The organism is Arthrobacter parietis (genome assembly GCF_039530425.1).
Classification (GTDB): Bacteria; Actinomycetota; Actinomycetes; order Actinomycetales; family Micrococcaceae; genus Arthrobacter_D; species Arthrobacter_D parietis.
This window is the reverse complement of the sequence record NZ_BAAAON010000002.1, coordinates 243,692-299,649: the sequence shown is the minus strand read 5'-3', so window position 1 is coordinate 299,649 and position 55,958 is coordinate 243,692. Positions and strand designations below refer to the sequence as shown.

Annotated in this window: 60 protein-coding genes and 1 riboswitch (2 of these 61 running past the window's edge); of the genes, 26 read left to right on the top strand and 34 right to left on the bottom strand. The window is 63.4% G+C overall.

The annotated features are described in order from the left end of the window. From ABFX19_RS09580 to ffh, 14 genes are all read right to left on the bottom strand, one after another. Nucleotides 1-309: the 5' portion of a YifB family Mg chelatase-like AAA ATPase gene (locus ABFX19_RS09580; protein ID WP_346028198.1), read on the bottom strand. It extends 1,233 nt beyond the left edge of the window; only the first 309 of its 1,542 coding nucleotides appear in the window; the start codon lies at nt 307-309; the stop codon falls past the left edge of the window. After that, nucleotides 309-665: a YraN family protein gene (locus ABFX19_RS09575; RefSeq protein ID WP_056548318.1), complete on the bottom strand. Its 357-nt coding sequence runs from the start codon at nt 663-665 to the stop codon at nt 309-311. Before ABFX19_RS09575 ends, ABFX19_RS09580 begins: the two co-directional genes overlap by 1 nt. A gap of 104 nt (nt 666-769) precedes the next feature. Continuing rightward, complete coding sequence (locus ABFX19_RS09570) at nt 770-1,096, bottom strand: DUF2469 domain-containing protein (RefSeq protein ID WP_056548317.1); 327 nt, start codon at nt 1,094-1,096, stop codon at nt 770-772. Nucleotides 1,097-1,103: 7 nt separating this feature from the next. Beyond that, complete coding sequence (locus tag ABFX19_RS09565; RefSeq protein WP_277357246.1) at nt 1,104-1,820, bottom strand: ribonuclease HII; 717 nt, start codon at nt 1,818-1,820, stop codon at nt 1,104-1,106. Further along, nucleotides 1,817-2,623, bottom strand: a complete 807-nt coding sequence (gene lepB / locus ABFX19_RS09560) for a signal peptidase I (RefSeq protein ID WP_277357245.1) — start codon at nt 2,621-2,623, stop codon at nt 1,817-1,819. Before lepB (ABFX19_RS09560) ends, ABFX19_RS09565 begins: the two co-directional genes overlap by 4 nt. Continuing rightward, nucleotides 2,623-3,261, bottom strand: a complete 639-nt coding sequence (gene lepB, locus ABFX19_RS09555) for a signal peptidase I (RefSeq protein WP_277357244.1) — start codon at nt 3,259-3,261, stop codon at nt 2,623-2,625. Before lepB (ABFX19_RS09555) ends, lepB (ABFX19_RS09560) begins: the two co-directional genes overlap by 1 nt. Before the next feature lie 104 nt (nt 3,262-3,365). Then, complete coding sequence (rplS, locus tag ABFX19_RS09550) at nt 3,366-3,725, bottom strand: 50S ribosomal protein L19 (RefSeq protein ID WP_056548310.1); 360 nt, start codon at nt 3,723-3,725, stop codon at nt 3,366-3,368. A 216-nt stretch (nt 3,726-3,941) separates the two neighbouring features. After that, a complete protein-coding gene (gene trmD / locus ABFX19_RS09545; protein WP_346028197.1) occupies nt 3,942-4,730 on the bottom strand; it encodes a tRNA (guanosine(37)-N1)-methyltransferase TrmD in 789 nt (262 codons plus the stop codon). Then, on the bottom strand, nt 4,730-5,308 hold the full coding sequence (gene rimM, locus ABFX19_RS09540; protein WP_277357242.1) for a ribosome maturation factor RimM: 579 nt from the start codon (nt 5,306-5,308) through the stop codon (nt 4,730-4,732). Before rimM ends, trmD begins: the two co-directional genes overlap by 1 nt. 97 nt (nt 5,309-5,405) lie before the next feature. Beyond that, a complete protein-coding gene (locus ABFX19_RS09535) occupies nt 5,406-5,648 on the bottom strand; it encodes an RNA-binding protein (protein ID WP_026543804.1) in 243 nt (80 codons plus the stop codon). A 1-nt stretch (nt 5,649) separates the two neighbouring features. Then, nucleotides 5,650-6,054: a 30S ribosomal protein S16 gene (gene rpsP, locus ABFX19_RS09530; protein ID WP_056548307.1), complete on the bottom strand. Its 405-nt coding sequence runs from the start codon at nt 6,052-6,054 to the stop codon at nt 5,650-5,652. Nucleotides 6,055-6,229: 175 nt separating this feature from the next. Beyond that, nucleotides 6,230-7,114, bottom strand: coding sequence for a VOC family protein (locus ABFX19_RS09525; protein WP_277357241.1), 885 nt, complete (start codon nt 7,112-7,114; stop codon nt 6,230-6,232). Between the two features lie 73 nt (nt 7,115-7,187). Further along, the gene (locus ABFX19_RS09520; protein WP_346028196.1) at nt 7,188-7,910 is read right to left on the bottom strand and encodes an alpha/beta fold hydrolase; all 723 of its coding nucleotides are present in this window, start codon (nt 7,908-7,910) and stop codon (nt 7,188-7,190) included. Between the two features lie 64 nt (nt 7,911-7,974). Beyond that, a complete protein-coding gene (gene ffh, locus ABFX19_RS09515; protein WP_277357350.1) occupies nt 7,975-9,558 on the bottom strand; it encodes a signal recognition particle protein in 1,584 nt (527 codons plus the stop codon). 114 nt (nt 9,559-9,672) lie between these two features. On the opposite strand from ffh, the gene ABFX19_RS09510 reads away from it, so the two are divergent. Further along, nucleotides 9,673-11,124, top strand: coding sequence for a glucose-6-phosphate dehydrogenase (locus ABFX19_RS09510; protein ID WP_277357239.1), 1,452 nt, complete (start codon nt 9,673-9,675; stop codon nt 11,122-11,124). A gap of 63 nt (nt 11,125-11,187) precedes the next feature. Here the strand turns inward: ABFX19_RS09510 and ABFX19_RS09505 are convergent, their stop codons facing one another. The 3 genes from ABFX19_RS09505 to ftsY all read right to left on the bottom strand — a co-directional run bounded on the left by ABFX19_RS09505 (nt 11,188) and on the right by ftsY (nt 14,223). Then, nucleotides 11,188-11,526: a P-II family nitrogen regulator gene (locus ABFX19_RS09505; protein ID WP_277357238.1), complete on the bottom strand. Its 339-nt coding sequence runs from the start codon at nt 11,524-11,526 to the stop codon at nt 11,188-11,190. Continuing rightward, a complete protein-coding gene (locus ABFX19_RS09500; RefSeq protein ID WP_346028195.1) occupies nt 11,523-12,830 on the bottom strand; it encodes an ammonium transporter in 1,308 nt (435 codons plus the stop codon). Before ABFX19_RS09500 ends, ABFX19_RS09505 begins: the two co-directional genes overlap by 4 nt. Nucleotides 12,831-13,017: 187 nt before the next feature. Then, nucleotides 13,018-14,223 carry a signal recognition particle-docking protein FtsY gene (ftsY, locus tag ABFX19_RS09495; RefSeq protein WP_277357237.1) on the bottom strand — a complete coding sequence of 402 codons (1,206 nt, stop codon included), beginning with the start codon at nt 14,221-14,223 and terminating at the stop codon, nt 13,018-13,020. A gap of 66 nt (nt 14,224-14,289) precedes the next feature. Between ftsY and ABFX19_RS09490 the strand changes: the two genes are divergently transcribed. Next, nucleotides 14,290-15,552 carry an MFS transporter gene (locus ABFX19_RS09490; protein WP_404800683.1) on the top strand — a complete coding sequence of 421 codons (1,263 nt, stop codon included), beginning with the start codon at nt 14,290-14,292 and terminating at the stop codon, nt 15,550-15,552. On the opposite strand, the gene smc is transcribed toward ABFX19_RS09490, so the two are convergent. Further along, the gene (gene smc / locus ABFX19_RS09485) at nt 15,527-19,099 is read right to left on the bottom strand and encodes a chromosome segregation protein SMC (protein WP_346028194.1); all 3,573 of its coding nucleotides are present in this window, start codon (nt 19,097-19,099) and stop codon (nt 15,527-15,529) included. The genes ABFX19_RS09490 and smc overlap by 26 nt on opposite strands. A 281-nt stretch (nt 19,100-19,380) precedes the next feature. Here smc and ABFX19_RS09480 point away from each other — a divergent pair, with 281 nt between their 5' ends. The 3 genes from ABFX19_RS09480 to ABFX19_RS09470 are packed head-to-tail and all read left to right on the top strand — an operon-like array spanning nt 19,381 to nt 23,977. Next, a complete protein-coding gene (locus ABFX19_RS09480; RefSeq protein WP_277359099.1) occupies nt 19,381-20,403 on the top strand; it encodes a 3-oxoacyl-ACP synthase III in 1,023 nt (340 codons plus the stop codon). After that, nucleotides 20,397-22,991, top strand: coding sequence for an alpha/beta fold hydrolase (locus tag ABFX19_RS09475; RefSeq protein WP_346028193.1), 2,595 nt, complete (start codon nt 20,397-20,399; stop codon nt 22,989-22,991). Before ABFX19_RS09480 ends, ABFX19_RS09475 begins: the two co-directional genes overlap by 7 nt. Continuing rightward, complete coding sequence (locus tag ABFX19_RS09470; protein WP_346028192.1) at nt 22,988-23,977, top strand: NAD-dependent epimerase/dehydratase family protein; 990 nt, start codon at nt 22,988-22,990, stop codon at nt 23,975-23,977. The genes ABFX19_RS09475 and ABFX19_RS09470 overlap by 4 nt, the downstream gene beginning before the upstream one ends. 123 nt (nt 23,978-24,100) lie before the next feature. On the opposite strand, the gene ABFX19_RS09465 is transcribed toward ABFX19_RS09470, so the two are convergent. From ABFX19_RS09465 to ABFX19_RS09440, 6 genes are all read right to left on the bottom strand, one after another. After that, on the bottom strand, nt 24,101-25,021 hold the full coding sequence (locus ABFX19_RS09465; protein WP_346028191.1) for a LysM peptidoglycan-binding domain-containing protein: 921 nt from the start codon (nt 25,019-25,021) through the stop codon (nt 24,101-24,103). A 4-nt stretch (nt 25,022-25,025) separates the two neighbouring features. Next, a riboswitch (cyclic di-AMP (ydaO/yuaA leader) is annotated at nt 25,026-25,205 on the bottom strand. 111 nt (nt 25,206-25,316) lie between these two features. Next, on the bottom strand, nt 25,317-25,598 hold the full coding sequence (locus ABFX19_RS09460) for a hypothetical protein (protein ID WP_056548287.1): 282 nt from the start codon (nt 25,596-25,598) through the stop codon (nt 25,317-25,319). An 84-nt stretch (nt 25,599-25,682) separates the two neighbouring features. After that, the gene (mutM, locus tag ABFX19_RS09455; RefSeq protein ID WP_346028190.1) at nt 25,683-26,693 is read right to left on the bottom strand and encodes a bifunctional DNA-formamidopyrimidine glycosylase/DNA-(apurinic or apyrimidinic site) lyase; all 1,011 of its coding nucleotides are present in this window, start codon (nt 26,691-26,693) and stop codon (nt 25,683-25,685) included. 15 nt (nt 26,694-26,708) lie between these two features. After that, on the bottom strand, nt 26,709-27,440 hold the full coding sequence (gene rnc / locus ABFX19_RS09450) for a ribonuclease III (protein WP_056548283.1): 732 nt from the start codon (nt 27,438-27,440) through the stop codon (nt 26,709-26,711). A 56-nt stretch (nt 27,441-27,496) separates the two neighbouring features. After that, a complete protein-coding gene (gene rpmF, locus ABFX19_RS09445) occupies nt 27,497-27,700 on the bottom strand; it encodes a 50S ribosomal protein L32 (RefSeq protein ID WP_056548281.1) in 204 nt (67 codons plus the stop codon). 2 nt (nt 27,701-27,702) lie between these two features. Further along, nucleotides 27,703-28,236, bottom strand: coding sequence for a YceD family protein (locus ABFX19_RS09440; RefSeq protein WP_082566049.1), 534 nt, complete (start codon nt 28,234-28,236; stop codon nt 27,703-27,705). Nucleotides 28,237-28,453: 217 nt separating this feature from the next. Here ABFX19_RS09440 and ABFX19_RS09435 point away from each other — a divergent pair, with 217 nt between their 5' ends. From ABFX19_RS09435 to ABFX19_RS09420, 4 genes are read left to right on the top strand one after another with little or no spacing between them, the layout of a single operon-like run. Then, a complete protein-coding gene (locus ABFX19_RS09435) occupies nt 28,454-28,888 on the top strand; it encodes a TOBE domain-containing protein (RefSeq protein WP_346028189.1) in 435 nt (144 codons plus the stop codon). Beyond that, nucleotides 28,885-29,643: a molybdate ABC transporter substrate-binding protein gene (modA, locus tag ABFX19_RS09430; RefSeq protein ID WP_277359093.1), complete on the top strand. Its 759-nt coding sequence runs from the start codon at nt 28,885-28,887 to the stop codon at nt 29,641-29,643. Before ABFX19_RS09435 ends, modA begins: the two co-directional genes overlap by 4 nt. A 17-nt stretch (nt 29,644-29,660) precedes the next feature. Beyond that, nucleotides 29,661-30,431 (top strand): ABC transporter permease, encoded by a 771-nt coding sequence (locus ABFX19_RS09425; protein WP_277359103.1) that lies wholly within the window; start codon nt 29,661-29,663, stop codon nt 30,429-30,431. Beyond that, nucleotides 30,428-31,465 carry a sulfate/molybdate ABC transporter ATP-binding protein gene (locus ABFX19_RS09420; protein ID WP_277359092.1) on the top strand — a complete coding sequence of 346 codons (1,038 nt, stop codon included), beginning with the start codon at nt 30,428-30,430 and terminating at the stop codon, nt 31,463-31,465. Before ABFX19_RS09425 ends, ABFX19_RS09420 begins: the two co-directional genes overlap by 4 nt. Before the next feature lie 4 nt (nt 31,466-31,469). Here ABFX19_RS09420 and ABFX19_RS09415 read toward each other — a convergent pair whose 3' ends face one another. Beyond that, the gene (locus tag ABFX19_RS09415) at nt 31,470-31,781 is read right to left on the bottom strand and encodes a hypothetical protein (protein WP_277359091.1); all 312 of its coding nucleotides are present in this window, start codon (nt 31,779-31,781) and stop codon (nt 31,470-31,472) included. Between the two features lie 59 nt (nt 31,782-31,840). Continuing rightward, nucleotides 31,841-32,317, bottom strand: coding sequence for a pantetheine-phosphate adenylyltransferase (coaD, locus tag ABFX19_RS09410; RefSeq protein ID WP_346028188.1), 477 nt, complete (start codon nt 32,315-32,317; stop codon nt 31,841-31,843). Nucleotides 32,318-32,396: 79 nt separating this feature from the next. On the opposite strand from coaD, the gene ABFX19_RS09405 reads away from it, so the two are divergent. From ABFX19_RS09405 to ABFX19_RS09350, 12 genes are all read left to right on the top strand, one after another. Continuing rightward, complete coding sequence (locus ABFX19_RS09405) at nt 32,397-33,623, top strand: aminotransferase class I/II-fold pyridoxal phosphate-dependent enzyme (protein WP_346028187.1); 1,227 nt, start codon at nt 32,397-32,399, stop codon at nt 33,621-33,623. After that, nucleotides 33,620-34,396: a spermidine synthase gene (locus ABFX19_RS09400; protein WP_346028186.1), complete on the top strand. Its 777-nt coding sequence runs from the start codon at nt 33,620-33,622 to the stop codon at nt 34,394-34,396. The genes ABFX19_RS09405 and ABFX19_RS09400 overlap by 4 nt, the downstream gene beginning before the upstream one ends. A 108-nt stretch (nt 34,397-34,504) precedes the next feature. After that, on the top strand, nt 34,505-34,795 hold the full coding sequence (locus tag ABFX19_RS09395; RefSeq protein WP_056548383.1) for a DUF1540 domain-containing protein: 291 nt from the start codon (nt 34,505-34,507) through the stop codon (nt 34,793-34,795). A 195-nt stretch (nt 34,796-34,990) separates the two neighbouring features. After that, nucleotides 34,991-36,241 (top strand): glycosyltransferase family protein, encoded by a 1,251-nt coding sequence (locus tag ABFX19_RS09390; protein WP_346028185.1) that lies wholly within the window; start codon nt 34,991-34,993, stop codon nt 36,239-36,241. Further along, nucleotides 36,228-37,547, top strand: a complete 1,320-nt coding sequence (locus ABFX19_RS09385) for a glycosyltransferase family 4 protein (RefSeq protein ID WP_346028184.1) — start codon at nt 36,228-36,230, stop codon at nt 37,545-37,547. The genes ABFX19_RS09390 and ABFX19_RS09385 overlap by 14 nt, the downstream gene beginning before the upstream one ends. Further along, nucleotides 37,544-38,671: a glycosyltransferase family 4 protein gene (locus ABFX19_RS09380; protein ID WP_346028183.1), complete on the top strand. Its 1,128-nt coding sequence runs from the start codon at nt 37,544-37,546 to the stop codon at nt 38,669-38,671. Before ABFX19_RS09385 ends, ABFX19_RS09380 begins: the two co-directional genes overlap by 4 nt. Then, nucleotides 38,668-40,500, top strand: coding sequence for an ABC transporter ATP-binding protein (locus tag ABFX19_RS09375; protein ID WP_346028182.1), 1,833 nt, complete (start codon nt 38,668-38,670; stop codon nt 40,498-40,500). Before ABFX19_RS09380 ends, ABFX19_RS09375 begins: the two co-directional genes overlap by 4 nt. Further along, nucleotides 40,497-41,693 (top strand): phosphotransferase, encoded by a 1,197-nt coding sequence (locus tag ABFX19_RS09370; protein WP_277359084.1) that lies wholly within the window; start codon nt 40,497-40,499, stop codon nt 41,691-41,693. The genes ABFX19_RS09375 and ABFX19_RS09370 overlap by 4 nt, the downstream gene beginning before the upstream one ends. Continuing rightward, entirely contained in the window at nt 41,693-42,817 is a 1,125-nt protein-coding gene (locus ABFX19_RS09365; protein ID WP_346028414.1) for a phosphotransferase, read from the top strand. The genes ABFX19_RS09370 and ABFX19_RS09365 overlap by 1 nt, the downstream gene beginning before the upstream one ends. Before the next feature lie 120 nt (nt 42,818-42,937). Beyond that, nucleotides 42,938-43,219, top strand: a complete 282-nt coding sequence (locus tag ABFX19_RS09360) for a hypothetical protein (protein WP_277359083.1) — start codon at nt 42,938-42,940, stop codon at nt 43,217-43,219. Nucleotides 43,220-43,345: 126 nt separating this feature from the next. After that, complete coding sequence (locus ABFX19_RS09355) at nt 43,346-43,684, top strand: FitA-like ribbon-helix-helix domain-containing protein (RefSeq protein WP_346028181.1); 339 nt, start codon at nt 43,346-43,348, stop codon at nt 43,682-43,684. Then, entirely contained in the window at nt 43,681-44,097 is a 417-nt protein-coding gene (locus ABFX19_RS09350) for a type II toxin-antitoxin system VapC family toxin (protein ID WP_346028180.1), read from the top strand. Before ABFX19_RS09355 ends, ABFX19_RS09350 begins: the two co-directional genes overlap by 4 nt. Here the strand turns inward: ABFX19_RS09350 and ABFX19_RS09345 are convergent. Both ABFX19_RS09345 and rsmD read right to left on the bottom strand, forming a co-directional pair. Next, nucleotides 44,094-45,440, bottom strand: a complete 1,347-nt coding sequence (locus tag ABFX19_RS09345) for a UDP-glucose dehydrogenase family protein (RefSeq protein WP_346028179.1) — start codon at nt 45,438-45,440, stop codon at nt 44,094-44,096. The genes ABFX19_RS09350 and ABFX19_RS09345 overlap by 4 nt on opposite strands. Nucleotides 45,441-45,602: 162 nt before the next feature. Further along, on the bottom strand, nt 45,603-46,169 hold the full coding sequence (rsmD, locus tag ABFX19_RS09340) for a 16S rRNA (guanine(966)-N(2))-methyltransferase RsmD (protein WP_346028178.1): 567 nt from the start codon (nt 46,167-46,169) through the stop codon (nt 45,603-45,605). Nucleotides 46,170-46,310: 141 nt separating this feature from the next. Between rsmD and ABFX19_RS09335 the strand changes: the two genes are divergently transcribed. Together ABFX19_RS09335 and ABFX19_RS09330 are read left to right on the top strand one after the other, a co-directional pair. Then, nucleotides 46,311-47,294 (top strand): hypothetical protein, encoded by a 984-nt coding sequence (locus tag ABFX19_RS09335; RefSeq protein WP_346028177.1) that lies wholly within the window; start codon nt 46,311-46,313, stop codon nt 47,292-47,294. A gap of 8 nt (nt 47,295-47,302) precedes the next feature. Next, the gene (locus ABFX19_RS09330) at nt 47,303-48,004 is read left to right on the top strand and encodes a class F sortase (protein ID WP_346028176.1); all 702 of its coding nucleotides are present in this window, start codon (nt 47,303-47,305) and stop codon (nt 48,002-48,004) included. On the opposite strand, the gene ABFX19_RS09325 is transcribed toward ABFX19_RS09330, so the two are convergent. Next, nucleotides 48,001-48,360, bottom strand: coding sequence for a hypothetical protein (locus ABFX19_RS09325; RefSeq protein WP_346028175.1), 360 nt, complete (start codon nt 48,358-48,360; stop codon nt 48,001-48,003). The two genes, ABFX19_RS09330 and ABFX19_RS09325, sit on opposite strands and share 4 nt — an antisense overlap. A gap of 18 nt (nt 48,361-48,378) precedes the next feature. After that, nucleotides 48,379-49,245 carry a YsnF/AvaK domain-containing protein gene (locus tag ABFX19_RS09320; RefSeq protein WP_346028174.1) on the bottom strand — a complete coding sequence of 289 codons (867 nt, stop codon included), beginning with the start codon at nt 49,243-49,245 and terminating at the stop codon, nt 48,379-48,381. Between the two features lie 270 nt (nt 49,246-49,515). On the opposite strand from ABFX19_RS09320, the gene ABFX19_RS09315 reads away from it, so the two are divergent. Next, nucleotides 49,516-49,776: a hypothetical protein gene (locus ABFX19_RS09315; RefSeq protein WP_346028173.1), complete on the top strand. Its 261-nt coding sequence runs from the start codon at nt 49,516-49,518 to the stop codon at nt 49,774-49,776. Nucleotides 49,777-49,888: 112 nt separating this feature from the next. Then, nucleotides 49,889-50,269 (top strand): GNAT family N-acetyltransferase, encoded by a 381-nt coding sequence (locus ABFX19_RS09310; RefSeq protein ID WP_346028172.1) that lies wholly within the window; start codon nt 49,889-49,891, stop codon nt 50,267-50,269. A gap of 14 nt (nt 50,270-50,283) precedes the next feature. On the opposite strand, the gene ABFX19_RS09305 is transcribed toward ABFX19_RS09310, so the two are convergent. Both ABFX19_RS09305 and ABFX19_RS09300 read right to left on the bottom strand, forming a co-directional pair. Further along, complete coding sequence (locus tag ABFX19_RS09305) at nt 50,284-52,497, bottom strand: ATP-dependent DNA helicase RecG (RefSeq protein WP_346028171.1); 2,214 nt, start codon at nt 52,495-52,497, stop codon at nt 50,284-50,286. A gap of 84 nt (nt 52,498-52,581) precedes the next feature. Next, on the bottom strand, nt 52,582-53,379 hold the full coding sequence (locus tag ABFX19_RS09300) for a GAF and ANTAR domain-containing protein (RefSeq protein WP_346028170.1): 798 nt from the start codon (nt 53,377-53,379) through the stop codon (nt 52,582-52,584). 189 nt (nt 53,380-53,568) lie between these two features. On the opposite strand from ABFX19_RS09300, the gene ABFX19_RS09295 reads away from it, so the two are divergent. Continuing rightward, nucleotides 53,569-54,030, top strand: coding sequence for a MarR family winged helix-turn-helix transcriptional regulator (locus tag ABFX19_RS09295; protein WP_346028169.1), 462 nt, complete (start codon nt 53,569-53,571; stop codon nt 54,028-54,030). Nucleotides 54,031-54,051: 21 nt separating this feature from the next. Here ABFX19_RS09295 and ABFX19_RS09290 read toward each other — a convergent pair whose 3' ends face one another. Both ABFX19_RS09290 and ABFX19_RS09285 read right to left on the bottom strand, forming a co-directional pair. Next, complete coding sequence (locus ABFX19_RS09290; protein ID WP_346028168.1) at nt 54,052-55,254, bottom strand: MFS transporter; 1,203 nt, start codon at nt 55,252-55,254, stop codon at nt 54,052-54,054. 107 nt (nt 55,255-55,361) lie between these two features. Then, a protein-coding gene (locus ABFX19_RS09285) for a DAK2 domain-containing protein (RefSeq protein WP_346028413.1) crosses the window boundary here: on the bottom strand, nt 55,362-55,958 show its 3' portion. Its footprint extends 378 nt past the window's final position; 597 of the gene's 975 nt are visible here — the last part of the coding sequence; the start codon falls outside the window, past its right edge; its stop codon occupies nt 55,362-55,364.

Genomic DNA, 55,958 nt, shown 5'->3' with positions numbered 1-55,958 from the left:
CACGGTTCGCCCACAATTGCGCACATCCCCCGCCGCTGCCAAAGCGGACATGACGATTGCGAGATCGAAACCTGAGCCTCGCTTCGGCAACGACGCCGGAACCAGGTTGACCGTGATCTTCCGGCGGGTGAGGGGCAGGCCGGCATTGCGCGCCGCTGCACGAATTCGCTCTCTGGCTTCAGACAGTGAAGCATCCGGGAGCCCGAGCAGAACGAAAGCTGGAAGTGTCTGACCAATATCAGACTCAACTTCAACGATGTAGCCGTTCAATCCCACCAGGGAAACAGCATAGGAGCGGCCGAGCGGCATCAGCTCACCGCCCGCAGGTGCTCGATGACCGGTTCTTCCACGCCGCCATCCACGATCGCTACGGCGTCCACCCGGAAGCCGGAGAACCGGAGGTCGTGTGCCCGCGCCCAGCGCGATGCCAGAAGATACAGCCGTTCCAGTTTGCCCGGGGTGATTGCCTCTAACGGATGACCGTATGCCTCAGAGGACCTGGTCTTGACCTCAACAACCACCAGAGTGGCGCCGTCCACCGCTACAAGGTCAATTTCGCCGAGCGTACAGCGCCAGTTGCGATCAATAATCCGCAGCCCTGCGTCCTCAAGATAGCGCGCCGCGAGGGCTTCTCCCCGTTTGCCGAGCTCGTCCTTGTGTCTCATGAAAACACCTCCGGTACCAGCGTGGATCAACTGACTACCGGCGGCGCTCGGCTACATTCCTATGTGGGCAACTGCACTAAACCTGCCCGGTTGTGGAGCAGGAGTCAGGCCCCCAGTGATCCGTCCTTCGGAAGTGGGATGTCATCGGTCTTGGCCAGCTCCTCGACGTTTACGTCCTTGAACGTGATGACACGCACGGTCTTGACGAACCGGGCCGAGCGGTAAACGTCCCACACCCATGCGTCATTCAGCGTGAGATCGAAGTAGATTTCCCCCTCCGCCGAACGGGCCTGAAGGTCAACGTGGTTAGCAAGGTAGAACCGGCGCTCCGTTTCGACCACGTAGTTGAAGAGGCTGACGACATCGCGGTACTCACGGTAGAGCTGCAATTCCATGTCGGTTTCGTAGTTTTCGAGATCTTCGGCACTCATGACCCCATCATCTCCCAATATCGCCGGCAGCCACGCCGGGACCCGCAATAGCGGTGCCAAGACGCCACGTCCGACGATGTTCGACGCATGGACCCAGCCCGTCAATCGCGGCGCGGTGAGCAGACGTTGCATATCCCTTGTTGACGTCCCAGCCGTACCCCGGATAATCCTGCGCGAAGTCGATCATCAGCCGATCCCGTTCCACCTTGGCAAGGACACTCGCAGCAGCGACGCTCAAGCACTGCAGGTCGGCTTTGATCCGGGTGTGCACAGGGGCATCGCAACTGACTTCGGAAGAAGTTTCTGCGTCACCAAAAAGTGATCCCTGTGAAACAGGCGCCAGCCAGTTGTGGTTTCCGTCCAGGATGACGGCGTCCGGGCGTACTTCGCGTATCACCTGCGACCAGGCGCGGTTGCCTGCGGCGCGGAGCGCCGCCATAAGACCCGTAGCGTCGATCTCCGCAGCTGTAGCATGCCCAACCCCGTATGAGGCCGCCCAGCGTTGGATCTTTGGCACCAGCGCTTCGCGGTCAGGCGCACTCAGAAGCTTGCTGTCCCGCACCCCCCGCAGGCCTTTCACAGTCGTCAGGTCGACCACCACCAGGCCAACAGTCACCGGCCCGGCCAGTGCGCCTCGCCCCACTTCGTCGCAGCCGGCGAGGAAGCGGTGGCCCTCGGCCAGGAAGGAGCGTTCGTAGCGCAGCGTTGGAGCCTTTCCGGTCACGGCGCCGACTGTTCCCGCCCGGTGCTGCTCTGGGGTGCCTCAGGAACGTCAGCGAACACGTCGGGGTAGTTTCCCAGGAAGCCCATTCGGTCCAGCGGCCATGCAATCACGGAAGCCTTACCTTCGATGTCATCCACATCGATGAAACCACCACCGGGCTTGTCAGTGTTGGCTCGTGAATCCGCCGAAGCGTTCCGATGATCACCCATGACCCAGATCTTTCCTTCAGGCACTGTGACGTCGAACGGCACGTCCGACGGGCTGGCACCCGGGAACAGGTACGGCTCGTCTAGGGCTTCCCCGTTGACCGTGATCCTTCCTTCGGCATCGCAGCAGATTACACGGTCACCCTCCAGACCGATGACACGCTTGACGAGATGCTGTTGGGACTCATCGGGCACGAGGCCGACGAAGATGAGCGCATCCTTGAACCAGTTGCTGTCCGTCGTTCCAGCCGCAGGTTCGGGCAGCCAGCCCTGGGTATCGCGAAAGACGACGATGTCGCCGCGCTTGAGCTCGAAAGGCTCAGGCACAAGCTGGTTCACAAAGATGCGATCGTCGATTTCAAGGGTGTTTTCCATCGACCCTGACGGAATGAAGAACGCGCGAAAGAGGAACGTCTTGATGAGGAACGAAAGCAGCAAAGCAACTGCGACGATGATGAGTACTTCCTTCGCCCAGCTGCCGAGGCTGCGGGCGGCTGACCCACCGGAAGCAACCTCTTTGTCCGGGGAGGTGGAACGGGAAGTCTCTGCGGGGTCTCCCGCGCCGTCGTTCGGCGCCCCCGAGTGGGCTTTAGCCATTATTTGCTGTTCCTCTGCTGTGCGTTCGGAGAAAGTCGGGCCGACGATGAAGAATCCGCAGGGCGCGGTATTGCGGTGAAACGGTCGAAAGGCCACAGCACGTGGGTTGCACGGCCAATAACCCGTTCCTGGGAGACAAGCCCGCCGCCTGGTGCGCCCAACAGCCCGCGCGAGTCAAAGGACTCCGAACGGTGATCACCCATGAGCCATAATTTACCCTCTGGAACTGCGACCTCGAACTGCGTATCACTCGGCTCGTCCATGGGGAAAACGTAAGGCTCCGCAATGGCGTTCCCGTTGACGGACAGTCGCCCTGCAGAATCGCAGCACACCACGGTATCTCCACTCGTGCCGATCACACGCTTCACGTAGTTTGTCCCGGAGACGCCGACACCGAAGAAGTGCGCTGCATCCGATATTGCCTGCTGGAGTCCGCCCTCGCCTAGCGGTGCGAACGATCCCCTGCCGTCAAAGACGACGACGTCGCCTCGCTTGATATCGCCGAAGACGTAGTCGGTTTTTGAAACCAGGACACGATCATTTTCTTCGAGCAGCGGCTCCATTGAACCGGAGGGTATGTAGAAGATATCGGCGAGCAGTGCCCTGACGGCGACTACGGCAACACAGACGAAAGCCACGGCACAAAAGGCGAAGCGCCGGCCCGTGATACCGGGCCAGCGCTTCGGCGGCTGCCTGGAGGGTTTCCGTCCGTCGGAAAATTCAGGCATAGACAGGAAGAAAGTTACTTGGCGGTCTTTGGATCGCGCTTTTCCTTGATCTTGGCAGCCTTGCCGCGAAGATTGCGCATGTAGTACAGCTTCGCGCGGCGCACGTCACCCTTGCTGACTACCTCGATCTTGTCGATAACCGGGGAGTGCACCGGGAAGGTACGCTCCACGCCGACCCCGAAGCTGACTTTGCGGACCGTGAAGGTTTCACGAACGCCGTCGCCCTGGCGGCCGAGAACGAAGCCCTGGAAGACCTGAACACGCGTGTTCTTGCCTTCAATGATGTTGACGTGAACTTTGAGCGTGTCACCCGCACGGAAGTCGGGAACGTCATTACGCAGCGATGCTGCGTCCACATTGTCGAGAATATGCATGAAATTGCTCCTGGTGAACGCCACAGGTCCCTCACGTTGGTCACAACGACCAAGACCTGCATGCAGGCAGTTGCCGTTGAAGATTAGATACCGTCATGCCCTTTGGCGCATTCCGGAGTGCCATACTGTTGGCTACGCTCCCCCTGTGGCAGGTGCGTACCAGTTGACACAAGCTTCAATTATGCCACAACGACGGGGACAGCCGGAATCCGGCAACTAGTGCGGCGAGGACGTGGCGGCACGTGCCACTTTCCCCTCCACGACGGCGAAACCGTGCATCGTGAGTACGGCGCGGTCTGCCGCGTCCAGGCCTGCCGGGTCGAGCTTCTCGAGGAGGTCCGGCCGTCGCAGCGCCGTCCTGCGCAGCTGCTCGTCACGCCGGTGACGCGCAATGCGCGCATGGTTTCCGCTGAGGAGAACTTCAGGAACATTCAGGTTCCGCCAGGAGGAGGGCTTCGTGTACACCGGGTACTCCAGCAAGCCATCCGAGTGCGATTCTTCGACGAGGGATTCCGGGTTGCCAACAACTCCGGGCAAGAGCCGGGCCACTGCCTCCACTATCGCGAGCACAGCAACCTCGCCGCCGTTCAACACGTAGTCGCCCAGGCTGAGCGGAAGCACGTCGAACGAACCTTCGGCCCAGTCGAGCACCCTCTCGTCGATTCCTTCATAGCGTCCGCAGGCGAACACCAGGTGGTCTTCCTGAGCCAGTGTCGATGCCATCGCTTGAGTGAAGACCGTTCCAGCCGGTGATGGGACGATGAGGACCGGTCGTTTATTTTCCCGCACTGTCTCAAGAGCCTGTGCCCACGGTTCCGGTTTCATCACCATACCGGCCCCACCGCCATACGGTGTGTCATCGACGGTCCGGTGGCGGTCGGTGGTGAAGTCTCGAAGATTATGGACCTCGAGCGTCAGCAGACCGTCATTCCGGGCCTTCCCGATCAGTGAAAGATTGAGTGCTTCCAGGTACTCCGGAAAAATGCTGACGACGTCGATACGCACTAGTTGCGGTCTGCCTTTCCTTCAGCGTTGCCGCCCTCCGCAGAATCGGACTCTGCCTGGTTCGATCCAGGGAGGTTCAGCTCAAGCAGGCCTTCTGGAGGGGTCAGGACAACAAAGCCACCCTCGACATCGACCTCGGGAACAATCTCCTCGACGAACGGCACCAGAATCTCTTCACCATCGGAGCCTTCGATGATGAGCAGGTCCTGGACCATCAGGGTGCGCAGAGCGCTGACCCGGCCGACGACGGCGTCTCCTACACGCACCTCGAGTCCCACCAGCTCGTGCTCATACCAGGCATCGCCGTCGTCGTCTGAAGTGCCACCGGATTCGATGAAGAGCTTCGCACCTCTCAGCAGCTCGGCAGCGTTGCGGTCCGGAACCTCCTCGAATCCGAGGATCAGGATGTCCTTGTTCCAACGGGCGCTGGAACAGGTGAGCGGTCCCTGAGCTTCCGGCTCCACCCGGAAGACGGCGCCGGGCTCGAACCGCTCCTCAGGGGCGTCCGTGAAGAGCTGAACGGTTACTTCACCCCGAATACCGTGGGGCTTTCCAATGCGGGCGACCTGCAGATCCATGGATTCTCCGGTAGGTAGAGAGCGTGTCGAAACAGTAAAAAGTCCGGCCCCAACGCCTTGAGAGTTGGGGCCGGACTTCAGGCATAGGTGCTGCTGATCAGCGGCGGCGATCGGTATCCACGACATCTACCCGCACCGGCTCGCCATCCGCAAGAGCGGAAATGACGGTGCGCAATGCGCGTGCCGTGCGTCCCTGCCGACCGATGACACGGCCGAGGTCTTCCTGATGCACACGAACCTCCAGAGTCTCACCGCGACGGTTCGACTTGGAGGAAACCTGCACATCATCAGGGCTGTCCACGATTCCGCGGACGAGGTGCTCCAGCGCTTCAGCAAGCAACTTACTCAGCCTCGGTAGCTTCAGCCTCAGGCTCGTCGGCCTTCTTGCTCTTCGGCGTGATTGCCTCGGGAACAATGACGGAACCCTTTTCAGGAGCCGTGAAGGTCTCCTTGGGAGCCTTGGTCTTCAAGGTGCCTTCCTGGCCCTCGATACCCTTGAACTTCTGCCAGTCACCGGTGATCTTCAGGATCGCGGCGACCTGCTCGGAAGGCTGTGCGCCCACGCCGAGCCAGTACTGTGCACGATCCGACTTGACCTCGATGAACGAGGGCTCCTCGGTGGGGTGGTACTTGCCGATTTCCTCAATGGCACGGCCATCACGCTTGGCGCGGGAGTCCATGACGACAATGCGGTAGTACGGTGCGCGCATCTTGCCGAAGCGCTTCAGACGAATCTTTACGGCCACTTGTGTGGTCACTCCTTGTTGATCAAAAGGGCGAACTCCGGTTTCTGCACCCGTGGGGCGGGCCATACGTTTGGGAGCTCTGAAGGACACAACGCACGCAGAGAGAGGGGCTGCGCAGATTGGGTACGAATCCATTGTGCCAGAAGTTGATGCTTCCCGGCGACCTGGCACACGTTCAGCTCGCTGAAACCCTGAGCTTGTTTCGCCACGGGTCGTCGAACCGCAGTTCCTGGCCGGTGTGATGGTGCTCGATACCTGCACTTTTCAAGCGCTCAGCCAGTGCCCCGACTTCATCCGCAGTAGGTACGCGGATAAGGACTTCCCCGAGCCCCAGTGTGTCCTTGCGCGGGCCTGCGCCACGACTGTTCCAGACGTTCATCGCCATGTGATGGTGGTAACCTCCGGCGGAGACGAACAGCGCCTGCCCATGCCAGCCGGCAGTGCGCTCGAACCCGAGGGTACTCACATAGAACTGCTCTGCCGTCTGCACATCCCCCACCTGCAGATGGACGTGCCCGACGTCGGCGGCCGCCTGCTGCTGTTTGGTCACCGACTCCTCTGTCAGGTTACTTTCCAGGTATTGCCTCGCAGGAAGTGGAGCATTGTCCATGACGACGGTCCGCTTTCCTTGGCTGATGGTCCAGTCCCAGGTTTCCCGCGGCTTGTCGAAATACAGTTCGATCCCATTGCCTTCGGGATCAGAGAAGTAGAACGCCTCACTGACCAGATGGTCTGCGCTTCCCACGTACCGGCCTTCTGCGGACTGCGCGACATGAGCCGCGGATGCCACGGTTGCGGCAAGATCGGCGCGGTCCCTGAAAAGCAGTGCGGTATGGAACAGCCCCGCTTCAGTAGGATCGGGCAACTTCAAGCCGGCGGCTGGAGCAAGGTGAATCAGCCGTTCGCCGGCTCGTCCCAAGTACAGCCCGCCGTCGGATTCTGCGGTGTCGACCAGGCCAAGTGCGCTCCGGTAGTAGTTCGCCATCCGGTCAAGATCTCCGACCTTCAGCATCACAGTGCCCATTGCAGTATCCGCGGGAAGCAGGTCGTCGGTCATCATGATTCCTCCAAGTGTGTGGTTCACTCGATCCAACTACTTGAAGCTTAAAGTTATTCCCAGCAACACTGTACGGTCAAGCATCAACTCCCAGTTCAGGGCCTTTTTCCGCATGGTCTCGGATGAACCGGCGAAGGATGGTGTTCCCTTCCTCAGTGTCCTGCGGACGATGCCCTCCGCCAACAACGCGATGCACCGCCCCAGTCCCGGCGAGGTACTCAGCGACCTCTTCGTAGAGCGGCTCCCAACCACCGGTCAGGACGAGGGTGGGCACGCCGGGAACTATAGCGAGCGGAGCCGTCCACGGAGGCGCCTGCATCCTGAGACGCCGGGCGCGGTCACGATCTTCGGCGGTGTTCAGGGGCCGGGGTTCAGAACCGAAAACCGCCCGGGCAAACTCCCTGTTGAAGTCCTCATCAGTCAGCTCGGCAGCGCGCATGAAAAGCGGCTCCACCCGCTCCCGGTGTGCTGCTGTTGCCGGCAGTTCTTTGGTAAGGGACAGGCAGGCCGGCTCAGCCAGAACCAGGGACCGGACAAGATCCGGCCTCTCGACGGCCAACATCATTGCCGACACGGCTCCTTGCGACGCCGCTACGAGATGACCGCCTCGCTCCAGTGCCTCCTCGACGATCTGCTGGTCCGCCTCGAAATCTGTCGGGAGCGGAGCAGCAACAGGATCAAACCCATGACGGCGTACAAACAGGCAGTCGAACTCACGTGCCATTCCGTGCTGTCTGGGCCAGGCAGCTGCACCAAAAGTCCCGGCACCATGTACGAAGACAACGCGATCACTTTTCATGACCTCAACCTAGCTGCCGCCTCCGACAAACCCGTCCGGTTGGCGTTCCACCGTCCCGATCGAACTATTTCCCGAGGAACTTCTCGAAACCTTTGGGCAAGTTCAGTGACGAGGGATCGAAGTTTTCCTGCTGGCCGAAAGCGGCACCGGTGGGCACGGATGTGCGCTGACCGTTCCGACGCGCTTCTGCGGCAGCAGCCTCCTGGGCAGCCTTGGCCGGGTTGCCCGAGCGGGGCTTCTTCTTTCCCTTGGCGTTTGCTTTGCCCTTCCGTGCACCGCCATTGAAGCCGCCGGGACCTGGCATACCGGGCATGCCGGGAATGCCGCCACCGGCAGCCATCTTGCGCATCATCTTCTGTGCCTGCCCGAAACGGTCGAGCAGCCCGTTGACCTCAGAGACGTGGACGCCGGAGCCGCGGGCGATGCGGGCGCGCCTCGAGCCGTTGATGATTTTCGGCGCGACCCGCTCATGAGGGGTCATTGAACGCACGATCGCTTCTACGCGGTCAATCTCGCGCTCGTCGAAGTTCTCCAGCTGCTCACGCATGTTCGCGGCGCCCGGCATCATCATGAGCATCTTCTTCATGGAGCCCATATTGCGGATCTGCTGCATTTGCGCAAGGAAGTCATCGAGGGTGAAATCCTCCTGGTCGGCGAATTTCTTCGCCATCCGGGCGGCCTCGTCCTTGTCCCATGCCTTCTCGGCCTGCTCGATCAGGGTGAGGATGTCTCCCATGTCGAGGATGCGGGATGCCATACGGTCCGGATGGAAGACCTCGAAGTCGGTGAGGGCCTCGCCTGTGGAAGCAAACATAACCGGCTTGCCGGTCACCGACGCCACAGAAAGGGCGGCGCCGCCGCGGGCGTCGCCGTCCAGCTTGGTCAGAACCACACCGGTGAAGTTGACGCCCTCGTTGAAGGCCTGTGCGGTATTCACCGCATCCTGGCCGATCATCGCGTCAATAACGAAGAGCACTTCATCCGGGTTGACGGCATCACGGATGTCCGACGCCTGCTGCATGAGCTCGGCATCGATGCCGAGACGGCCGGCGGTGTCGACAATGACGATGTCGTGGAGCTTGGTTCGTGCCTCGGCGACGCCCTGTCGGGCAACATCCACAGGATTGCCGGTCGACGCCTCGAATTCGGAACTCACACCGGGATGTGGAGCGAACACGGGAACGCCTGCGCGCTGCCCGTTGACCTGCAGCTGCTTGACCGCGTTGGGACGCTGGAGATCACAGGCAACCAGCAGAGGACTATGGCCCTGGCCCTTGAGCCACTTGGCCAGCTTGCCCGCCAAGGTGGTTTTGCCGGCACCCTGAAGACCGGCAAGCATGATGACCGTGGGCGGGTTCTTGGCGAGTCGAAGGCGTCGGGTCTCGCCGCCGAGGATGCCCACCAGCTCCTCGTTCACAATCTTGACGATCTGCTGTCCGGGGTTGAGGGCCTGTGAGACCTCAAGACCAAGGGCGCGTTCCTTGACCTGCGCTGTGAAGGCGCGAACCACCGGCACAGCAACGTCCGCGTCAAGCAGGGCGCGACGGATTTCGCGAACCGTTGCGTCGACGTCTGCCTCCGACAGCCGGCCCTTTCCGCGCAGGTTCTTGAAGGTCGCTGTCAACCGGTCTGAAAGTGAATTGAACACGGTGCGTGAACTGCTTTCCTCGAACTCAAGTGGATTCAACTATCTAGGGTAGCAACTGGGTTCGCTCCAACAGGCAGCAGACAGCTACCCCCTTGCAGTGGCAGGGTGTTAAGGGTGACTACTCATGCGATTGACGAACAGGCTTCCGGACACCAATTCCAGGGGCAGGCCATCAAGACGTTGCTGATCCTCGGCGCCTCTGGCGACCTCACCGGCCGCCTGCTGTTGCCCGGGCTGGCGCGGCTAGTGAGACACGGGAAAGCCGAAGGGATAACCCTGGTCGGAGCCGGCTCGGACGCCTGGAGCACTGAGGATTGGCAGGAGCGCCTCGCCACGTCCTTCGCCGCTGCATCGCCGGATACCGGTACCCGCAACGATGACGGCGCCCTTGAACAGATCTGCGCGGGCAGTACTTATCATCAGGTTGATGTCACAGCGGAGGGTTCACTGGCAGAGCTGATTGCCGGCCTCCAGCCGCCGGTCGCGATCTATTTCGCACTGCCGCCGGCCGTCAGCGAGAAGGCCTGCGCCACACTCGAACCTGAGGACCTCCCGGACGGATCACGCCTGGTGATGGAGAAACCGTTCGGCACCGACAGGGAATCGGCAACCCGATTGAACACGATTCTGGGCCGGTTGGTGCCTGAAGACCACATCCACCGGGTGGACCATTTCCTCGGTAAGGCGACGGTGCTGAACATCCTTGGACTGCGGTTCGCGAACCGCCTGCTGGAACCGGTGTGGAACAGCCTCCACATCGATTCGGTAGACATTGTCTTCGACGAGAAGCTGACGCTCGAAAACCGTGCGCGCTATTACGACGGCGCTGGTGCGTTGAAGGATATGATCCAAAGCCACCTGCTGCAGGTGATGGCTCTCATCGCAATGAATGCGCCCTCGACGCTGCACGAGCGGGACCTGAGGGACCATATCGGAACCGTGCTGAGGGCCAGCTCGGTGCACCCGGATTTCCGTTCCAGTACCCGACGCGCCCGCTACACCGCGGGAAGCATCGACGGGCGCGAGGTTCCAAATTATGTGGATGAGAGCGGCGTCGATCCCTCCCGTGGCACCGAGACGCTCGCCGAAATTGTAGTGTCAATCAACAACGAGCGGTGGGCGGGAGTTCCATTCCGCTTGCGGTCAGGGAAGTCCCTCGGCCGGACCCGCAAGGAAGCAGTGATCACCTTCAAGCCGGTTAACCACCTTCCGGACGGCTTCACAGGAGTGGACTCCCCTACGCGGCTGCGCATCGGCTTCGGTCCGGACACCCTTGAGTTGGACCTTGATGTGAACGGTCCCGGCGACGTGTTCTGCCTGGACCGGGCAACCCTGCAGGCGGAACTGAATGCCTCGGAACTCCTGCCCTACGGTGAAGTTCTTGACGGCGTGCTGTCCGGTGACCCCACGCTGTCCGTACGCGGCGACACGGCTGAGGATTGCTGGCGCATCGTGGAACCGGTGCTGGAGGCCTGGAAAGCAAACGATGTACCGATGGACGAATATCCAGCGGGATCGGCCGGTCCGTCGAACTGGAGCACAGCCGAAGTGGGAGGCGAAAAATAGTGCAGCTATGGCGGGATAGGCCGATCCCATCCCGCCACAGCTGCACAAAACATCCTTGGAACGCTAGAGCGCCGCTTCCCCGCGTTCGCCCGTACGGACGCGGACGGCATCTTCCACCGGGAGGACCCACACCTTCCCGTCGCCAGCCCGGCCCGTGTTTGCTGTTGAGACCAGCACGTCCACGATGTCGGTGACCGAGGCGTCCGACACGAGCACCTCTACGCGGGCTTTCTGGAGGAGGTCGACGGTGTACTCCGCTCCCCTGTAAACCTCCGTGTGCCCGCGCTGGCGGCCGTAACCGCTCGCCTGGCTGACGGTAAGGCCCTGAACGCCGTAGTTCTCCAGGGCTCCCCTCACGCTGTCCAGTTTGTCCGGACGAACAATGGCAGTAACCAGTTTCATGACGTCACCTTCTGCTGGCCGGGATCGGCAACGGAGACCTTGGCAGTTGCGTGGAATGGGTGGAACTGTCCTCCAACGCCGAGCCCTCCGAATTCGTAGGCAGTTTCTGCGTGTTCGGAAAGGTCGACGCCGGAGACTTCGTTGTCTGCAGTAACCCGGAATCCGATGGTCTTGTGGATCGCCAGCCCGATCACGGCCGTCATCACCGCAGACAGCGTTACGGCTACCAGGACAGAGACGATCTGCGCGACAAGCTGACCGCTGCCGCCGCCATAAAACAACCCGCCGCCTTCGCCGTCGACAGGCAGGGCAATGAAGCCGATCGCGATGGTTCCCAGGGTGCCCGCCACCAGGTGCACTGCGACCACATCGAGTGAGTCATCAAAGCCGAGCTTGTACTTCAAACCGACTGCCAGCGCACACACGGCACCCGATACCAGACCCAGCCCGACCGCTCCGATGGGACTGACACTTGCACAGGCCGGCGTGATGGCAACGAGGCCGGCGACGATGCCCGAGGCTGCTCCGAGGGATGTGGGCCGGCCGTCGCGGAAACGCTCGAGGACGAGCCAGCCGACCATTGCTGCTGCGGGCGCGGCCATGGTGTTGACCCAGATCAGCCCTGCTTCTTCGGCAGTACTTGCGGCACCGCCGTTGAAACCGAACCAGCCGAACCACAGCAGGGCGGCGCCAAGCATGACCAGCGGGACGTTGTGCGGCCGGTGTGCCGGGTCCTTGCCGAATCCCTGCCGCTTGCCGAGGATGATGGCCAGTACCAGTGCCGCGACGCCGGCGCTGATGTGGACGACGGTGCCGCCCGCGAAGTCAATGGCCTCACCGACGGTGCTTCCGATAGCACCCTCGGCACTGAGCAGTCCGCCGCCCCAGACCATGAAGGCCAGCGGGCAGTAGACCGCTGTGACCCAGATGGGCACGAAGAGCGACCAGGCGCCGAACTTGGCGCGGTCCGCGATTGCGCCGCTGATCAGGGCCACCGTGATGATCGCAAACGTAACGCCGTAGCCTGCGCCGATCATGTCCTCTGTTCCGATGAGGCCGTCAAGCCCGAAGGAGGAGAACGGATTCCCGAAGAGCTGGGCAACGCCGTCGCCCACCGTCATCGAGTAGCCCCACAGCACCCAGACGATACCCACCAGTCCGACGGCGATGAAGCTCATCATCATCATGTTCAGTGCTGCTTTGGCACGGGTCATGCCGCCGTAGAAAAATGCCAGTCCGGGGGTCATCAGCAATACCAGGGCGGCGGAAACCATGACCCAGACGTGACCTGCTGTCAGATCCATCGTTACGTCCTCTCGCGAGTGGCGGGCACTTCCCGCTGCAGAGAAGTCTTGCAACGACGTGTTTCAGCACGTTGGGAACTGTGTTGCCGGGAGGTTACGCCGGACGCACTGACGTAAAGAGTGCGTGTCCCCGGTGTTTCCGCCGTGTTTCGCGGGTGGAGCGGAACCTTGAACCGCCGTCCTTGGGTCAGTTCAGGAGCGCGTCGACAAATTCCTCGGCTTCGAACGGCGCGAGGTCATCAGCGCCCTCACCCAGACCGATCAGCTTGACCGGTACCCCCAGCGAGCGCTGGATTGCGACGACGATGCCGCCCTTGGCGGTACCGTCCAGTTTGGTCAGGACGATTCCCGTGATGTTGACAACCTCTGAGAACACCTTGGCCTGGTTCAGACCGTTCTGACCGGTAGTGGCGTCAAGAACGAGCAGCACCTCGTCGACGGTGCCCTGCTTCTCAATGACGCGCTTGACTTTGCCGAGTTCGTCCATCAAGCCAACCTTGTTCTGCAGGCGGCCGGCGGTATCGATCATGACGACGTCGACCTCACCTTCGATTCCAGCCTTGACCGCCTCAAAGGCCACGGAGGCAGGATCTGCGCCGTCGACATCTGATTTCACCGTGGGCACCCCGACCCGCTGTCCCCAGGTGGCCAGCTGCTCCGCAGCGGCTGCGCGGAAGGTGTCTGCTGCACCGAGCAGCACGTCCTTGTCCTCTGCCACGAGCACACGGGCGAGCTTGCCGACCGTGGTGGTCTTTCCCACGCCGTTCACTCCGACAACCATCACAATGGCGGGGCGGTCAGCGTGGCGGTCGGTGGCAAGCGACCGGTCCATCGTGGGGTCAACGAGCTTGATCAGCTCCTCCCGGAGCATCCCCTTGACCTCCTCCGGACTGCGGCTGCCCGCGATTTTCACGCGTTCGCGAAGAGCATCGACAAGTTCGGTGGTCGGTTCAGTTCCGAGGTCCGCCAGGAGCAGCGTTTCCTCGATCTCGTCCCAGACGTCCTCATCGATGCGGTCGCGGGACAACAGCGCCAGAAGTCCCTTACCGAGCGCATTGTTGGACTTCGCCAGTCTGGCGCGCAGTCTGGCCAGGCGGCCCTGCACAGGATCTGGAGTCTCGACCGGTACGGTCTCGACGCCGGTGGGGGTGTCCTCAAGATCCCTGAGGTCATCAGGCACGACGACGTCCGGCCCGGTATCGAGGCCGGAGGGCCTCTCCAGAGTGTCGGTTCCGACGCCGCGTGCGGCGGTACCGCCGTCGTCATCCGGGTCCCGCGTGGTGGAGTAGGTACCCGGCGGGGTGCGGCGGGAACGCACCAACAGGGCTGCAAGCGAACCCAGAACAGCCAGGGCGACGACTATGTAAATAACTATCGGGAGGATCTCGTTCACGCTTCCAAGCTTCTCACACGGCCGCCCGGCAGTTGGGGCGCGCAGAAACTGGGAGAATCATGAATCGTGGTTGCTTTCAGAAACTTTCCCCGGCGCACGAAACCCGGCTCCGCCGCTGAAGAACGCCCGCGCCTGCCGCGCGAGATCAAGGTACTCATCGCCGCGGCCTTCGTCATCGCGATCGGCTTCGGGCTCGTTGCGCCGGTGCTCCCGCAGTTCGCCCAGAGCTTCGGCGTGGAGGCGACAGCGGCTGCCGTGATCGTCAGCGCCTTCGCGTTCACCCGGCTTGTCTTTGCGCCCGCCGGCGGCAAGTTGGTCGAACGCCTCGGTGAGCGTCCGGTGTATGTGGCCGGCCTGCTGATTGTCGCGCTGTCGACGGCGGCATGCGCGTTCGCAGCTGACTACGGGCAGTTGCTGGTCTTCCGCGGCCTTGGCGGCATCGGCTCGACCATGTTCACAATCTCGGCGATGGGTCTCATTGTCCGTATTGCGCCGGCTGGGATGCGGGGACGGGTGACGGGCGCCTATGCCTCGGCGTTTCTCCTCGGAAGCATTGCCGGCCCGTTCCTGGGCGGATTGCTGGCCGGGTTCGGCCTGAGGGTTCCGTTTCTTGTGTATGCAGGCGCGCTGCTGATTGCGGCCGCCGTCGTCTTCTTCCAGCTCAAGGACTCCACGCTGGGCACCCGCACGGCAGCTGCCGCCCAGCCGGCCCTCACCGTGCGAAAAGCCGTCCGGGATTCGGCGTACCGGGCCGCGCTCGTGTCCGGCTTCGCAAACGGTTGGGCGTCCTTCGGCGTGCGCATGGCGCTCGTGCCGCTGTTCGCAGCGGCAGTGCTCGGAGCAGGCCCGGAGGTGGCCGGAATCGCCCTCGCCTTCTTCGCCGGCGGGACTGCACTCGCTCTGACAGTCTCCGGCAGGCTGGCCGATTCACTCGGCCGGAAACCGCTCGTACTCACCGGATTGGCCGTCAACGGCGCCGCGATGGCATGCCTTGGCCTCACCACGGATGTGACGACATTCCTCGCCGTCTCAGTGGTCGCGGGCATCGGCGCAGGCATCCTCAACCCGGCACAGCAGGCGGCTGTCGCCGACGTCATCGGCAACGACAGGAGCGGCGGCAAGGTGCTGGCCGCCTTCCAGATGAGCACCGATACCGGAGCCATCTTCGGGCCGATCCTGGCCGGGCTGCTCGTCGATGCCTTCTCCTACGGCTGGGCCTTCGGGCTCACCGGCGTGACGGCCCTGGCCGCTTTCCTGATGTGGACGGCGGCACGCGAGACGCTGGTCGATACGGACCTGTCCGTCAGGCGTCCACCAGCCGCTGGCTGATCACCGTAGACACGCCATCGCCGCGCATCGTCACGCCGTAGAGCGCGTCCGCCACCTCCATGGTGCGTTTCTGGTGGGTGATGACGATGAGCTGGCTTGACTCCCGCAGTTCCTCGAAGATGGTGATGAGCCGGCCAAGGTTGGTGTCATCGAGTGCCGCCTCCACCTCGTCCATCACATAGAACGGGGAGGGGCGGGCCTTGAAGATCGCCACCAGGAGTGCGACGGCGGTGAGTGACCTTTCGCCGCCGGACAGCAGTGAGAGCCTCTTGATCTTCTTGCCCGCCGGCCTCGCCTCGACCTCGATGCCAGTGGTCAGCATGTCCTCCGGATCGGTCAGGACCAACCGGCCCTCGCCGCCTGGGAACAAACGACCGAACACGCGCTCGAACTGCTCCGCAGTGTCCCGGTAGGCGGCGGTGAACACCTGTTCCACGCGCTCGTCGACCTCGCGGATGATGTCCAGCAAGTCCTTACGGGTGGCTTTGAGGTCCTCCAGCTGGGTGCTGAGGAACTGGTGACGCTCCTCGAGCGCCGCAAACTCCTCCAGCGCCAGCGGATTCACCTTGCCGAGCGCCGAAAGATCCCGCTCGGCCCGCTTGAGGCGCTTCTCCTGCTCTCCGCGGACATACGGCACGCCCTCACGGATGGCATTGCCGTCGTCGTCCACGGCCACGTGCAGCTCCGCCCACTTGTCCGCCGGCTGCGCGGGGGCCGGAACGGGTTGGTCCGGTCCGAATTCGGCGACCAGGTGATCCGCAGTGAGCCCCAGCTCATCGATAGCCCGGTTCTGAAGTGCCTCGATCCTCAGCCGCTGCTGGGCGCGGGCCAATTCATCCCGGTGCACGGAATCGGTCAACTCCGCCAGCTCTTCCATCAGCGACTCGTTGCGAGCGCGGACTCCGGCGAGCTCGGCCTCCCACGCGGACCGTACCTCGTCAGCAGCGTTCCGGGCGCGGCCGGCACGGTTGACTGAGACGTCGAGGAAGGCCACGGCCTGGTGCGCGGCCTTTCCTACGGCGGCTGCCTTGGCGCTCTGGAGCCGGCGGATCCTGGCCCGCTCCGCTGCCTGTTCCCGTGCTGCCCGCTCCGTCTGCGCCGCACGCTCCAGGGACACTGCCCGACTTGCGGTTGCCCTCAGCTGCTCCTCAGCGCTCCGCAGCGCAAGACGTGCCTCCATTTCCGCCTGACGCGCGTGTGTCGCGGCCAGAGCGAGCATGTCCCGGCTCTGGGTGTCGGGCTCAGCGTCCGCCGGAGCGTCCTGTGCGTGCGCGAGCCGTTGCGCGATTTCCTCAAGGCGGCCCTGCTCCGCGGCAAGGTTTTCCTCGGCCGCTTCCGCCAGGCGTGTCAGCCGCTCGGTTTCCCCTGAGGCGGAGCGCAGGACTGATCCCAGCTGGCCCAGCTTCTCTGCGACGGCAGCGAGCCGTGCATCCGACTCATGCAGCCTCTCCAGCGCCGCGTCTGCCCGTTCCTGAGCCTCCTTCCGCTGTGCGGTGGCTGCAGAAATCCCGAAGCGGGCGCGCTCGTTCCGTTCGGTAGCGATACGAAGGGCTTCGGTTGCCTCATCGACAGCTGCCTGCATTTCCAGGGTGCCGGGCGCCGCGGCAGTGCCTCCCCGCACTGAGACCGCCGTATAGACGTCACCCTCACGTGTCACTGCGGTCAGCGAAGGATGCCGCTGCACCAGATCCGCGGCGTCCGCAAGCGACTCAACGACGACGACGGCAGACAGCAGGGCGCGCACGGCCGCTTCCACGCCGCCGCGGCTGGTGACGAGCGAAGCGGCGGCGCGGGCGCCGTCGGGCAGCGCTTCAGCGCCTGTCTCCTGACCGGCCGGGACCGCGACGAGAAGCTCGACCCGGCCGGCGTCGTCGTCCTTCATACGTTGAAGGGCAGCACCGGCGGCACCGAGCGATTCAACTGCGACTCCCTCGGACAACGAGCCCAGCGCGGCCGCTATGGCGGCCTCGTAGCCCGGCTCCACCGTCAGCAGCCCGGCAACCGGCCCGAGCACCCCGTCCATCCCGGCCGCCAACAGGGTCCTTGACCCGTCTTTGCGCTCCAGGCCGAGACGCAGGGCTTCGACTCGTGCCTGGAGCGCGCCGCGTTCCCGCTCGGCCGACCGCTCCTGCGCCTTGAGGTCTTCCAGCCTCTCCAGCACAGCGTCAAGGGCGGCGCCGGCTTCCTCATAATCGGCGTCCAGGCCCTCTTCGCCTTCCTCCGCACCGGCAACCTGCGATTCGAGCGCAGTGAACTCGCTCTGCGCACGACGACGACGTTCGGCCACCTCGACGACGGACTCGCGGAGCCTGCCCAGTTCTGCCTCCGCCGCTTCGACCCGGGACCGCGCTGCGCCCACCTGACCGGACAGCTTAGCGAGCCCTTCGCGCCGGTCCGAAGCTGCGCGCAGCAGCGACGCGAGGCGCTGCTCCTCGGCGGCGGCCGCGTCTTCCGCCTCGGCGCGCTGCTCGAGCGCGTCCTCAAGCATGTCGGAAAGCTCGGCAACGCGTTCGTGCAGCTCAGTCTCTTCGGCACGGACAACCGCGGCCTGCCGGTCCAACTCAGCGGGGTCACGCCCACCCTCCCCTGCGGTGTCCACAGACCCCAGCAGACGACGGCGCTCCTCGGCGAGGGCGCCGAGGGACCTGAAGCGTTCGCGGGCGGATGAAAGTCGGTACCAGGTGTCACGTGCTGCATTCAGCCGCGGGGTAGCCTCCGCGGCAAGGCCTTCAAGTTCCGCCTGCCGGGACCGCCCGGCCTCAAGGAGGGACTCGACCTCGGCACGCCGTTGCTTCAGTGCAGTCTCGTCAGCAATCTCCTGCTCGAAAGACGAGGTGAGCTGCACCAGGTCGTCGGCGAGCAGCCGCGCACGCGCATCGCGGGCCTCGAACTGCACCTGTTGGGCACGGCGGGCGACATCCGCCTGCTTGCCGAGCGGGGTCAGCTGCCGGCGCAGCTCGCCGGTGAGGTCGGTGAGCCGGGTGAGGTTGGCCTGCATGGCCTCGAGCTTGCGGACCGTCTTTTCCTTGCGCCGGCGGTGCTTCAGTATTCCGGCGGCTTCCTCGATGAACCCCCGCCGGTCTTCAGGGGTTGCGTGCAGCACACGATCCAGCTGGCCCTGCCCGACGATGACGTGCATCTCCCTCCCGAGCCCGGAATCGGAGAGCAGCTCCTGGATGTCGAGGAGCCGGCAATTATTTCCGTTGATTGCGTACTCGGAGCCGCCCGCCCGGAAAAGGGTGCGGGATATTGTCACCTCTGAATACTCGATCGGCAGCGCTCCGTCGGCATTGTCAATGGTCAACGACACCTGGGCGCGGCCCAGCGGCGGCCTGCCGGAGGTGCCCGCGAAGATGACGTCTTCCATTTTTCCGCCGCGCAGCGTCTTCGCGCCCTGCTCGCCCATCACCCAGGCGAGGGCGTCCACAACGTTCGATTTGCCGGATCCGTTGGGACCGACGACGGCGGTGACTCCAGGTTCAAAGTCGAAGGTCGTCGCAGAGGCAAAAGACTTGAAGCCTCGAACGGTCAGACTTTTCAGGTGCACGGGTCTCGGGTCTCCAAAAAGGGATTGTTACCCATAATCTACTGCGTTCACAGCCGGTTTCACGGCATTTACCCACGCAGCTCCACCCGCGTATCTCCGGTGTCAACGTGCCGTTATCTGCCGGAGGAACTAGGCTTTCCTCAGGAACGTTAGTAACCGAAGTATGCTTATCATTTTCAGATTGGCATCCACTGCCGGCAAAGCGCTATCGGTTCCGGTGCAGCGAACAGCGGACCAGCGGACCACCCGCACAGGGAATAGACGGACACGAGGCAGGAAATTTGACCGGTAATTTCAACTTCCGACATCACAACACCGCGCTCCTCGGCGTGGAAAGTGTTGAGGCACCGGTCATCGTCACGTCTGCGGAATTCGATCGCATCCTCTCTCCGGCCCTGAAACGGCTCCGGCTGTCCAAAGGGCTTTTGCAGCGCGTGGCGGGAATCACCGAGCGGCGCTGGTGGGCACCCGGAACGGGATTCGAAGACGGCGCCATCGAAGCGGGCGCCAAGGCCCTCGCATCAACAGGTATCGCGGCTTCCCAGATCGGGCTGCTGATCAACACCTCGGTCTCCCGCACCAATCTCGAACCATCCGTTGCGGTGAAGATCCACAACGGTCTGGGGCTGCCGTCCTCCGCCATGAATTTTGATGTCGCCAACGCGTGTCTGGGTTTCGTCAATGGGATGACCCTGGCGGCAAACATGATCGAAGCCGGCCAGATCCAGTACGCCATGGTGGTCAATGGTGAAGACGCCCAGGCCACCCAGGAAGCCACCCTTCGGCGGCTGAATGAGCCAACGGCCACGCGTGAGAGTTTCATGCAGGAGTTTGCAACGCTGACCTTAGGTTCCGGCGCAGCCGCCGCCATTCTGGGCCCGGCGGATCTCCACCCGGGCTCCCACCGCGTCCTCGGCGGAGTGGCGCGTGCCGGTACTGAGCATCACGAATTGTGCGTCGGAGGTATCGACGGCATGTATACGGACGCACAGGGGCTGCTCGACGGCGGCCTGGAGCTGGTGGTTGACGCCTGGACCGAAGCCCAACAGGACTGGAACTGGTCGGACATGGACCGCTATGTCACCCACCAGGTGAGTACCACCCATACCAAGGCAATCATCGAAGCCGTCGATCTCGATCCAGCCCGGGTCCCCCAGACCTTCCCTCTCTGGGGCAACGTCGGGCCGGCGTCACTGCCCATGACGCTCGCCGCGGAAGCCCAGCGGCTTACTACCGGCGACCGCGTGCTGTGCATGGGTGTGGGCTCCGGCCTCAACACCGCGATGCTGGAGATTGAGTGGTAGAACTTCCCGGCGTCGACCCGTCGTGGTCGGCCTACCTCGACGTGCCGTCCACAGCCGACGTTGATCCGGCTGGAACCATCAACCGGTGGCACTACCTGGACAACCTGGCCTCCGTAACCGGTGATCTCCGCGGCACGCTGCTCTGTGTCCACGGCAATCCCACCTGGTCCTACCTCTGGCGCAGCTTGCTGGCCGCGGGTGCCGAGCACGGTTGGCGGGTCATCGCCGTTGACCAGCTCGAGATGGGCTATTCCGAACGGACCGGACGCGCCCGGCGTCTCGCCGACCGCGTACGCGACCTCGAGGATTTCGTCTCCGCGGTCGGGCTCAGCGGACCTCTAGTGACAGTTGGACACGACTGGGGCGGCGTCGTCAGCCTTGGCTTCGCCGACCGCAATCGCGCGAACCTCACCGCCGTCGTCCTGACCAATACGGCAATCCACCAGAACCCGGGCTCCCCCATTCCCGCGCCGCTGCGCCTCGCTCTCAGCGGCGCCGTGCACCGGGTGGGAACGTCGACAACAACCGCTTTCCTCGATACAACGCTTGCGCTGGCCCGCCCGCGTCTCAGCCGGGATGTACGGGCGGCTTACCGCCTGCCTTACCGGACAGCCGCACGGCGCCGAGGCATCGAACAGTTCGTCGCTGACATTCCCGTTGGTCCCGGGCACCCAAGCCACGCGGAGTTGAGCCGGATTGCCGACTCCATCCGTACACTCGACGTGCCCGTGTTTCTGCTGTGGGGCCCGGCAGATCCGATTTTTTCGGACACCTATCTCGATGACCTGGCGGAACGCCTTCCGCAGGCTGATATACACCGCTTCGAGGGCGCAAGCCATTTGGTCGCTGAAGACCGTGACATCGCCTCGCCAATCTTTGATTGGCTTGACCACCGCACCGAGAACGACGACGACGGCCGTCCCGCCCGTCCCTCCGCAGCGTTCACCCCGCTCTGGCAGCAGATCCACGAGCGGAGCAGCGGTCCGACCGCTGACATGCTGGCGGTGGCAGATATGGGAAGCTACGGTGCGGTGGCCGACTCGCTGTCGTGGAAGGAACTGGAGGACAGGGTCAGCCGCCTCGCCGCCGGCCTCAGCCGGATCGGAGTCAAGGCGGGAAGCAGGGTCAGCCTGATGGTTCCCCCGGGCATTGAGCTGACCACGTTGATTTATGCCTGCCTGAGATTGGGCGCTGTGATCGTGGTCGCGGACGCCGGGCTGGGGGTCAAGGGGCTCAGCCGCGCCGTTCGCGGCACTGTGCCGGACTTCCTCATCGGCATTGAACGCGCGCTCGTCGCCGGCAGGCTGTTCGGGTGGCCGGGCACCCGCGTCAGCGTCGGAGCAGCGCCACGGGCGCGACTCCTCGGTGTGCGTCACCGCCTCGAAGACCTCCTCGCTGGGCACCCGAGCTATGCGGGCGATGATCCCGCCCCCGATTCCGACGCGGCGATCCTGTTCACCTCCGGATCGACAGGACCGGCGAAAGGTGTTGTATACACACACCGCCAGCTGTCGGCGATGCGGGACACTCTCTCTGCAACTCTCAACCTTGCGCCGGGCAGCGCTCTCGTTGCTGGTTTTGCGCCCTTCGCCCTGCTTGGCCCCGCACTGGGAGCGGCTTCGGTTACACCCGATATGGACGTCACCGCTCCGCGAACGCTGACTGCACGGGCGCTGGCCGATGCCGCCGCGGCCATCGACGCCACCATGGTTTTCGCTTCCCCCGCTGCCCTGCGCAACGTCCTGGCCACAGCCTCGGGCATTGTCCCCGGCCGCAAGGATGCCTTGCAACGCGTCAGGGTGCTGCTTTCTGCGGGAGCCCCTATCCCCGTGAACCTCCTGGAGCAATTGCAGCCATTGGTACCCGGTGCCGCACTGCACACGCCCTACGGCATGACGGAAGCGCTGCCCGTCACTGACATACAGCTCGAGGACATTCGCGAGGCCCTGGACAGTTCGGTAGCAGGAGCCGGGAACGGCGTCTGTGTTGGACGAGCGGTACCGGGTGCGGAGGTCAGCATCAGCGCGCTTGACCCCACGGGCACTGCCACCGGTGTGCCCTCGGATTTGCCAGGCGTTACGGGCGAGATCCTCGTGCGTGCTCCGCACGTCAAAGACCGCTATTACCGGTTATGGATCACGGAACAGGCATCATCACGCACCGCGGGCTGGCACCGCACCGGGGACGTCGGGCATCTCGACGCGGACGGACGGCTCTGGGTGGAGGGCCGGCTTGCACACGTCATCACGTCCGCAGACGGCGTTCTGACACCCGTGGGCCCCGAGCAGTCGATCGAACAGTTGAAGGAGGTTCGCCAGGCGGCCGTGGTCGGTGTCGGTCCAACGGGCACACAGGCCGTTGTCGCCGTCGTCGTTCCTGTGGAAGCTGCCGATCAGGCGGGCCTGGCTCCTCGCCCTTTGTCGGATATGGTCCGGGACGTCGTCCGGCCGGGCGGAGTCCGTCTCGCTGCAGTCCTGACGCTGTCCGCCCTTCCGACCGATATCCGGCATAACGCAAAAATCGACCGTACAGCAGTAGCTGCGTGGGCCGGCGACGCGCTCCAGGGGCGTGGGAGGAAGAGGCCGTGAAGGTCCTCGTCACCGGTGCCAGCGGGATGCTGGGCGGCGCGGTGGCGTCCCTGCTCCTGCGCAACGGCCGCGATGTCAGGACCTTCCAGCGGCGTCCCTCCGGTGTGCCGGGCGCGGAGGACCTAGCAGGTGACCTCGCTGACGGTTCCGCCCTTGCGAACGCTGTCGCGGGGGTCGACGCCGTCATTCACCTCGCGGCAAAGGTGTCTGTCACCGGCAATCCGGATGCTTTCTACCGCACCAATGTGCTCGGCACAGCTGGGCTCCTGGCTGCGGCCCGGTCCGCGGGCGTTCAGCACTTCGTGCACGTTTCCTCGCCGTCAGTGGCCCACACCGGAGCGTCGCTGGTTGGCGCGGTTGCCGGGCCGGCTCAGCCGGAGCTCGCCCGCGGATCCTATGCGCGCACCAAGGCGCAGGCGGAGATCCTTGCTCTCGAGGCGAACGACGGCCAGATGCCGGTCGCGGTTCTGCGCCCCCATATTGTCTGGGGACCCGGTGACACCCAGCTGGTAGAGCGGGTACTCAGCCGGGCCCGCGCGGGCAGGCTGCCACTGCTTGCCGGTGGAACCGCGCTCGTTGACACAACCTACGTGGACAACGCGGCGTCGGCCATCGCTGCCGCCCTTGACCGGATGGAGTACATCTCCGGATCCCCGCTGGTCATCACGAACGGTGAACCGCGCCCGATCGGTGAGCTCCTCACCCGCATTTGCTCCGCCGGCGGCGTCCGGGAACCCCGGAGATCGATCCCAGGCTGGGCAGGCAGAGCGGCCGGCAGCGTCGTCGAAAGTATCTGGCGCGCTTCCAAGGCCGACAGCGAGCCTCCCATGACCCGCTTCCTCGCGGAGCAGTTGTCAACGGCCCATTGGTTCGACCAGCGGCACACCAGGTCCCTGCTTGGCTGGACTCCGGAGGTGAGCCTGGACGAGGGTTTTGCACGCCTCGCCGCGCACTATGGCGATTCAGCGTCGCGCATCAGGCACTGATGTTCAGATAACTGACGGTTTGCGATCGGACCCTCAGCCTGCCACCTGTCGCGTTGGTTCATTAAATGCCGCTGGGAAGGACCTTTACAGGTCCTCCCCAGCGACGAGAGACTAAGGCGAAGATTAGACGCGCACGAAGTAGGCGCCCGGCAGATCGCTCAGCGGGTGCTGCATGGTGAGGTTTGCACCATTCATTCCGCTGCTGATGACCTGGCCGTTGCCAGCGTAGACGGCTACGTGTCCGCCCGTGATGACAATGTCGCCCGGTGCAGGTGTGCTAACCGGGGTACCGTAGCCAGCGAACTGTGTGGGTCCGAGGTCGCCCGTACCGAGGGCCCTCTCGAGGAGAACGGTGCAGTCCTGAATAGCACCGGCTGCGAGCTGTGCCCGAGCCGACGCGAGGATGCCTGCGCCGCTGGCGCTGCCCGAGTTGTCTGCAACCTGGATGTTGCTGGAGGCAAGGTTGATGCCCATGGTGCTGGTCTCGACCGGTGCCGGAGCAACAGCAGCAGCCTGTACCTGCACTGCAGGCGCGGCTGCCGGAGCTGCTACCTGAATCTGCTGTACCGGAGCGGGCGCCGGAGCTGCGGCAGGAGCCGGAGCGGCAGCAGCGCTGCCGGAGAGGCTGATGACCTGACCCGGGTAGATGATCGAATCCCAGCCGAGGCCGTTAGCAGCGAACACGGCGTCCAGGCTGACGCCATAGTTCGCTGCGATCGAGCCGAGGGTGTCCCCGGACTGCACGGTGTGGGTCGGAGCATTGACGGCCGGAGCCGGTGCCACGGGAGCCGGAGCAACCGGAGCTGCCGGGGCCACAGGAGCGGCTGCAGCCTGGACGTTGGCCTCGACTGACGGTGCTGGGGTGTAGGTGGTGGTGCCCGCGCTTGCTGGCAGGGCCGCTCCGAACATGATTCCGGAAGCTGCTACAACAACGGCTGCTGGGCGGCCAACGGTGCCGGCGTGTGAGCTGACTGCCTTGGAAACGACCTGCATGGTGCTGGGCGGGGTTGCACGGTGGCGTGCGATATGACGGTTTTTGGACACGGAAATAGCCTCTCCCAATGCCGGCGGAGTTAGCTGTCGGATTCGGATGGGAGCCACCCGGACTACCGGTCTTGGACCGGTGAGTCTTCACCCCTAGGACTTCTGAAGAAGCCCGCTATCTGGTTCCCCCGCTCCTGCCGCAGTGTGTAGCGAACGGACCTTCCGACGGCGGCAGGATTAGGCAATCCACCAGAAGGAAGCCGGGCTTTTGAGCCCGGCGTGTCCATAACGTTACATTCTTTCGGGCTGGATGTCACATTTCAATCACGAGAAACGCCGGTTCAGCCGCGCCGGATTAGATTTTGTACTCGTCCTGCGCGCTTTTGGGGCCGTCCTGATCGCCATTGCGGTGCATGGCTGACTGCGCCTTTTTCAGGGCCTGCTCTGCCTGCGCCTGAACCTCCGGAGCCTTCGTTTTTACCGTCTCCGATGCCTGGGAAACCTTGTCCTGGACCTTCGGGTTGTTCCAGAGCTCGTTGGCCTTCACTTTGATCTGCTCATAGCTTGCACGACCGGCCCGGGCGCCCAGAACGTAGCCTGCTGCCATACCTGCTGCAAAAACCAACTTGTTCTTCATCGCGATACTCCTGACGTGTCGGGTACTGAGATACTGAGATATCGAATCTAGTCAGCTTACTTACTTTTGTCACGTCGGAGCCGCTCACCAGCGTCCGTTACGCGGCCGTGGCTGGCACCTGGGGCACGTGTATGAGGACCGGTTCATGAAGGTGTCGCGCCGGATCAGGGAATCCAAACCATTCTCGAAGCATCGCCGACAGGGCTTCCGCTCCCGCCCGTAGGCGTTCAGCGCGCGCTCAAAGTATCCGGACGCGCCGTTCACGTTTACGTAAAGCGAATCGAAGCTGGTGCCGCCTGCCTCGAGCGCCCGGATCATGACGTCCCTACACGACTCGACCAGTCGCGAGGCTTCTGCACGCCGAAGGGTGTCAGTGGGGCGGGCGTAGTGCAGCTTCGCTGCCCACAATGATTCGTCGGCATAGATGTTTCCGATTCCCGAGACGAGCGTCTGGTCGAGCAAGGCGCGTTTGAGCCCCGTGCGGCGGGAATGCAGCTTGCGATAGAAATCCTCGAAGGAGAATGCAGGGTCCAGCGGGTCACGTGCGATGTGCGTCGCTTCAACCGGCACCAGGGGAACGAGGTCCTCCCCCAGTCCGCCGGGAAGACCATCAGCTGTTGCCACCATGCTCGTGACAAAAAGCCCGCCGAAGATCCGCTGGTCCACGAAACGAAGCTCCTCCGGCACCGGCTGAGGCCCAGCAGCCGGAGACAGCCGAAGGCGAACCTTCAGGTGCTTCTCGTCCGGCTGGGTGCGGTCCTCGACCAGCAACTGGCCGCTCATTCCAAGATGAGCCATGAGCGCAACTGGCGGCCTGCCGTCCGGGAGTTCCTTTGAGGACGCCAGGTCCGGTGACGGCGCAGGCCGGGAGCCGCCGTCGTCATCGGTGAGGGTAAGGGGCAGCCAGAGGAACTTGCCCCGACGCACGGCATCGCTGACGCGGGCTCCGATGAGGTTTCCAATGAAATCCTCGATGCCGAGGGCATGGCGGCGGATTGAACGGGGGTCCAGGACGTCGACCGCCTCGATGCGGCGCCCGCGGACCCAGCGCGCGAGACCCCTGCGCACTACCTCCACCTCAGGAAGCTCAGGCATAACGAGGTGCAAAGATCACGTGGAGTGGCGGAGCTGTGCGTCCGCGTGTGCGAGAGGCAGTTGGTTTACCTCAGGCTGAAGGAGCTTCCACGAGGCAGAGGCAGCCTCTTGCTCGGCCTCCTTCTTGGAGCGCCCGGAACCTGAGCCGTAGGTCGCTCCGCCGATCACCAGGACGGCCTCGAACCGGCGGTCATGGTCAGGCCCGAAACCCGTCACCTTGTAGTCGATAACCCCCATGCGCTGTGCCGCGGCGATTTCCTGGATGCTGGTCTTCCAGTCCGTTCCGGCGCCAAGGGCTGCGGCGTCCCGGAGCACCGGACCGATGATGCGCATGACGAGGCACCGTGCGGTCTCCATGCCGTTGCTGAGATAGGTGGCGCCGATGATGGCTTCCATGGTGTCAGCAAGAATTGAGGATTTGTCCCAGCCATTGGTGAGCTTCTCTCCCTGTCCCAGGAGGATGTGCTGCCCGAGATCGAGGCCGCGGGCAATCTTCGCGAGGGCGCGGGTACTCACCACCGCCGAACGCCTCTTGGCGAGTTCACCCTCTGAAAGATCAGGATTGTCCCTGTAGAGAGCGTCCGTGACCGAAAGCCCGAGGACGGAGTCGCCGAGGAATTCGAGGCGTTCGTTGGTAGGGATTCCGCCCTGTTCATACGCATAGGACCGATGTGTCAGGGCAAGACGAAGCGTCTCGGCGTCAATAGTGACACCGAGACGCTTCAAAAGATCTTCTGAACTCTCCACGCGGCGACGCTTTCGCGATCGAAGCCTCAAGCACCGTAAACCGGTGCTCTTGGCATTTAGACGTCGGCTACCTTGCGGCCCTTGTACTCAAGGAACAACTCAGTGCCGGCGGAATCGGTGACAACCTTGGCCTGGTGGGCAAGGCTGTAAGTGACGCGACCGTTCTCCACCGTCTTCACCAGCTTGGGAGCAACAGCCTTCCACTGGGACCGGCGTGCACGCGTATTCGAGCGGGACATTTTCCGCTTGGGAACAGCCACGACTAACTCTCTTCTCTCTTGTCTGACTCTGTCTTAACTTCTGGTTCCGCTGCCTCAGGGCCGGCGGCCGCACCGGCCAACCCTGTCAGAGCAGCCCAGCGGGGGTCAAGGACCTCGTGCCGGTGTCCGGGGTCATCCTCCAGGCGAGCACCACATTCAGCGCACAAACCCTGGCAGTCCTCCCGGCATACCGGTTGGAACGGCAGCGATGTCACTACTGCGTCCCGCAGCACCGGTTCGAGATTGACTGTGTCATTCTCGACCTGACGCTGCAGGTCCTCCTCTTCATCCTCCGCCATCTCAGGGGCGTCGTAGTAGAAGAGTTCCTGCACATCGACACTGGTGCCGTAGCTGAGCGGGTCCAGGCACCTACCGCATTCGCCGGATACTTCGACGTCAACGGTTCCCGATACCAGGATCCCCTCGTGTACAGCCTCGAACCTCAGGTCCAACTCCATGCTGGAGCCTTCCTGAACGCCGATGAGCGCCACACCAAAATCTTTCGGCGCGGGCACATGTTCTTCGACTGTCCGCATGCTCCCCGGGCTGCGCCCAAGATCCCTGACATTGAAGACCAGGGGCGAACTGAGATCGCTTTTGATGAAAACTCCTGTAGAACATGTGACCGACGAACCATCTTAGCCCGAAACCAAGCCCCGCCCCAAACCCATTCCGCCATGGTCTCGACCGGGATGGAAAAATCTGTTCAGATACGGGTCATTTGGTTGCACATACCACGATAGGTTGGATGTTATGACTCATGTACGCATCCGAGACGCCGCGCAGTTTCTGGGCGTCAGTACCGATACCGTGCGCCGCTGGATCGACGATGGAATCCTGGGCGCTAAGCGCTCATCGGGTGTCCTCTCTGTCGACGGACTGGAGCTCGCACGCCTGGCACGCGATCGCGCTGTCCTTCCCGCAGACCCGCACGGTGTTGCAACGTCCGCCCGCAACCGCTTTGTGGGGCTGGTGACAGAGGTAACCAGCGACAGAGTGATGTCGCAGGTCGAGCTCCAGTGCGGACCGCTCCGGGTTGTTTCCCTGATGAGCAGCGAAGCGGTACGCGAGCTTGGGATAGAGCCGGGCACCGTTGCTGTCGCTGTCATCAAAGCAACTAACGTCATCGTTGAGACATCAGCGGATAATTTCACCTCTCAACCCCGATCAGCCGGCGGCCCCCGGTGACGCGCCGCTTGCGCAGGCTGGTGAGCGCCGTCGTCGTCGTGTGTGCCCTTGCCTCCTGCAGCAACACGGATCCGGCGGCGGATGGCGTCCTCAACGTCTACGCAGCCGCTTCACTCCAGGCCCCCTTTGAGGAAATCGCCACTGAATTCGAAGCCGTCCATCCAGGGCTGAGCGTGCAACTGAACCTTGCGGGATCATCGGACCTGGCGACGCAGATCATCGCCGGGGCGCCCGCCGAGGTCTTCGCCCCGGCGAATACTGCCACGATGGAGCAGGTAGCTGCCGAGGGCCTGCTGGCCTCGCCGTCGAAGACGTTTGCCACCAACGTGCTGACCATCGCAGTGGCAGCGGGAAACCCGCTCGGCATCGAATCTCTTGAGTCACTCACAGAGCCTGGTATTGCCACGGTGCTGTGCGCTCCGCAGGTGCCCTGCGGAGCCGCGGCTGCGGCAGCGCAGGAAGTAAGCGGCGTCTGGCTTGAGCCCGTCAGCGAGGAGGGCTCGGTTACCGACGTCCTTGGCAAGGTCTCCTCCGGGCAGGCCGACGCCGGGCTGGTCTATGTCACCGATGTTGACGCCTCGGGCGGCGCCGTGGACGGCGTACCGTTCGATGCCGCCGCGCAGGCAGTAAATACCTATCCGATCGCAGCGGTTGGAAGCAGCGGGGATTCGGCCTCGGACTTCATTGACCTCGTCCTTGGAGGGAGCGGCCAGGAGATACTGTCCTCCCACGGCTTCGGGAAGCCCGACCAGTGACCGGAGTCTATTCCGGAATGCCGCGCTGGCTTCTTGCGGTCGCAGCGGCGGGTGCCCTGTTCCTCATTGTGCCGCTCGCCGCACTCGTTCTTCGCGTGGACTGGTCCCGGTTCGCAGAGTTGGTAGCCTCCGACTCCTCACGCGCCGCGCTGCTCCTGAGCCTCCAGACCTCAGGAACAAGTACGTTGCTCTGCGTCCTTTTCGGTGTACCCATGGCGTTCGCCCTCGCGCGCACCCGGTTCAGGGGCCAGCGCGTCCTCCGGGCGCTCGTGCTCCTGCCGTTGGTGCTGCCGCCTGTGGTCGGCGGTATCGCTCTGCTCTACACGTTTGGCAGGCAGGGCTTGCTTGGCGAGTCGCTGCGGGTGTTAGGGGTGGACATCGCGTTCTCGACCGCCGCCGTCGTGCTGGCGCAGACTTTTGTCGCGCTGCCGTTCCTCGTGCTGAGCCTCGAGGGCGCCCTGCGCACTGCAGGTACCCGGTACGAGGCCGTCGCTGCGACGCTGGGGGCGGGACCCACCACGGTGCTGCGGCGGGTAAGCCTCCCCCTCGTGGGGCCCGGAATCGTTTCCGGTGCCGTGCTGTCCTTCGCGCGCGCCCTCGGAGAGTTCGGGGCGACGCTGACGTTCGCCGGAAGCCTGCAGGGCGTCACCCGGACGCTGCCGCTCGAAATCTATCTGCAGCGGGAGACTGACCCGGACGCCGCGGTGGCGTTGTCCCTCGTGCTCGTCGCGGTTGCGGTGCTGGTGGTCGCCGTGGCGCACCGGATTCATGAGGGCAGTACACCATGAGCCTGGATTTCACCGCGCGCGTTCCAGCCCGGGATTTCGACGTCCGGTTCTCCCTCGCCACCGGAGAGACGATAGCGCTCATGGGGCCTAATGGCGCTGGGAAATCCACGCTGCTCAGCGTGCTGGCCGGCCTGCTTCGCCCGGACTGTGGCTCGGCCACCCTGGATGGAAAAACCCTGTACGACGACGGCGAGTGGCTTGCGCCGCATACCCGCGGTATCGCCCTGCTGGCGCAGGATGCGCTGCTTTTCCCGCACCTTTCGGTTCTGGAGAACGTTGCCTTTGGCCCCCGGTGCGCCGGCGTACCACGGAGCGCAGCCCGCAAAGAAGCCCACCGCTGGCTTCGAGAAGTGGATGCAGCCGATCTTGCACACCGCCGGCCGGTGAGCCTTTCCGGCGGACAGGCGCAACGGGTGGCCGTTGCACGGGCGTTGGCCGCTGAGCCTGCGCTTCTGCTGTTGGACGAGCCATTGGCTGCACTGGACATTTCGGTGGCACCAATGGTGCGCAGGATGCTCCGACGGGTACTCGAGGGGCGAAGCGCGATCATTGTCACCCATGACATCGTCGACGCTCTGCTGCTGGCCGACCGCGTTGTGATTGTCGACGGCGGGCGGATCGTTGAGGACGGACCCACCAGGTTGGTCCTCGAACGGCCGCGCAGCAGCTTCGCTGCAGGACTCGCCGGGGTGAACCTCATGACCGGCACGACAACGCGCGATGGTCTCCGTACGCCGGGAGGCGTACAGCTGGCGGCGCTGCGGGATCGGGATCTTCCGGCGGGCGAGGAGGCTGCTGCCGTCTTCAGCCCGCGCGCCGTGGCGGTCCACCGGCTCCGACCGACAGGTAGTCCGCGGAACGTGCTGGCCGTGACCATCACTGACCTCGAGCAGCACGGCGGACGCACCACTGTGCGGGCCGATCATCTGAGCGCGGAGATCACCACAGCGTCTGCAGCGGAACTCGACCTGCTGCCGGGGGCAGAGGTGTACTTCAGCGTGAAGTCCGCCGAAGTTGAGATCTATCTGCGCTGAGCCCTCAGCGGCTGTCGGCTTTCCGATCGACAGCATCTTCGGGCGAACCAGCAACCTGCGGCGCACCGGCGTCGTGGTCTGAAGACGCCGGCCCGGTGTGCTCGGTGGAAACCTCCGACAGGAGGTCCCTGTCATCAAGTTCCTCGTTCAGTTCCTCCTGCCGGTGTTCCGTCTCCGGGTCCGGGGTGCCTTCCTCGACGTACTCGACCTCAAGCTGACGATGGACCTTGCTGTTGAGGACCTCTACCTGGTTATCCTCAAGCTGATTCAGGTTGTCAGGAAACGTGTCCTGAGGCTTGATTCGGCTCTTGCCCACTGTGTCCTCTTTTGTCCGCCCGGCACTGGTAGTCCTGATTCTACTGAAGCGTAGGCAATTCAGTGAGCATCTTCGTTCAGCCGCTTGAGCACAGCCTTGGGAACAAAGGGCGAAATGTCACCGCCCAGGCCCGCAACCTCCTTCAAAAGCGTCGACGAGAGGTGCGAGTAGCTTGCCTCCGCCGGTATGAACACGGTCTCAACTCCGGCCAACTGGCGGTTCATTGCAGCCATCGGCAGCTCGTACTCTAAGTCCGCGCTTGACCGCACGCCCTTGACGATCAGGTTTGCACCCTGCTTCCGGCAGAAATCCGCCAGGAGTCCGTCGCCCATGGGCAGCACAGAAACGCCGCGGAGGAATGTGAGAGTTTCGCGGGCAATCTCCAGCCGGTCCTCGAGCTCGAACCGGTACTTCTTGGCGTAGTTGGTGGAGACCGCGACGATCACTTCGTCGAAAAGGCTGGCGGCACGGGCAATAACCTCGAGATGCCCATTGTGGATGGGGTCAAAGGATCCAGGGCAGACGGCTCGACGCATACAACGAATCTACCGCGTGAGAGGAGGGTTTTCAGTCGTGTGTCCCAACCGGAAGCGCGGGTTCGGGATACTGGATGACATGGAATCGAACCAATCCGCCGCGGCAGGACAACTCTCCGGTTGGCAGCGAACCGCCCGGGGTGCAAACCTTCTCTCCCCCGACGGCAGCCTCGGAACCGTTATTTTCGAAGAGATAACGGCGCTCGCCGGACAGCACAATGCGATCAACCTAGGCCAGGGCTACCCGGACGAGGACGGGCCTGAACTCCTCCTGAATGCCGCCCGCGAGAACATCGCCTCCGGTATGAACCAGTACGCCCCCGGGCGTGGGCTCCCCGTGCTCCGGGAGGCGATTGCAGCTCACCAGCAGCGCTTCTACGGACTGCCCGTTGACGCCGAACGGGAAGTTGTTGTGTCCACGGGCGCCACTGAGGCGATAGCCGCGTCAATCCTCGCCTTCGCCGGGCCGGGGGACGAGGTGCTGACGTTCGAGCCGTTCTATGACTCCTACGGTGCCATCATCGGCCTCAGCGGAGCCCGGCACACCACTGCGCCGCTGGTCGGACCGGCGTACCAACCGGATCTGGAAGCCCTTGAAGCCGCCATGAGCGAGCGTACCCGGGTGATCGTGGTGAATAACCCGCATAATCCCATGGGCACCGTGTTCACCCGAGAAACGCTTGTTCGCATCGTTGAACTGGCCGAGCGCTTCGGCGCCATCATTGTCACCGACGAGGTGTACGAGCATCTGACGTTCGCAGCGACACATATCCCGGTAGCCACGCTGCCCGGTGCATGGGAGCGCACAGTCACGATCTCCTCAGCAGGAAAGACGTTTTCGGTGACCGGCTGGAAAATTGGTTGGTTGACCGGGCCTGCTGACCTGGTGGATTCAGTCCGCAGCGTGAAATCCTTCCTCAGCTACAGTTCCGGCACTCCGTTCCAGGGCGCTGTGGCGCTCGGGTTGGGCCTGGAGGACTCCTTCTACCGCTCGATCGCCGACTCCCTCCGGTACAGGCGGGACCTCCTGGGGGAAGGCCTCAGTGCCGCCGGCTTTGACGTCTTCACCCCGCAGGCGACTTACTTCACCGTCGTCGATGCAGCTCCGCTCGGCGTCACCGATGCCGTCGCCCTGGCCAGGCGCATGCCGGAACTGGTTGGTGTGGCGGCAATCCCCGTTCCGGTGTTCTGTCATGAGGCAGGAGCACGGCGCACCCGCTCACTCCTGCGCTTCGCGTTCTGCAAGAAGGAGGAAGTGCTCGCCGACGCGGTACACCGCCTGTCCTCGCTCCGGGAGCGGCTGTGAGCGTGCCGTCCCGCTACCTCCGCGCGGCAGGTGCGCATGCTGAAATTGACATGGATGCCTATAACGACGGCGCCTTCATCCTGAGCATCGGCGGTGCGCAGCAGTCGCACGTCGACCTCGCCGATCCACACAACGTTTTCTATGAGTACCTCCGCCGGATCGCGAACGTCCTTGACGTGTTCAAGCCAGCCGGGGAGCCGATACGCGTCCTGCACCTCGGAGCAGGTGCACTGACCCTGGCCCGTTACGTACAGGCCACCCGTCCCGGATCCCGCCAGGTTGCCGTCGAGCGCGAGCGGGAACTGCTTGCTTTCGTGGTGGAGCACCTGCCGCTACCACCGGGTACCGACTGCGAGCTACTGGTAGAAGACGCGAGCGACACACTCGCCGCCTGCACTGAAGGTGCGTTTGACGCCGTCGTTCTCGATGTGTTCTCCGGTGCCGACGGGGCCACCGAATTGGCCACGCCGGAGGTTTACCGCCTGCTCACCAGGGCGGCCGCACCCGGCGGCGTTGTGCTTGTGAACGTAGGCGATGATCCTCCGCTGACCTTCGCCCGCGAACAGGCGCGCCTGCTGCTGGAGACCGGGTACGACGTCGCGGCGCTGGGCGAGACCGCCATGTTCACCGGGCAGCACGCGGGAAACATCGTGCTGGCGGCGTCAACATGGTGGAACCCGGCGTGGACGGCGCCCCTTGCGGCTGCGGGACCGCATCCGGCCGCACTCCTGACCGGCGCCGACTACACGGATTTCGCCGGTAGAAAGCGCTGATTTACGCGCAGTTTTCATGCGCTAAAGAACCCGTGTCACGGGCCATAACCCGCAGTACCGTTGAACTACTGCACGGACAATTTTCCGATCACCGTTGATGGAGGAATCATGACAACGGAAGTCACTGAAGTATCCGATTGCACCGTTCACACCTGCGCCTTCAACCACGACGGCTGCACCGCGTATGCCATCACAGTCAGCGGCAGTCCCGAGCACGCTTCCTGCGCAACCTTCATCGATACCTCGGAGACCGGCGGCCTGCCGATGGTCCTTGCGCATGTGGGTGCCTGCCAACGCAACGAGTGCGTTCACAACAGCCATCTCATGTGCAACAAGCACGACGTGAAGATCGGGTCCGGTTCTGATCTGGCTGACTGCCTTTCCTACCAGCCACGGTAGCGCCGCTCCGGCATGAATAGTGCCCGTCCCCTGCATCTGTGGCTGCAGGGGACGGGCACTCCTACGTGCACCCACTAACTTCCGCTCCACAGACCACTTCATATGAGAGCTCTCTCATGAATAGCTCACCGACGTCTCATAGCCGGCTGGCTAAATGGGAAACCTGCGGTTCCAGTTGGCTGCGGGGAAAGTTGGATGCAAGCCATGACGGTGAAGGACAGCAGGTCCACGACGGCCGGAGCGCAGAAACGCGGGACGCTTCGCGTGGTCCTGTACTCGCACGATTCCCAGGGGTTGGGACATACCCGCCGCAACCTCGCGCTGGCGCATGCTCTCACCGGCAGCTTCAGGCGGGCAGGCCGGACGGTGAGCGGAGTGCTGGTCACGGGAGTCGCCGCAGCCACCCGCTTCGAAATCCCCGAGGAGTGGGACTGGGTGGTGGTGCCGGGTATCGCGAAGGGCACGGGAGGCTATGAAGCCCGCCACCTGAGTGTCCAGCAGAAGGACATCATCAAACTTCGGTCATCCCTGATCACCGCTGTGCTGCACGACTTCCGTCCTCACCTTGTGGTGGTGGACCGGCATCCGTTTGGAGTGGAGCATGAACTGGCAGAAGGGCTGGAGCAGCTGCGGCGCGAGCGTCCGTCGTGCCGGGTAGTGCTCGGCTTGCGCGAAGTTCTCGACCGGCCCTCGGCTGCACGACGTGAATGGGCCGCACTGGATCTGGAGCAGGTGGACGGGACGTTCGATGAGTTCTGGGTCTACGGAGATCCGTTGGTCCACGATCCGGTGCGCTCCGGCGAAATTCCGGGCAGCCTCGCCCACCTCGTGCGGCACACCGGATACCTTTCCCTCGGCCGTCCGGTCCGGCCTCGTACCGGCGCCACCGGTGTTCCCTTCGTCGTCACGATGGCCGGCGGCGGATCCGACGGTCTTGACGTAACCCTGACCGCCGCCCGCGCCAGGCTCCCGGAGGGGCTCGAGCACCTCATTGTCACCGGTCCCCAGATGCCGAAAGGCGACCGTGCACAGGTTGAGGCGGCGGCCGGCCCCCGCACGCATGTCGTCGGATCCGTGCGGGACGCCCTTGCAGAGATACAGTCGGCGGCGGCTGTCGTCGCCATGGGCGGGTACAACACCGTGTGCGAAATCATGAGCACCACCACCCCCGCGCTGATTGTGCCGCGGGTCCACCCGCGCCGGGAGCAGCTGATTCGCGCACGCGGCCTGGCCCGGCACCGGTTGCTCGATTTCTGCCACCCCGACGAGTTCACCCCGGACACGCTTTCCACCTGGTGGGCGCAAGTGGGCGGGCAGGAGGTTGCCCGCGATGGAGTCAACCTCGATGGACTCGCAACAACCTACGAGTACGCATCCGAGCTCCTGGCCCAGCCGGACGGCAGCTCCGAACGACGCACGGATTGGACCCGTCATGCAGCTGTCTAACGAGGGGCGCGTCGGTTACGTCCTGAAAATCTACCCACGCTTTTCGGAAACTTTCATTGTCACGGAAATCCTCGCCCGTGAAGCAGCGGGCGAGGACCTTGAGATTTTCTCGCTTCGCCCGCCCGTTGACCCCCGCTTCCACCCCGAACTGGCCCGGGTCCAGGCGCCCGTTACCTACGTGGCCCGCCCGCAGAAATTGTCCGAGGGCTGGCCCATCATCGCCGCCGCCCACAACGTGATCCCCAACTTCGCCCAGCGCTTCGCCGCTCTCCTGCCCGATCTCGCTGAATGCGAGGCATCTGAGGTGCACCAGGGCGTCGAACTGGCAACCCGGGTAACTGAGCGGGGAATTACCCATCTCCACGCCCATTTCGGATCAATCGCAGCACGCACCGCCCGCATTGCCTCCGCGCTCACGGGCGTTCCATTCTCCTTCACTGCCCATGCCAAGGACATTTACCACGAGCAGGTTGACCAGGCTGAACTCATCCGCCTCATACAGGCGGCGCACCACACGGTCACCGTGAGCGACTTCAACTACCGGTACCTCTCAACCCTTGCGCCGGCCGCATCGGGCCGGCTCCACCGCGTCTACAACGGGCTGGAGCTCAGCCGCTTCCCTTTCAGGGAATCCGCTCCCGTCCACATGCCCTTCCGGATCGCCGCAGTTGGACGGCTCGTTGAAAAGAAAGGCTTCTCGCTCCTGATTGACGCTGTTGCGGCGCTCGTGCGCTCCGGCGTCCAGGTAGACGTGCGCATAGCAGGAGGTGGGGAGTTGGCTGATAGCCTGGCCGACCGCGTCAGGCTCCTCGGCTTGAGCGACCAAATACACCTCCTCGGCCCCCGCACGCAGAGCGAAGTCATCGAACTCCTGAGATGGGCCGATGTATTCGCCGCTCCCTGCATCATCGGGGCAGACGGCAACGCCGACGGACTGCCGACGGTGCTGCTTGAGGCAATGGCGATGGGTGTGGTCTGCATCGGGTCGGACGTCACCGGGATTCCGGAGGTCCTCGGCGGAATGGACGGCGCCGCCACCGGTCTGCTTGTCCGCGCCGGTAACGTCGAGGACCTGATTCTGGCGCTGCGGACGACGGCGTCCGACTCGTTCGACCGGATGGCAACCGCTCTGGCTGCCCGGTCATTGATTGAACGCTGCTTTGATTCCCGCTCGCAGTCCGCACAACTGCAGCGTTTGTGCGGGACGGCAGCGGCGGAGGCAGATCCTCCCGTCCGCGCAGAGCATCCGTCATCCGTATCGTCGTCGTGCTTCACTTCCCCCGAACTCGAGGCGGTGGTCCGATGAAGCGCATCGCTTATGTGTGCATCGACCCGGGTGTGCCGGTGTTCGGCACCAAGGGTGCGTCCGTGCACGTTCAGGAAATTGTCCGGGCCTGGCGGAACCGCGGCGCGGAGGTGACGGTGTACTGCACGCGGCCCGGCAGCGACGTCCCGGCTGACCTGGCGGACCTCACCGTCGTCGTCGTACCGGTAACCGGGAAAGGGGCAGCCCGTGAGAACTCACAGGCTGCCGCTGCCGCTGAACTCGCCCAGCGGATTCTGGACGACGGCGCGGATGCCGTCTACGAGCGCTACTCGCTGTTCAGCGACACGCTTGCGCGCGTTACCGGTCAACTGCGGGTTCCTGGCTTCCTCGAGGTCAACGCGCCGCTGATCGAGGAACAGCGGACCCACCGGAGTCTGATTGATGAAACCGCGGCGCACGCGGCTTTGCGGGAACAGGTCGGCGCCGCGACCCGAACTGTTTGTGTCTCCGATCCGGTGGCCGACTGGGTCCGAAATCGCGTTGACCCGGAGCACCATGAGCGGATCCGCACAGTTGCCAACGGCGTCAACATCCACCGCATCCGCCCCTCGTCTGAAGCGCCCGGCATGCCGGTCGTTGCATTCGTCGGAACCCTGAAGCCCTGGCACGGGGTGGAAACGCTGATAGAAGCGCAGGCTGCGGGATCGCGCGAGTGGACGCTCCGCATAGTCGGGGACGGCCCACAGGGGGCGGAGTTGCGCGGCCTGGCCGAGAGGGTGGGGGCCGACGTTGAGTTCACCGGCGCAATCGCACCGGAGCACGTTCCAAAGGCCCTCGCCGGATGTTCGATCGCGGCTGCCCCGTACCCACGCGCGAGCCACGGCGACCAGTACTTCTCCCCGCTGAAAATCTACGAATACTGTGCCGCCGGGTTGCCCGTTGTCGCCTCCCGGGTGGGGCAGGTGCCCTACATCATTGACGACGGCGTCACCGGACTTCTGGTCGAACCGTCCGATCCGTCCGCGCTGGCTGAAGCCATTGATGGGCTGGCCTCGGCACCGCTTGCCCGGGCGGCGATGTCCTCCGCCGCGCGGGCAGCGGCGACTGATCGTCACAGCTGGGACACCGTCCTGAACCGCATCACCGAGGAGGTGCCGGCATGACTAAGGCGGTCGTCATACCCGAGAAATCAGCCCTTCGTCGTACGCTGCAGATCCTCAGGCCGCATCTGTCTGGTCAGGGACTGCTCATGGCCGGCGGTGTCCTGGTGCTGCTGTGTGAGGTCGCGTTCCGGGTCCTCGAACCGTGGCCGGTGAAATTTGTGGTGGACGCGGTCACCCGGAGCCTGGGCGCTGATTTTGCAGGCACCGGACCGGAGGCGACTCCCCTGCTGCTCCTGGCCTGCGGCGCCGCCCTCGTCTTTTTCACCGGTATGCGCGCGGTCTGCAACTTCTTCGCTACACTCGCTTTCGCTCTGGTCGGATCGCGGGTTGCTACCAAACTGCGAGCTAAGGTGTTCGATCACGTCCAGTCCCTCTCCGCGCGGTTCCACTCGGTCAATCGCACCGGCGACACGGTCCAGCGATTGGTCGGCGACGTCGGCAGGCTCCAGGAGGTCGCCGTCACGGCCGGTATGCCGCTATTGGCCAACTGCATCACCCTGGTTGCGATGGCCGGAGTAATGTTCTGGCTCGATCCGCTGCTGGCACTGGTGGTCATCGCCGCATGCGCGGGATTCCTGCTCCTTTCACGAATCAGCACGGACAAGATCACTGTGGCTGCACGGCTTACCCGCAAGGGTGAAGGTTCCCTCGCGAACACCGCCCAGGAGAGCCTGGGCGCCATCCGGGTTGTACAGACGTACGGCCTGGAACGGGCGCTGTCCGACCGGTTCGGCAGCAGCAACCAGAAAACTCTCAAGGACGGCGTGAGGTCCCGCCGCCTCGCAGCCGCCCTGGAGCGAAGGACGGATGTGATTGTGGGCGTCGCGACCGCCGTCGTCCTTGCCGGGGGCGGGTGGCGGGTGGTTCAGGGAGCCATGACGCCGGGTGACCTGGTGCTCTTCCTGATGTATTTGAAGACTGCCATGAAGCCGTTACGGGACCTCGCGAAGTACACCGGCCGGATCGCGCGCGCCACGGCGTCCGGCGAGCGCGTGGCCGAACTGCTCGACGAGGCGGTGGACATCACCGACTCCCCTACGGCCCTTCCGCTGGGCAAGGTGTGGGGCGAGCTCGAGTTCCGCCACGTCTCGGCATCCTATGAGGGGCGGGTGGTCCTGTCCGATCTCACCCTATGCCTGCAGGAGGGCCGCACCACGGCCATCGTGGGACCGTCCGGATCCGGCAAGTCCACACTGCTGTCCCTCCTGGTGCGCACTATGGATCCGGAGCGCGGTTCAGTGCGCCTCGACGGCGTGAACCTCACCGACATCACACTCGCTTCCCTCCGATCGAACGTCAGCCTCGTCCTGCAGGAGGCGGTCCTGTTTACCGGCAGTATCCGCGAGAACATCCGTTTCGGGCGCCTGTCAGCGACGGACGGCGAGGTTGAGCGGGCAGCGCACCTGGCGCAGGCCCATGGTTTCATCACCAGCTTTCCCAAGGGTTACGACACGACTGTCGGCGAGCGCGGCGGGACTCTCTCCGGGGGGCAGCGGCAACGTATCGCGATTGCCCGCGCCATTCTGCGCGATGCACCGGTGGTGCTCCTCGATGAAGTGACGACAGGGCTGGACCATGACGCGCGGACCGAGGTTCTCGGCGCCCTGACGACGCTCAGCGCGGGACGAACCACCGTAGCGGTGACCCATGAGGCTTCCGTGGCGTTGCAGAGCGACCGCGTGCTCTGGCTTCAGGACGGGCGGGTGCTGCTGGACGGATCACCGGAGGAGCTGCTGCGTTACCCGCTGTTTGCACGCTGGGTCGAGGAGCAACGCGCTTCCGCTCAGAACCGTACGACCGCAACGGTGCCGGCTGGGAGCGTGCCATGAGCAGCCTGCGCACTCCGCTTGACTCCCACCTCCGATCACTCGAGTTGCTCTTCGATCCGGACGCGCTGAGCTCCCTGTTCAAACGTCCGGTACGTGCCGCTCACCTGCGTTGGAAGCGCGGCAGGTCGGCGGTCGCGCGTCTCCACGATGACGACGGCGGCGTCCGCTGGCTGGCGATGTACAGCACCGATTCGTCGGTGAAGCTGGAGAAAACCTTCCGGCGCGCGCTCACCCAGGATGTGGCGTGGGAGCGCTTCGCACTTGATGACGGAATATTGGCAAGCGGGCCGATCGCGCTGGATCCGCGCTTGTACCCGGTGCTTCGTGGGTTCAGGCGGGCTGGCCTGGAGGTGCCGTCGCCGGGCCTCGGAGTGCTCAAGTACAACCCGTTCCGGCGCCTGGTGTTCAGCGTGGATGCCGCTGGCACCCCGCGTCTCATAGGAAGGGCGAGTGCGGGCGGACACTCTATTACCCACGGAATGCTCTCTGAACTGGCGGATGGCGGGGTGCCCGTCGTCCTTCCTCTCGACTCGGCACTGTTGCCGCCGGGCCTACCTACCTCCAAGCATCTTGAGTACCTGCCGTGGTACGGCTCCGGAGACCTCAGCACCGTCCCGCTTCAGGTTGCGGAACTGCCTGCCCGGTCCGCGGGTAAAGCGCTGGCCCTACTGCACGATCAAGCACCGATCCACAAGACGCACGCGTGGCGGGCACCTGCAGGACGGCTTCGTTCACTCATCCGTGAGAATGCCGAGCTGATACCGGAAAACGGGGGTCGCCTGGAGCGAGTGTCCGCGGAGCTGGAGGCTCTGCTGCGCCAGCCGGGCAGGGCTGCGGTAATCCACGGAGATTTCTCGGCCGACCAGGTGCTCGTGGACGGCAGGCAGGTACGGTTGATCGACTTCGAGTGGAGCACTTACGGTGCCGCAGCGTCGGACCTGGGTAGCTTCGCCGCCGCCGAGGCGCTGGAATCCCCCATGGCCGACGGCCGCAACGTCCTCGGGCTGCCGCGAACGGCTGCCCTGCTCAATGGGTACGGCACCGGGCGTGCCACCGTACATGACTCCGAGACAGTGGCGTGGACCGCCTTTCACCTGCTGAACCGGCTTCGCGAACCATTCCGCGCCTGTGCACCGGATTGGCGGCAGCAGGTCGACCGCCGTCTCACGATGATTGAAGAGGTTTTGTGGTGATGCACATACCGGTTGAGTTGCCGAACGACGGCGGTCCGCCGGTTCGTATCCACCGCGTCTGGCCCCGCAGTGACGGGAGTCTGGTCATCGAAGGCCGGGAACCGCGAACTGGTCGGATCCGTGCCGGCCGCATCGATGCCGAGGGCTGCGCGTCCCTGGTGCCGTTTCGCGACGATCGCGCACTGCCCGGGTTGGATGCCGATCCTTCAGGAGAACTGCTGGTGCACCGTTTGAAGCGGCGCGCCGTCGTGCGCGCCGACGGGCGGTACACGAAGTTTCTTGCGGGTGGGAAGGCCGCCGCTGTCAGAGACGCACATCTGGCGGCTGCTGCCGGGCTGGCTGGATCCGGAGTTGTTGCGCCCGATGTGGTAGCTGCCAGTGAACACAGCATCACGTTATCTGCCGTACCCGGAGTGAGCCTGCACGATCTGGGTAGAGGTCTGGACGCCGGCACTTGGTCGGCTTCCGGTGTCGGCTCCGACCATGGCTCCAGGCCGCTGGACGCGTGGAGCCGTGCCTGGGCACTCTGGGCAGAACGATGGCCCGCTTTCGTCGGCACGTCTATCAGCAACGAACCTTCCATGGCCGCACGGATTCATTCAGCGCAGGATGAAGTCCGCACCCTCGAACGGTGGGTTGGACTGGCAGTCGAGTTCGATGCTCTCGGTGTATCGGAGGACCGACTTCGCCGCGTATCGGCGTCGGTCGGCACGTCCCTGCTCAATAGTTCCTCGCCCGCCGGACTTGCGCACCGTGACCTGCACGACAAACAGGTTCTAGTAGACCCGGGGACCCGGTCGGTGGGAATCATTGACTGCGACACACTTGCCCTCGCTGAGCCCGCGCTCGACCTGGCTAACCTGGCGATTCACCTGAATTTCCGGGAGGCCCAGGGACTGTTGCCTGCTGGCACCGCGACCGTTGGCGGTCACTATATCCACGAAGTGGCCGAGGTCCTGGCGGTACCCTTCCCGCGGTTTGAGGCCTATGCTGCAGCGACAGCTCTTCGGCTGGCCTGCGTTTATGCGTTCAGGCCGCCCTACCGGGACATGGCATCTACGTGGTTCAGTGAGCTTGAGGAGCGTCTTGGCAAACGCAGTTTCCTCTCAGGAATGCCTGCCTGACCCCTCTTCCGAGGTAACGACCGACGTATTGATTAACGCCGGGTAACGGACCTGTCCCGATTAGCTAACGACACGACGACACGACACGGAATGCTCAGCTAGCTGTTCAATACTGGACTCATGGGAACGCAGCAACTCGAGGAGACAGTCAAGACAAAGGCAAGCGGGATTCTGCGTTGGGATTGTGCACCTGCAGTGATAGTGCTGATCGCAGTGGCAGCTTTCTGGATCGGCGGGTCGTTGGAGTGGTTCGAGATGCTCAGCGTCCCGGAGAACGCCGTGGGCAGCGTTGTGTGGCTCTACCTCATGCTTGCCGCGGTCGCAGGATCGATCGTCCTGGGAGGCGGCGCCGTTGTCGATCTGGCGCGGCGGATCAATCGCGGCTCGGAACGGAACCAGTAGCAGCACCGCTCCTCCACACAGCCACCGTAAAGCTACGGGGGGACCGCCTTGTTCCAGAAGGGTGCATGTACTGCACTCAATGCATGCAACGCATCCAGTACATGCACCCTTCTGGAAGGAACACCTATGCCGAGCATCAGTATCCGCAACGTCGATCAACACACGCTCGATGAGCTGAAACGGCTAGCGGCGTCGAATGGACGCTCGCTGCAGGCCGAGCTCAGAGCACTACTCGATCAGTTCGCGGCCTTGCCCTGGGAATCGCGGCTGGCGGACTATCCGCTCTCGATGATGCCGCTACCTCGCTGGTACACCGATATGGCAGATGTGCGGATCGATTTTGCCGGCCTCACTATCAGCCAGCTCCCGCCCCGGCGCTCCCCTTTCCGCATGCTCAGGGAGCCGATTCCCACGGCACTTCCGGGTTCATCGGCGGCCACTCATAGGCGGGTGTCAGCAGCATGATCATTCTGGATTCGGACGTATTGCTGACCTTGATCGGCACGGACAATACCGAAGCCGAGGAATGGGTGAAGCGATTTACCGGCAAACCGCACACGTCCGCAATCGCCGTTGCCGAGGTTTACGCGGCAATTCGCAGATCACCCAACATACTGTTCAGGGAGGCCCGATACCGCGCTATGCACCATGCGCTGGAAGGTGTCCTACAACGCCGGGTACTTCCGTTCGACCACAAGGCGGCTCGCGAACTTGCAGCGCTTGCCCTTGCCCCGCACCCTGACGGCGGGACCTTCCCGCTGGCCACCCTTATTTCTTCAGCCACGGCGCGGGTCCTTGGCATGAAAGTGGCGACAGGACGCCCGGAGGACTTCTTCGGCATCGATGTTGAGCTTGAGGTTCTGAATCTCAAGACCTAACGCGCTGCAGCGGTGGGCGCGGGTACGGCGGCGGCTTTTGGACGTCCGAGCGCCCGATAGGTCCAGCCGGCGTCGCGCCAGGCCACCGGGTCCAGGCAGTTTCGTCCGTCCACGATCGCTGGACGAGCCACCAGTGCACGGAGATCCATTGGATTCAGCGCGCAGTACTGCTCCCATTCGGTCAGCACCAGCACAGCGTCGGCATTCTGGACGGCCTCTTCAACAGAGGCGGTGTAGGCGAGGTCAGGGAAGCGTCGCGACGCGTTCGGCACGGCCTGAGGATCGGTAGCTGTGACCGCCGCTCCCTGAAGCTGCAACTGGGCGGCGACGCTCAGGGCGGGCGAATCACGGACGTCATCGGAGTTGGGCTTGAAAGCCAGACCGAGAACGGCTATCCGTTGCCCGAGCAGCGACCCGCCGCAGACCTCCCGCGCCAGATCCACCATGCGGGCGCGCCGCCGCATATTGATAGAGTCGACTTCGCGCAGGAAGGTCAGGGCCTGATCGGCGCCGAGCTCACCCGCTCGCGCCATGAAAGCGCGGATGTCCTTCGGGAGGCAGCCACCACCGAACCCGAGACCTGCGTTGAGGAACTTCCGGCCGATCCGTGCGTCGTGGCCAATGGCGTCCGCAAGCATGGAGACATCAGCTCCGGTGGCCTCGCAGACTTCCGCCATTGCGTTGATGAAAGAGATCTTCGTGGCCAGGAAGGCGTTTGCGGATACCTTTACCAGCTCAGCTGTCTCATAGTCCATCACCAATCGCGGGGTCCCTCCAGCGAGCGCCTGAGCGTACACCTCATCCAGGATCAGCTGAGCACCACTGGCTGCATCATCCAGCCCGTACACCAGGCGGTCCGGTTCCAGCGTGTCCTTGACGGCGAAGCCCTCGCGCAGAAATTCCGGGTTCCAGGCCAGCGTCACTGAAGGGCATGCCTCGGAGATACGTACGGAAAGGTCGCGGGCAGTACCAACGGGAACGGTGGATTTCCCCACCACAACGTCGCCTGCATTCACATGGGGTAACAGTGCGTCGACGCCCGCATAGACATGGCTGAGGTCTGCTCCGTTCTCTGCTCGCTTCTGTGGTGTGCCGACCGCGATGAAGTGCACAGCGGAGCCGGCCGCATCGGCGATGTCGGTTGAGAAACGCAACCGGCCAGTTTCAAGCGCCTCAGCGAGTAATTCCGGAAGCCCTGGCTCAAAAAAGGGAGCATCCCCGGCACTCAGGGCCGCAACTTTCGCACCATCGACGTCGATGCCCACCACCTCGTGCCCCAGCTTCGCCATGCACGCCGCATGCACCGCTCCGAGATACCCGCATCCGATGACCGATAACCGCATGATGAATGCCCCTAGCTTTCGTATTTCTGGGTCCCGTTTTCGTGTCCTGCAAACACCGTACGGAGGCTGCATGGGGCGCAGATGAACCAGAGATGAGAGTTAGATGAGATCAGGTAGTCAGATCAGTGCCCCGGCTACCGGGGGGACTGAACGGCGGAAGCGTTAGACCGGTTCCAGGTACCAGAGCCGGGTCTCGCCATACTTCTTGTCGGCGAAGCGCTCAATCCCGTCGGGCCAATCCGGCTCCCCTGAGCGCGAGGAACGTTCGAGCACGACGACGGCCCCTTCCGCCAGGTGCGGAACAAGAGTGGACAGGATGGTCACCAGTGGCGCGTCCTCGAGCGGATAGGGCGGGTCCATGAGCACCACATCCCATAGTGCGTCTTCCGGGACCCGATTCAGATAGGTCTCAACCTTCGATCGGTGCACGCGAACGCAGGTCCAGCCAAGGACCTGGTTCATCGCATCGGCGTTTGTACGGCAGGCGGCAGCAGCCCGGTCCGCAGACTCGACAAGGTCCACGGCTGCAGCTCCCCGGCTCGCCGCTTCCACCCCCAGCGACCCAGATCCAGCGAAGAGATCCAGCACATGCGCGCCGGCCAGAACGTTGTAGGCATCCAAGCGGGAGAACAAGGCTTCCTTGACCCGGTCAGTGGTGGGTCGCGTCGCTTGGCCCGGGACGCTGGTCAGCGTAGTGCCACCTGCGGCCCCGGCGATGATTCGACTCATGAAAAAACACTCTAAACCACTAGCAGAAACAGTTTCCGCGTGGTCCAATAAGTGCAGCCGAAAAGCAGCCGCGTTAGCGAAGTGCGAGCGGCGCGCGCCGCTCAAGGGGGACTTGGGGGCTTCTCACGAAAGACAACACATATGAATACTCGTTCCTGCCTGCTCACCGTCGGTGTCTCAGCACTTCTCGCGACAGGCTCGGTGCTTACGGCTGCGCCCGCATCTGCTGCTCCCGGATCGGCTGAATGTCTCACGGCTCAGGCTGCGCTGAAGACACACATCGGAGTCGCATCGGTCGATATCACTCTGGCAAATCAACTTCGCGCCGCAATAGCTACTTTCGAATCACTCGGAGCGCAGCTCGAGCCTCTCTACGTGGAAGCTGACCTCGCCGTGGCCGCTGAACTTGCTGCTCTTGAAGCTGCCGACGCCGCCACTTTCGAGGCGTCGGAAGTAGTCAACGCTGCCGTGGCGCTTCTGACCGCAGCCCAATCGGCCGAAGCTACCACCCTCGCGGAATTGGAAGCGGCAAAACAAGCAGTCCTGGACGTTCCGCCGGGCGACGCTGCCGCGCTGGAAGAAGCTGAGGCTCAGCGCGATCAGGCACAGGCGCGGCACGACATTGCGGTGGCTGCCACCGCTTCGGCCAAGGCAGATGAAGCCGCAGCGCAAACAGCGTTGGAGGACGCCTTCTTGAGGTACGACGAGGCTGAGCAGGCTTACGTGGAGGCTTTCGACGCTGCCTACGGCACTCCGGAGATCCTTGCTCTTGAGGCGCAGGTCGAGACGGCAGCGGCATCTTTCGATGACGCCATCGTCCGCCTCAGTCTGACCGAGGGCTCCAACCCGCAGGACCTCATCGCTCTGGCCGACGCAGTCATCGCTGCTTGCTCGGCCGCGGCGGTAGCTCAGGCGCCGGTCGCACACGCGCCGGTCGCGCACGCGCCGGTCGCCCGGCCAGCCGCTCCGCAGCAGCGTGGCCTGAACATTCAGACCGCAGCGGACGACGCCGGACCCACAGATCCCGCGAACCTCGCCCTCCTGGCCGGGCTGGCAGGATTCGGTGCGGTAACAGCGGCCGGTGCCGTCGTCGTCGTTCGTCGTCGAAGCGCAGGCCGGGCCTAACCCACTCGATGACAGCTACACAGCGTGACGCTGCTGCCCCCGCTCCCCGGCCGCGAATGCGGCTATGGGTTGCGGGGGCAGCAGTGTTGGGCGCGCTCGTTTCCACCACAGCGCTCAGCGGTGCATTTGCACCACAGGCAGCCCCGGAGGAGACGGCGCGCCCCGCAACCATGGCTGCCAGTGCCACGCCCACGCCCGCCCCGGAAGCCAGCCCCAGTCCCACCACCCAGGCAGCCACCACCCAGGCAGCCGCTCCGAAACCTCGTGCCGCCGCTCCGGAGCGGCTGATCGTGGAATCCGCCGGCATCGATGTAGCAGTTTTACCTCTCACTCCCACCTCGGCAGACGAGGCGTCACAATCCCTCGTCCCACCGTTCACCATGGACGGCTACTGGCTTACCTCATTCGGCATGCCCGGGCGCGGATCGAACGACACCACGTACATCACCGGACACAGCTGGGAGGATCGTGAGGCTCCGTTCAACCGCATAAGCACCGATGTGGAGGTGGGGCACGAAATAGTGCTGCACACCGGCTCCGGTGTGCAGCACTACGTAGTCGATTCGATTGTCACTCATGACAAGGACACCCTCAAGGACAGCAATATCTGGGATATCACGCCGAACAGGCTTGTTCTCATCAGCTGTTACACCGAAGATCCCTGGGGCAAGAACGTTGTAGTGACCGCAAGTCCGACGGATTCACCCTAGAGCGAGCCGAACCGGCGCCGCCCTGCATCCTGGTGGAGCAGGTAAGGCTCCGGGTCACTTGATGCTGCGGGCGAACTTGCCAGCCAGCACGCAAAGCCGGCGGGATTCCGCGATTCCATTTCCTCAAGGTACAGCCGCCGCTTCCGCGCGAGCTCTTCCAGTTCCGCCGCTGTCTTGGCGCTGATGACAGCCAGGAAGCTGATTCGCCATGCCCGGCACAGCTGTGCGGAGTTGAGGTGCCTCACCCGCTCGTTGATGTCAGCGCGCTCCACATGTGGCTGGACGCCCGGAAGCGTAGCTTCCGAGCGTCCAGCACCTACCCACCGGAACACGCGGCGAAACCAGCGTTCGTTCATTGCCGGACGCCGCCCCGGTCAGAGCCCGCGACGGGAATCGTCGCCGTCTGTCTCGATCTCTTCCTTACGCACTTCCTCACTCACGGTCTGCTCGTCCGTGACAACTTCCTTGTCGAGGCGCACCCGCTCCACCGGCACAGCTTCCTTCTCCACGACGGGTCGTTCCTCGTGAAGGGTCACCTCGTGCTCCTCTTCGCTGATGGCGGGTCCATCATGAGCGTCGCCGCGGTTGGCGTCGGTGATCGGCTCACGCTCGACCCGCACTTCCTCCCGCTGGACCGGCACGGTCTTGGTGACGTTCTCCGTCACTACGTATTTGCGGAGGCGGGCACGCCCGGTCTCCTGCTCCTCCGTGCCGACATGCAGCCGTTCCTCGGACCGGGTCATGGCATCATCCGTGGTGGGCCCGGAAGTGTCATGTCCAACTGTTCGGTCACCGCGGTCCGCGTCGTAGCGGTCCCTCTCGCCGGCGCTTGCGATGCCGGGATTGGAGTCACGGAAATCGTCCGACCCGGTGGTGGTGCCCGAGTACGTACCGTGTTCGGCGGCGTCGTAACCTCCACCTGGCCTGTTCAGGGAGTAGTGGCGGTAGAGTTCCTCTTCCTCCGCCTCGCTCAAATTCTGGTCCGGGTCAACCTTAGGTGCGTCCTTGACCTGGTCCTTGGTGTAGGCAATGCGCACATCATCGCCGTCCATGGAAGCGCCCTGCAGCGGCGCGAACGATTCAGACGTACCGAAGAGTCCCGTCTTCACCGTGACCCAGCTGGGCTCTCCTGTGTGGTCATCCACGTACACCTGGCCCGCGGATCCAACCTTGTTGCCGTCCTGGTCCACAACGTTCCCGTTGCCATCAAGAATGCGGTCGATATGTTCCTGCGTGATCATTTTATCTCCTCGAGATTGATTGCAGAGGGCTTGTCCGAAGTATCCGGTTGCACAAGGGTAGGCACATCAGTCGCTTAATTGGAAGCATGCTTATTACTTTTATTGAAAGTCGGCTTACGAAATCGGGTTGAAACCCTGGCCTGACAGGCATCCGGGCAGAGATACAGTGTGTGAACCGGTCCCGGGGTTGCCACAAAATAGCAGCCGATTAGACTGGCAACAGGTTCAGCAGCGAGCCACAGTAAGACCTACTTGTGGGAGTGCCACCTCATGGACGCTCAGTCGCGCTCATTCATTGAGCCACCTCTACTATCTATCCGCGAACCCGGGGATAACGCTCCCGCCTGGACCGAAACCGACGACGATTTCCCCGTCGATCTCTCTTCAGTTCCGGAACGCCGGCTTGCCGAGTTGTGCGACGCCCTCTTCCTTGAGTTGGATTCCGAGATGCCCGATCTCCGAGCCCTGGAGCGCTACCAGGCCGCCTGTGACGAACTCGCCTTCCGTCAAAGCATCTCGGGCATCGCCTGAACGCGCCATTGCCTGAACCTGCGGGCTGCTTTGTCAGCCTACTGATTGTCGCTATAGTTGTTTGTACGGTTCAGCAGCGAGCCTCACCAGCCTCTCGACTGTGGGAGTTCACATGGACCTGCGTTATACCGACCGCTCAACAAGCCTGCGGACGGCAGTCCGCGACAATATGAAGCTGAGCCGGTTCGAGCTGTACGTTGACGGAGACAACGTCGGCTACCTTCAATACGAGAACCGGCAGGGCCAGATCTGGCTGCTGCACACGACCATCGAGCAGCGTTTCAAGCGCGCACGCCTGGATACCTACTTCGTAGGGAACGTGCTCGAAAACCTGCACCGGCGGCGGTTGGCGGTCATGCCGTTCTGTCCTACCGTCCGTGGATACCTGGGAGGTCACCCCGAGTGGGCCTCCCTGATACCGGCCTCCGAGCGCTCCCGCTTCCGCCTCACTCCTGCTTCCAGATCGCGAAAGACGGCGTCCCGCGCTTCCTGATCCAGTGGTTCCGCTTATCCCCGTTCGAGGAAGGCTTCTTTCTCGGCGTTCAGATAGAGATCCAGCGCTTCTTCGAGCTCAGGGTGCTCCGCAAGTGTTGGGTCAGCATCGATCAGTTCCTGTGCGTCCTGACGGGCTTTTTCGATCACCTTGGCATGCTGAATCACTTTGAGGAAGCGCAGTGCCGACCTGCCTCCCGACTGTGATGCGCCCAGGATGTCTCCTTCGCGGCGGAGCTCCAGGTCCTTTTGGGACAGTTCGAAGCCGTCGGACGTTGAAGCGACAGCGTCCAGCCGTTCCCGGCTGGGGTGTGCCGGTTCGAGTTGCGTGACAAGCAGGCAGGTACCCGGGTGCCCACCGCGACCGATCCTTCCCCGCAGCTGATGGAGTTGTGAGATACCGAAGCGGTCCGCATCCATGATCACCATGAGAGTGGCATTGGGAACGTCAACTCCGACCTCAATCACGGTAGTGGAGATCAGGAGACTGATGACGCCGTCATTGAATCCAGCCATAGTGGCGGATTTCTCTGCCGGATCAAGGCGCCCGTGCAGCAGGCCCATCTTCACTCCGGCAAGGGCGGGCACATCCTGCAGGGACTCAAACAGTTCCACAACGGACGTCAGTTCCTGCTTGTTCGGAGGCGCACCTTCGTAGAGTTCCATTGCATCAGCACTGTCAGGTTCCGTTTGCGAGTTGCCGATCTTTGGGCACACGACGTAAACCTGCCGGCCGGCGTCAATCTCCTCCCGCGTCCGAGCCCACGCGCGATCCACCCAGTTGGGATTCTCGAAAAGCCCTACGACGTGAGTCGCAATGGGGGCACGGCCGGCGGGAAGTTCCGTCAGGGTGGATACATCCAGGTCACCGAAAACAGTCATCGCAACAGTCCTGGGAATGGGGGTAGCCGTCATGACAAGCATGTGCGGCGCAGCGGCGGCCTTCGCCCGGAGTGCGTCCCTCTGCTCCACGCCGAAACGGTGCTGCTCATCGACAACAATCAACCCGAGATCGAAGAACTGAACGTTTTCCGACAACAGGGCGTGTGTGCCGATGACAATGCCGGCGTCACCCGATGCGGCTGCAAGCAGCGCCTCACGCCTTTGCGCCGTTGACATGGACCCCGTCAGGAGCACAACCCGTGTCCCGTCCACCGCCCCGCCGAGCATTCCTCCCTCAGCCAGCGGGCCGAGGGTACGAGTAATGGATTGATGGTGCTGCGCCGCAAGCACTTCAGTAGGTGCCAGAAGGGCCGCCTGCCCCCCTGCGTCAATGACCTGCAGCATCGCCCGCAAGGCAACAAGCGTTTTTCCCGACCCAACCTCGCCCTGAAGCAGCCGATTCATTGGATGGGCACCGGCAAGGTCCTTTGCAAGCTCCTCCCCCACCTGCTGTTGGCCCGAGGTCAACGTGAACGGCAGCGAAGCATCAAATTGATCGCGCAACCCACCTTGGATCAGCGGGCGTGACGTTGCCTCCTCTGCGAGGACTTCAGCCCGTCGCCGTGCCAAGGCAGTCTGCAGGACCAACGCTTCCTGGTAACGGAAACGGTGTTGGGCACGGTAGGCATCCTCCACCTCGGCAGGTCGGTGGATCAACTCATAGGCCTGGGTGATGTTCATCAGCCGGTCACGGCGGGCGATGTGCGCGGGAACCGGGTCATTCAGCTGTGAATGAACGAGGGTGTCAAGTACCTTCTCGATGGACTTCTTGATCTGATCACTGCTGATGTGCTCAGACGCCGGATACACGGGGATAGGCACGAGATGCTTGTCCATGCCGGCGTCGTCTTCATCGAGTAGCGAGAACCGTGGATTGGTGAGGGTCAACTGTCCCCGGTAACTGCCCGTTTTTCCGGAGAAGACGGCGCGAGTTCCAACGGTGAGCTGTCGTTCAGCAACATGAGCGTTGAAGAAGGTGACATGCATGGTCCCGAGACTCCCGGCGTCGTCGTCGGTGATAACAACATCCAGCAGTTTGCCCTTGCGCGTCCGCATCCATCGCGAGTTTGCCGATTGCACCCGGGCGACCAGGGTGACGTCTTCATCGAGCGGGACGCCGGACAACCCCGTCAGCTCCCCAGGCGGAAGGTAAGTACGGGGAAAGTGGTTCAGAAGCGCTCCGACGGAGTGAATCTCAAGGCTCTCCCCAAAAACCTTAACCACTTTGGTGCCAAGCAATTTGGGGTCCAATGGTGCGGAAAGCTCGGGCGGGCGCCTGTTCTTCATATACCTTCCTGAAAGCCTTTTTCCTGAGCAGCAGGAACCAGCGAGACGTAGTGTCGAGCTTAGCGCCGCGCTCTGACGATCCCGTTACCCGTCGAAGTGGGTTGCAGGTGACGCGCCGGAAACCCGTTGGGCAATCTCCGCGGCGATCACGCGCAGCTTCACGTTGCGTGCGTTCGAGGCCCGTTGCAGGATCGTGAAGGCTTCATCCTGCGAGCAGCGGTTTTGCGCCATGACGATCCCGACTGCCACGTCGATATGCGTTCGGGACTCCATGGCGCGGCTGCGGTTGTCCGCTTCCTCGCTGTAGTGTGCCATCCGCAACGCCAACTGCAGTCCTTTTGACGCCTGACGCGCGTATGACTCGGCGAAAGTGACTTCCTCGCTCCTGAAAGAACTCGGACGGTAGGAATACAGGTTCATCGCCGCGTGTGCTCCCGCCCCGATGGTAAAGGGGGCAGAAAGAATAGAGCGCAGCCCGTATCCGGAGACCGCCTCTGAATATTCGGGCCATCTGCTCTCGCTAGCAAAATCCTCCACGACGATGGTGCGCTGCTCCTTGGCTGCTGTGAGGCACGGACCCTCCTTGAAGGCGTACTGCAGTTCATCCATGGACTTCGCAGTCTCCGAGTTGTAGGCGACAGTCGCCGCCCGACGGCGGCGCAACAGTGTGATGCCGCACAGCACCGTCTCCTCGTGCCCGCTGACGCTGCGCGCTGAAAGGACGGCAAGTTCGTTGAGGAACTCCTGCATATCCGTGGTGGACAGCACAAGATCCTGCAACTCCTCAAGAAGCGAACGTTCACCCGTCCCCACTGTCTGCGCGGTCAGCCGACCGGGTGCGTCGAACTCCTCATCAGGCTCGAAGGAGACGAGTTCGCCCACGGTTCCACCTTTCAATGGTCCAAACCTCAACTTTCATCGCATAGGATACTTCACTAAGCGCCCTTCGCATCTCCAATGGGTCTCGTACCCCGCAGCGTCTGGCGTCGCCGGTGCCGTCCCACCGGGTCAAGTTACAGAGCGCAGCACTTCGCCGGTGCAGTCGTTCTTTCGGGGTTAGAAGGTCAAGGCATGGACACGTCGTATTGGTCAACAAGCCGCCTGCTGAGCACAGCGGCCCGGCTCAATGAAAACCGTGACAACGAGCGGTTGCGCAGCATCGGCGTTACACATTCCGGTGTGACAATCCTGAAAGTGCTGGCCTCTGCGGGATCGATGAGCCAAGTGAAATTGGCGCAGATCGTGCGGGTTCAGGCGCAGACAGTCGGTAAAGCTCTGGAACGGCTGGAGATGCGCGCGCTGGTCACGCGGCAAAAGAGTGAGTCGGACCGCCGGGTGACTTTCGTCGCCCTCACTCCCGCGGGCCGCACAATCCTCGATGAGGTGCAGCAGGGTGAAGGTGTACCTCTTGGCGGTGCAGGCTATGCGGAAGAAGATTTGCGCGCCGCACTGATCAGCGTGATCAATGCCACCCGTGACAACCTGCTCGCTCCAGGACCGGTGCCCGAGCCGCAACTGGTCGCTTCAGCGTAGTTTGACCTCAGACCCGCGTGCTCAAGGGCCGCTGATCACCCGGTCCCGCCCAGCGAGCACGCCCGTCAGGGCCAACATTGCCATGATGGCTGCAGTCACGAGCAGCGGAAGCGTCCAGTCGCCACTGAGATCACGCAGGCCACCGAACATGACCGGTCCAACCGCGCCGAGGCCATAACCGACGGACTGCGCCATGCCGGATAAGGCTGCGGCCTGCGGATAGTTGACCGTCCGCAGGCTGAAGAGTGACAGAGCGATGACAATGAGGCTTCCGCATCCAATCGCTCCCAGGAGCACCCACAGCAATGTGAGGTCCGGCGCAACCGCCAGCCCGACAAACGTCACGAAAGTGAGTGCGCCGCTGGTGAAGGACATCATTCGCTGGTCTGCACCCCGATGAAGGATTCCGCCGGCAGCAAGGCTGGCGAATACGCTGACAAGAAGAAACACGGACAGGTGCAGCCCCGCCGTTGTCGCCGAAACGCCGCGGCTTTGCTCGATGGTCGGCAACCAGGCCATCAGAACGTAGAAGGCGATTGACTGCAGTCCCATGAACAGCGTCACCTGCCAACCCAACGCCGAAGACCACGGCGACCGGTAGGTCGCCTCGGGTTTTGAAACGCGCACGGTGTCAGAGGCGTGTCTGCGCAGCCAGGGCAGGAGGACTGCCATGGCAATCAACGCCAGTCCCACCCAAATTCCGAGCGCCAGCCGCCATCCGGCGGGCGACGTCTGTGCCACCGGCACGACGACGGCGGCCCCGATCGCGGCGAACGCGGCTTGTGTTGCTGTGTAACTGCCGGTGATCTGGCTGACCCTGGTTGGAAAGTCCCGCTTCACAAGGGAAGGAACAAGGACGTTGAGAAACGCGATGGCGAGGCCTATCAAGGCGGTGCCCACCCAAATCAGGCCCGACACCGGTATGGAACGGAGCACTATGCCTGACGCAAGGATCAGCAGGGACAGCCAAAGCGCCCGATCAAGTCCGAGCCGGGAAGCGAACGCCGGAGCTACGGGCGAAAAGACCGCGAATGCGATAAGCGGCAAACCAGTGAGGAATCCTGCTGCGGCACTCGAGAGTTGAAGGTCGCTGCTGATATTCCCGAGAACCGGCCCAACGCTGACAAAAGATACCCGAAGGTTGACGGCGATGAGCAGAACGCCGATGAAGGCGAACCCGAAACGGGAGGATCGTTCTGTCGCTTTTCGGGTGGCAGTGCGCATCGTGCGGTTTCCGTCCTTCGGTGGCAGGCGGAGCGCCTGCGACGCGCTTCCGGTTCCAGCCTAGCGCCGAACAAGCGGTACCTGCGGCGGATGACCGCGGACCGACGTCAGGACCCGTAACGTTCCTGTTGCTCGAAATACCTCGGTTCCTGGGGGCTGACAGCACCGGCACCGGCGAGCTGGGTCACGGCGATGTGACTGGGCTGCCCCGCTTCTTCGATGTATCTGAGTGCCAGGGCGGCTTCGGGAACGTGGACGTGCACGCGCCAGCGATAGCCCTCCTCGACCTCCGTTACTGCGCTCATAATGACGGAATCTCCCACCTCGTCGAGGTGAAGCCGAAGAGTTGCAGCGTCCAGCGGGCTGAGGTTGATGGTACACATAACCTCGACGCCCTCGGCCGGCATCCCGTTGTGGATGTGCGGCGCCTGGACGTCATAGCCATGAAGGCCGTCAAGCAGTTCGTCCAGCAATTCTTCACCGAGTGAGGCCGCGCGGAGCGCATCCATGATGAGCAGGAACCCCACACCACCGGCATCAACCACTTTCGCTTCAGTGAGTGCGCCAAGCTGGCTCTCAGTCTGCACGACAGCCTCAAGTGCCGCCTCCACTGCTCCTTGCAGAGTCATGGCGAGGGCGTGGTTACTGTCATCTCCCTCGTTGGCCTGGTCCACGGTGGCAGCTCCGACCGATGCGGCCTCAAG

Coding starts and splice junctions, on each gene's coding strand:
- ABFX19_RS09575 (WP_056548318.1), bottom strand. CDS start 665: ATGAGACACAAGGACGAGCTCGGCAAACGGGGAGAAGCCCTCGCGGCG.
- ABFX19_RS09570 (WP_056548317.1), bottom strand. CDS start 1,096: ATGAGTGCCGAAGATCTCGAAAACTACGAAACCGACATGGAATTGCAG.
- lepB (WP_277357245.1), bottom strand. CDS start 2,623: ATGGCTAAAGCCCACTCGGGGGCGCCGAACGACGGCGCGGGAGACCCC.
- rplS (WP_056548310.1), bottom strand. CDS start 3,725: ATGCATATTCTCGACAATGTGGACGCAGCATCGCTGCGTAATGACGTT.
- rimM (WP_277357242.1), bottom strand. CDS start 5,308: ATGGATCTGCAGGTCGCCCGCATTGGAAAGCCCCACGGTATTCGGGGT.
- ABFX19_RS09525 (WP_277357241.1), bottom strand. CDS start 7,114: ATGATGACCGACGACCTGCTTCCCGCGGATACTGCAATGGGCACTGTG.
- ABFX19_RS09520 (WP_346028196.1), bottom strand. CDS start 7,910: ATGAAAAGTGATCGCGTTGTCTTCGTACATGGTGCCGGGACTTTTGGT.
- ABFX19_RS09505 (WP_277357238.1), bottom strand. CDS start 11,526: ATGAAACTGGTTACTGCCATTGTTCGTCCGGACAAACTGGACAGCGTG.
- ABFX19_RS09500 (WP_346028195.1), bottom strand. CDS start 12,830: ATGGATCTGACAGCAGGTCACGTCTGGGTCATGGTTTCCGCCGCCCTG.
- ABFX19_RS09460 (WP_056548287.1), bottom strand. CDS start 25,598: ATGAAGAACAAGTTGGTTTTTGCAGCAGGTATGGCAGCAGGCTACGTT.
- mutM (WP_346028190.1), bottom strand. CDS start 26,693: ATGCCTGAGCTTCCTGAGGTGGAGGTAGTGCGCAGGGGTCTCGCGCGC.
- ABFX19_RS09440 (WP_082566049.1), bottom strand. CDS start 28,236: ATGCGGACAGTCGAAGAACATGTGCCCGCGCCGAAAGATTTTGGTGTG.
- ABFX19_RS09435 (WP_346028189.1), top strand. CDS start 28,454: ATGACTCATGTACGCATCCGAGACGCCGCGCAGTTTCTGGGCGTCAGT.
- ABFX19_RS09425 (WP_277359103.1), top strand. CDS start 29,661: ATGCCGCGCTGGCTTCTTGCGGTCGCAGCGGCGGGTGCCCTGTTCCTC.
- ABFX19_RS09420 (WP_277359092.1), top strand. CDS start 30,428: ATGAGCCTGGATTTCACCGCGCGCGTTCCAGCCCGGGATTTCGACGTC.
- coaD (WP_346028188.1), bottom strand. CDS start 32,317: ATGCGTCGAGCCGTCTGCCCTGGATCCTTTGACCCCATCCACAATGGG.
- ABFX19_RS09405 (WP_346028187.1), top strand. CDS start 32,397: ATGGAATCGAACCAATCCGCCGCGGCAGGACAACTCTCCGGTTGGCAG.
- ABFX19_RS09395 (WP_056548383.1), top strand. CDS start 34,505: ATGACAACGGAAGTCACTGAAGTATCCGATTGCACCGTTCACACCTGC.
- ABFX19_RS09390 (WP_346028185.1), top strand. CDS start 34,991: ATGCAAGCCATGACGGTGAAGGACAGCAGGTCCACGACGGCCGGAGCG.
- ABFX19_RS09385 (WP_346028184.1), top strand. CDS start 36,228: ATGCAGCTGTCTAACGAGGGGCGCGTCGGTTACGTCCTGAAAATCTAC.
- ABFX19_RS09380 (WP_346028183.1), top strand. CDS start 37,544: ATGAAGCGCATCGCTTATGTGTGCATCGACCCGGGTGTGCCGGTGTTC.
- ABFX19_RS09375 (WP_346028182.1), top strand. CDS start 38,668: ATGACTAAGGCGGTCGTCATACCCGAGAAATCAGCCCTTCGTCGTACG.
- ABFX19_RS09370 (WP_277359084.1), top strand. CDS start 40,497: ATGAGCAGCCTGCGCACTCCGCTTGACTCCCACCTCCGATCACTCGAG.
- ABFX19_RS09365 (WP_346028414.1), top strand. CDS start 41,693: ATGCACATACCGGTTGAGTTGCCGAACGACGGCGGTCCGCCGGTTCGT.
- ABFX19_RS09360 (WP_277359083.1), top strand. CDS start 42,938: ATGGGAACGCAGCAACTCGAGGAGACAGTCAAGACAAAGGCAAGCGGG.
- ABFX19_RS09355 (WP_346028181.1), top strand. CDS start 43,346: ATGCCGAGCATCAGTATCCGCAACGTCGATCAACACACGCTCGATGAG.
- ABFX19_RS09350 (WP_346028180.1), top strand. CDS start 43,681: ATGATCATTCTGGATTCGGACGTATTGCTGACCTTGATCGGCACGGAC.
- ABFX19_RS09345 (WP_346028179.1), bottom strand. CDS start 45,440: ATGCGGTTATCGGTCATCGGATGCGGGTATCTCGGAGCGGTGCATGCG.
- rsmD (WP_346028178.1), bottom strand. CDS start 46,169: ATGAGTCGAATCATCGCCGGGGCCGCAGGTGGCACTACGCTGACCAGC.
- ABFX19_RS09335 (WP_346028177.1), top strand. CDS start 46,311: ATGAATACTCGTTCCTGCCTGCTCACCGTCGGTGTCTCAGCACTTCTC.
- ABFX19_RS09330 (WP_346028176.1), top strand. CDS start 47,303: ATGACAGCTACACAGCGTGACGCTGCTGCCCCCGCTCCCCGGCCGCGA.
- ABFX19_RS09325 (WP_346028175.1), bottom strand. CDS start 48,360: ATGAACGAACGCTGGTTTCGCCGCGTGTTCCGGTGGGTAGGTGCTGGA.
- ABFX19_RS09320 (WP_346028174.1), bottom strand. CDS start 49,245: ATGATCACGCAGGAACATATCGACCGCATTCTTGATGGCAACGGGAAC.
- ABFX19_RS09315 (WP_346028173.1), top strand. CDS start 49,516: ATGGACGCTCAGTCGCGCTCATTCATTGAGCCACCTCTACTATCTATC.
- ABFX19_RS09310 (WP_346028172.1), top strand. CDS start 49,889: ATGGACCTGCGTTATACCGACCGCTCAACAAGCCTGCGGACGGCAGTC.
- ABFX19_RS09305 (WP_346028171.1), bottom strand. CDS start 52,497: ATGAAGAACAGGCGCCCGCCCGAGCTTTCCGCACCATTGGACCCCAAA.
- ABFX19_RS09295 (WP_346028169.1), top strand. CDS start 53,569: ATGGACACGTCGTATTGGTCAACAAGCCGCCTGCTGAGCACAGCGGCC.
- ABFX19_RS09290 (WP_346028168.1), bottom strand. CDS start 55,254: ATGCGCACTGCCACCCGAAAAGCGACAGAACGATCCTCCCGTTTCGGG.